The following is a 57,671-nucleotide window of genomic DNA, read 5'->3' as shown; positions in this document are numbered from 1 at the left end:
GAAAAAAGTGTTTCGAGAACTTGATGAGTTGTGTGAGCCAAAAACAATCTTAGCATCGAACACGTCTAGTTTAGGAATAGCCGATATGGCTGCTGTCACAAACCGAAAGGATAGGGTATGCGGCATGCATTTCTTCAACCCTGTGCCACTTATGAAACTAGTAGAAATTACAGCGACCGATGAAACATCGGAAAAAACGATTCAAATAGCGGAAATGCTTGTGAAGCAAATGAACAAAGAAAGCATTCATGTAAAGGACACCCCATTATTTGTGGTCAATCGGCTGCTTGTACCATTTATTTGTGAAGCTATTACATTAGTTGAGGAAGGGACCGCGTCCCCAGCAGATATTGATAAAGCCATGCAACTGGGTGCTAACCATCCAATCGGCCCCCTATGGCTGGCTGATATAATAGGACTTGATACAATGCTCCATATACAGGAAGCTCTTTTTGTAAAGACGAATGATTCCAAATACCGGGTGCCAGAATTATTAAGAGAAATGGTAGCCAGAGGTGAAATAGGAAGAAAAAGTGGAAAAGGGTTTTATCAATACTAAAAAAATTGATAGATTTCAAGTTTAGTACACTTTTGGCATAAAACGAAATAACGAAATAGAAGAAATAAAAGAAAAAACAAGGGGCGATTAGGCTGTTTCATTTAAATATGAAACGGACAAAACGTCCCTTATTTCTGTTGAGAATTCCCAGCTCTACTGCATTTATGTAGTTGATTTAAAATGCTTTATATTTTCGATTACCAAAAGGGTAAATAGCACTTTTTTATGTTTTTTTCTAGTGAGCCTGACGCTTCTCTTTCCACCAGTTAACCAATCCATAAATAATAAGAAACACCAACCCTATCTCAATAGCATGGTCCGCTACGTTTAGAATTCCACCCGAGCGAGGGATGAAATCTGTCACTTGCCCAAACAAAAGTCGATCAATGCCATTTCCAATTGCTCCTCCGACCAGAAATCCGAAACTACTATCGATAAGTACTCCCTTCATTTCTTCGTTTCTACGAATATAGAAAACAACGATCACAAACAGTACAGCTGCAACCCCAAAGAGCCTTGCATAGCCTGGAAAATAACCACCGGCCATCCCGCTATTTTCGATATGAGTGAGTGATATGCCCCACAATGTAAATGTTTCATTTATATCAATATAGATACGAATTAGATATTTAGAAAGCTGGTCCAGCACAAGTACGAGAATAGCAATTAGATAAAATAGCATATATAGACCTTCTTTCCTACTGATTTATTTGCAGCCTAATTATCAGTATAATGGAAAGATTTTTTCTTATCTATTATATAGCTTTTTTGTAAAAAGTAACCTAATCAATGTACATTAGATGGAATCAAAACTTACCATTTAAGAGAACGGATTGTTGAAATCAGCTGGCTACAGTAGAGAGGGCTCACACTATTATAGCCAGCCAAGAAACATTAAAAAACAGCGTTTTGGTTTATCCAATAATTTTTCAATTCGGGTAAAATGAACTTTCCTAAAGATTGGTAACACTTTTTTGTTGTGTATTTAGTAAGGAAGATTCCTCTTCATCGTGCTTTAATAGTTCAATAGAGATAAATAGTTCAAACAAGTACATTATTTTCCCCCTCCTATCCATAGATGGACTAAACTCTCTTGATAACTTAAGATGTACACACTAACATTTATTGTTAATTATTCAAATATATAACATCATGAGATAATGACATTAAATTATTAATACCATCATTTAAAGTACTAAATCGATCTTCTGTAAGATGCCCTTCCATCCATCTGTAATAGATCTGCTGTAAAATAACTGCAATTTTAAAATAGGCGAAAGCTAAGTAAAAAGGAAAATTAGAAAGATCCCTTTTACTTTGCTTAGCATATCGCTCGATAAACTCTTCCCTAGAAATAAATCCGCCTAATGTTGTTACAGAATTTATAGCAGTAAATGGGTCATTTTCATCTTTCCAATAAGCAATTGCAGATGCTAAATCAGTAAGAGGATCCCCAATCGTAGACAATTCCCAGTCAAAGACCCCAACGATTTTTCCAGGATTGGTTGTCGAAAGCATCATATTATTAAGCTTGAAATCATTGTGGACGATGGTTGGGCTTGGTGAATTTGGGATATTTGTCATAATCCACTTTTCGATAGCAGGATAAACTTTAATTTCATCGGTTTTACAATTGTGATATCGTTTTATCCATCCATGTACTTGTCTTTCCAAATAGCCATCTGGTTTCCCCATATCTTGCAATCCAGCTTTTTGATAATCAATTTCGTGAAGCTGAACCAATGTATCAACTGTCGATTCAGAAATGGTTTTTTTAATATTTGGTATCGCACTATATCCAGCAGGGATTGTATCGTCAAGAACTATCCCATTTTTTTTCTCCATTACATAAAAAGGTTTATCCATAATTGCAGGATTGTGCATACAAAAGTATGGTTTTGGAGCAAGCGGGAAAACTGGGTTGATTTTCTCTAGCAATCGATACTCCCTTTCAACATCATGAGCTTTAGGCGGGATTTTACCAAAAGGAGGCCGTCTCATGACCGATTCCCATTTCCCTACTTTAATAAGAAATGTTAAGTTTGAATATCCTTCTGAAAATTGTTTGACTTCCATTGGCGCTACATCAAGCTGGATTTGACTCCTTAGATACGTTTCAAACTCCGTCCAGTTAATTTCACTTTCTGATTGAGCCGAAACATTAATTTTTTGTGTTAACATTGTTTAACCTCCTATAAACCTTCACTTTATATAAATTGATGCAAAAACCATGCCAATCATTAAATCTTGGAATATAAACGTTATCTACGTGATTGATATGGAATTTGGATTGTACATCCTAACCTTCAGTTGATTACTTTTCAGACAAAGTCCTATTTAGTGTGTTGTATTATCGAACAGTTTAGGATGTTGAAGAGTTTTTATCTTGACTATTACCCATTTTCAACAGATACTTTAGGAAAATACATATGGATGAAAAAGGAGATGAATGATTTGGAAAACGTTAGAAACCTTATGACCCCAATACAAGAATATTTACAACCAAATCAAACCCTGCATGACGCCATCTTCCTTATGAATAAATATAGGTTGAATACATTACCGGTAGTTGATGCGTCAGAAAAACTCATTGGCGTTTTTACTCGGAGTGTTTTATATCAACAGCTTTTATTAAATAAAGAAATGGAAACATCCATCGGGAAATTTATTAAAAAAGATATCGGTACTATTTCCGAAGACATTTCTGTGGAAGAATTGGAAAAACAGATTGCAGTAAGTGAAGTGGGTACTGGTTTTGTTGTAGATAAAACTGGAAAGCCAATTGGGGTCATAGATAAAGCAGATGCTGTTAAAAGCTATCTTCAGAAGACACAACTGCTTACAGAGCAATTAAAATGGAAAAGCCTGCTTCAAACAGTGATTGAGAACTCATACGATGGCTTTGTCATGGTAAATGAAAAAGGAAATATCACTTTTGTAAGCCCTTCCTTAATAGAACTTTTTGATCTTAACCGAAAAGAAATCGAAGAAGTTCCCATTGACTCTATTTTTCCGCATTTTGAATTAACAAAAGTATTTAAAACAGGTATTGCGGAAATAAGTGATTTTATGGAAATCAAAGGTATCAACTACATTGTTCATCGAATTCCTGTGTACCAGGAAGATAAAATCATCGGTGCTATCGGAAAAATTGTTTATCGTCAGCTTCAAGAGGTTCGTGAGAGATTTAGAAGTTATGAAAGATTGGAAAAACAAAATGATTTTGCAGCCAAGAATGCGGAAGCATCACGATTTACCTTTGATGAAATTCTTTCCAACAATTCTCAAATGGAAAAATTGTTTCGAAGTGGGATGAAAGCGGCTAAAGGGAAAACAACGATTATGATTCGCGGTGAAAGTGGTACAGGAAAAGAACTATTTGCCCACGCGCTTCACAGTGCCAGCAACCGGAAAAATGGCCCGTTTATTACTGTAAACTGTGCGGCGATACCTGAGCATTTATTAGAGTCAGAATTTTTTGGATATGACGAAGGCGCTTTTACAGGTGCAAAACAAAAAGGGAAAGCCGGAAAATTTGAAATGGCGCATGGGGGAACCCTTTTCTTGGATGAAGTTGGAGATATGTCTCTTCAGCTTCAGGCAAAGTTACTTCGCGTGTTACAAGAAAGAGAGTTTTACCGTGTTGGTGGGACAAATAGAGTATCCGTCGATGTTAGAATTATTACAGCAACCCATCAAAAATTAGAAGAAATGGTTGAAACAGGAACATTCAGAGAAGATTTATTTTATCGGTTAAATGTCATATCGATTGAGATTCCTCCTCTTCGAAAAAGAAAAGAAGATATTTTAATGTTGAGTCATGCATTTATTAGTGAATTAAATAAACAAAATGGCACAAGTATTATTGGTTGGGATCCATTAGTAGAACAAGCTTTAATGGAATATGATTGGCCAGGTAATATTCGTGAACTCCGCAATGTATTTGAACGAGCAATGGTTTTTGCGGAAAATGGAATGATCTCCTTAGAAGATTTACCTGATTATTTACTAAAGAAAATCGGGATGAGTATATTTTTAGAAGAAGAGAATGAAAATTTTGATAAAACATTGCTAGAAAAGGCCGAAGAGATGGCGATAAAAATAGCTTTAAAGAAATCGGATGGAAACAAAAGTCAAGCATGTAAACTATTAGGCATTAGTCGTTCAGTGCTATATGATAAGCTGAAAAAATACGATGATATAAAAATGCCCTAATATTTGTTCCCCATAAATACTCTAAAAAAGCACTTGTGTGTGCTTTTTTTTGTTGGCCACCAATACATACCAATCTAGCACTTGTTTGATTTTCAAACACAAAGATCAATCTTATACTATTTTTCCTACATTTGCTCACCGCTTGTTTCAGAATTTTCCTTTTTCCATTCTCCCTCATTACTAGTCTTGAAAGTGTTATATCAAAGGAAAAGTATTTTTTTTAGAAAAAATGAGATTAAATTAAAAAACTGGCACAGATTTTGCATTATAAGAAGTGACGGCTTAGAAATTTTAATTTTGAAAATAGTAATCTGGTATTTATTTTGTTGAAGGAGGAAAAGTATGCGTGAAGTAGTGATAGTGGAAGCGGTTAGAACCCCTGTTGGAAAAAGAAAAGGTGTGCTGGGGAATATACGTCCTGATGATTTGGCAGCTGAAGTGTTAAGAGAATTGGTGAACCGAGCAGGAGTGTCTCCCGATTTAATAGAGGACGTTATTTTAGGTTGTGTAACCCAAGTGGGAGAGCAGGGAGTAAACATCGCTCGTACAGCTGCACTTACTGCTGGATTCCCAATACATGTACCTGGGACGACCATCGATCGCCAATGTGGGTCTAGTCAACAGGCTGTCCATTTTGCGGCACAGGCGATCTTAAGTGGTGATATGGATATCGTGATTGCGGGTGGGGTTGAAAGCATGACACGAGTTCCGATGATGTCAAATTTTACAGGAACTTCATGGAGTGAAAAGCTTACCTCTCAACACGAAATCATTCATCAAGGATTGTCAGCAGAGCGAATTGCCGAAAAATGGGGAATTACCCGCGGACAGGCAGATGAATTTGCATTAGAAAGCCACAGAAGAGCGATAAAAGCCCAAGAAGAAGGTCGGTTTGATCGAGAAATCATGCCAATTGAAGTGACGTTAGAAGACGGGTCAAAGCAAGTGATTACACATGATGAAGGTCCACGTAAAGACTCGACAATTGAAAAGCTTGGAAATTTAAAACCCGCATTTATTGAAAACGGAGTCATTAGTGCAGGAAATGCCAGTCCAATGAGTGACGGGGCTTCTGCAATACTGCTAATGTCAAGAGAAAAGGCGTTAGAATTGGGTCTTCGCCCCCGGTTTAAAGTTTTAGCCCGCACTGTAGTTGGCTCAGATCCAACTTTAATGCTAACGGGTCCGATAGAAGCAACGAGACAAGTACTTAAGAAGGCAAAATTAGAAGTATCCGATATTGATATTTTTGAAGTAAATGAAGCGTTTGCTCCTGTCCCTATGGCTTGGCTAGAAGAGATTAAAGCGGATCCATCTAAGCTGAATCCAAATGGCGGGGCGATTGCTCTCGGCCATCCATTAGGTGCAAGTGGAACAAGAGTGATGATTACTCTTATCCATGAGATGGAGAGAACAGGCAGTAAGTTTGGTCTTCAAACGATTTGCGAAGGAAACGGAATGGCTAATGCAACCATTCTTGAAAGAATGGAGTAACAGAAAGACCTGATTAATAGAAAGAATAAATTTTTTTGAAGGAGGACTTATTTATGAAAATGAATGAAGTAATTGCAGTGGTAACAGGAGGAAGCTCTGGTTTAGGAGAAGCAACCGTAACCCGAATTGTTGAAAACGGTGGAAAAGCGGTCATTATTGATTTATCAGAGGAAAGAGGAGCCGATATTATTGAAAAATTAGGTTCTGATAATGTCCTATTTACAAAAGCAGATGTTTCAAATGAAGAAGAAGTTTCACAAGCGTTATCACAGGCAGTTGAAAAGTTTGGTCAAATCAATACAGTGGTGAATTGTGCTGGTATCGGACCAGCTAAAAAATTATTGGGTCGTGATGGTGTTCATGATCTTGCTGGTTATAACAAAATTATCCAGGTTAATTTGGTTGGTACGTTCAATGTTACTCGATTAGCAGCTGAGAAAATGGTGAACAATGAACCGAATAGTGAAGGTGAGCGCGGGGTAATTATTAATACGGCTTCTGTTGCTGCTTTTGAAGGACAAATCGGTCAGGTTGCTTATAGTGCTTCAAAAGGTGGAGTCGTAGCTATGACACTGCCAATCGCAAGGGAGTTAGCTCGATATGGAATCAGGGTAATGACGATCGCACCAGGTCTTATCCAAACACCGTTATTTGATACGCTTCCAGAAAAAGCAAGAGATGCACTAGGAGCTATGGTCCCGTTCCCATCCCGTCTTGGATACCCAGCTGAATATGCGCAGCTTGCCCAAAGCATCATCGAAAACCCAATGCTAAATGGAGAGGTAATCCGGTTGGATGGAGCCATTCGGATGCAGCCAAAGTGAGATACTAGTAGAATAATAGATTTGATTAAATGATTAAGAAAAGGGGAATCAGAATGAGTCAACTCGTTCAATTTACAAAACAAGATGGTGTCGCAACGGTAACAATTGATAATCCACCAATGAATGTATTAAGCACTCGTGTAGCTCAAGCGATAAAAGATGTTTTCCTTCAGATAAAAGAGGATCCAGAGGTTATTGCGGTCATTCTAACAGGGAATGGAGATCGGGCATTTATGGCCGGAGCTGATATCAAGGAATTTCCAAGTTGGATTCAATTAGGGAAAGAAGAGGTAAGAAAGATTGCGAAGGCGAATCACGAAGTCCTCAATTTGATTGAAGAGATTCAACAGCCCACCATTGCTATGTTAAACGGCTTTACATTTGGCGGAGGCTGCGAATTAGCATTGGCTTGCGATATTCGGATTGCAGAAGAACATGCAAAGCTTGGTTTACCAGAGGTGAATTTAGGTTTATTCCCTGGAGCCGGAGGTACTCAAAGGCTGCCTAAACTGGTTGGACCGGCAAAAGCAAAGGAAATCATGTTTTTAGGAGAGGCAATCTCAGCAAATGAATCCTTGAGTATTGGACTAGTGAACAAAGTTGTACCTAAGGGAGAAGGCATGACAGCGGCAAAGTCTATGGCCCAAAAAATTGCTGGCCAGTCGTTACAAGCTTTAAGCCGAATCAAGAAGGCAGTGAATGAGGGAGCTGATCAATCTTTAGAATCAGCCCTTGAACTTGAATTAAATCTTTTTGTAGATATATTTAGTACAGACGATGTTCGCGAGGGAGTTCAAGCGTTTATCGAAAAGCGTCCCGCCCAATTTACACATAAATAGAAATGTGATTTTTAGATAAAATCTCTACTATAAAAACAAGGAAAGGTGATATATAATGACTGAAACTATTAATAAAGTAAATATATTTAAGCAAATCATGGGTGAATATCCGACGGGGGTAACGATCGTAACAACGATGGATGCACAAGGAACACCAGCCGGATTAACAGTCAATTCTTTTGCATCTGTCTCGCTTGATCCCCTTATTGTACTATGGAGTATTGATAAAAAAGTTTCCTCTTTAAATGCATTTATAGGGGCAGAGGGGTTCGCAGTACACACATTAGCAACGGATCAAATTGATGCGTGTTGGGCATTTGCCGGAAAAGAAGCGGATCGTTTTTCAAAGGTAAATTGGAAGGTATCTGAGAATGGTCTGCCGGTTATTTCGGATTCATTAGGAACACTAGAGTGTAAAACGATTCAACAAATTGATGCAGGGGACCATATCATCCTGCTTGGTGAAATAATTGAATTAAAGAAAGCAGATAAGAATCCATTACTTTACTACAATAGAAATATAGCTCCGATTCCAGCCAATTGGCCAGAAAAATAGAGATTAGCTTAGTCACCTAAAACATGAATAGGTGCCCAAAATCTCAAACTAGGGGAGTAGTGATGTATGAAAATATTAGGAATTTCTGGAACGATAACCGGATCTAAGACATCAATTGTTATCAAGAAGGTAATAGAAGAAATAAAAAAACTAAATCCTGAAGCAGAAACTGAAATACTAGACCTTAAGCAGTTTAATGTTCAATTTTGTGATGGCCGTCCACCCGTAGAGTATACAGGTGATACGAAGAAAGTGATTGATTTAATATCCTCTGCTGATTCCTATGTGATTGGGACCCCTATTTTCCAAGGGTCCTTCAGCGGGGCATTAAAAAATTTGATTGATTTGGTGCCTCCAGTTGAATTTAAAAATAAGGTCATGGGATTCGTTGCTACAGGAGGGAACCACCAACATTATCTTGTGATTGAAAATCAATTAAAGCCAATCGCAAGCTACCTAAATGCTTATGTGACCCCAAGTTTCGTATTTGCGCATAATGAACATTTTAGTGCTACTAATGAAATCGAAGATGCGGAATTATTGAAAAAGATTGGAGAGCTTTCTCATCAGATTGTCTACATGCAGGATAAATTAGTTTACTCTAAATAAGAAAGTGGATGGTGGAGTATGAATGTGTTGTCGGCGGTTAAACTTCCGGTAAGCCAATTAAAAGATGGCGGATTAATAATCATGTATGATGATATTAAAACACACATGGGGTTCATAGTTGGTTTAGGTGAGTACGTAAATGGGGAAAAAGTTAATTTTATGACAAAAATCGGCAGAGGATTGGTTTATGCTTGTATTACCGAGGAAAGAGCTAAACAACTAGATATTCCAAAAATGGATGATAATATGGATGATACGAAACCGTTCGCTGTTTCAATTGATTTTAAAGACACAACAACTGGAATATCCAGCTTTGAACGATCAGATACAATTAAAGCATTGACTTCTACAGAGGTTCAAGGAAATGATTTCAAAAGACCAGGTCATATTTTTCCCTTAATTAGTAAAGAAAGAGATTTATTGGACCGTGTTGATCTAACGGAAGCGGTTATTCATCTGACAAAGTTGGTATCAGATATTCATATTGGATATATGTCAGAAATTTTAAATCTAAATGGGGATGTAGCAAGTAAGGAAGAGGTTCTTGAGGTTTCAAGGGTATATGATTTACCTATTATACAAATGAGTGAAGTACTTAAAATGACAAAAGACCAAGCAATATGTTCATTTCATGCGATGGTTATAAATGGGAGAAAGCTTGGCAGAAGTATCGGTTTCCCTACTGCAAATCTTAATCCGCAAGAACAAATTGTAGATTTGTTTAAAGGCGTTTATGGAGTGAAGGTTTATATTGACGGACAAGAATTTATTGGCGTTATGAATGTTGGATCAAGACCAACATTTAATGAAAATGGAGAATCCATTCATTATGAGGTCCATATCCTGGATTTCGATCAAGATCTATATTGGAAAAATATTGAGGTCAAGGTATGTTTTTACCTAAGAGATGAAATCTCCTTTCCTAGTATTTCTAACTTGGTCTCTCAAATAAACAAGGATATTAAATCGGTCAAAAACAGATTTAATTTATTTATATAAGAATAATGGACAGTCTTCAATATCAAGGAGATTATCATGCAGCGCCTACAAATTTAGGCGTTTTTTTTTGTTAATCATGATTCGTTCCATTTCTAGCTTCACATACGAAGGGCTAACTGGATACATTAAAAAGGGTATGTATTGAATAAAGAGAGAATGGAAGGTTATCCCTCCGTTCCCCCATAATCTTTATCAATCTTCACTTGAAAAGAATAATCTTTGTCTTTATCTGAGCCGTGATTTAGTGTAAATATATATTTGGTCCTTTCACCAAGCACCACTCTTTTTTCCACTAATACAAGTTTTTTTTCAACAAAGTACAGTCTTTCAACGGATAATGCAGGTTTTCCAGGTGTGGATTTTAGATATTGGGCATGAAAATCATCTAATATGACTGGTTCGATTTCTAATATTGAATGGGTGAAATGGATGTGATGATCATTCTCTAAGTACTCGAAAAATACTGTTTTTTCAAAATTGTTTTTTTCGATATTTGGTGTAAATTTTAAAGGAATGTAACTTGTACCTAAAATGAGTGGGTCATCGTTAGCGCTGGCTACAGCACAAATCTTAAAAAAGCTTTCTGATGAATTAAGGTTAAAAAGATTAAAAATTCGATTAGGTACCTCTTTTTCAATGCCTGCTTCAATGACATTAACACTTGGGTGCAGACCCTGTTCACCAATTTGACGGGCAAAGGCTATTTCTCCGGTTAAATCCTGCAAAACCTTTTTTGCTGTGACAAATGTCCCGATCCCTTGTTTTCTGTCGATAAGACCTTCAATCATTAGGTCATCCAGTGCTTTTCTTGCTGTTGCACGACTAATGCTGTACATTTCCATAAGTTCTCTCTCGGAAGGCACCATTTCACCTTCTTTCCAAGAACCATCTTTTATTTTTTCCTTTAAGATTTCTTTTAACTGATAATAAAGCGGGATTATACTTTTTTCATCTAACATATTATCACTCATCCATCTAAATAGATTATTATTTAAAACTCTTACTATATTATCCAAACCTTTAGTTATATTTTAAATATTATAAATGATTAAAACAATAGAATTTATTTTAATTATATCATCCATTTTGGTTAGGGAAGATACCCCAAAATAGGGAATGTCTTTATTACAAAATTCTCTTTAAAATAAGTAGTCATAAAGGGGGTTCCTTATATGGATTTTATGAGCAGAGTGAGACCTGAATTAAAAGAAATTATTTCGGTTTTTCCACCCATTAAACTTCCCGAAGGTTTGATGGCAGCCAGGCAGGCACAAGCAGCTCCAATCGAAAGGTCAGAACAGGTGAAAATCACAGAAAGGACCGTTCCAGGGGGAGATGCGCAGCCCATGATGGTTCGTATATATGAACCGGTAAAACGAGATCAAACGAGGCTGGGAGCTTTGTTGTTTATCCATGGCGGTGGGTACGTAATCGGCAGCCCGGACAACAATGATACGACATGCCAAACGATTGTAGAGACTGCAAATTGTGTCGTGGTTTCTGTTGATTATCGCTTGGCTCCCGAGCATCCATATCCTGCACCACTGGAAGATTGTTATGCGGCATTAGTATGGATGAAAAACAACGTAGAAGAGTTAAACATCGATGATGAACGGATTGCAGTTGCAGGACAAAGTGCGGGTGGCGGGTTAACAGCTGCTCTGTCTTTGTTGGCTCGTGATCGAGGAGGTCCGGCAATTGCGTTTCAGATGCCGCTTTATCCGATGATTGATGATCGAAATATAACACCATCTAGTTACGAAATTACAGACGAACGGGCTGTATGGAACCGTGGCAATAACTTAGCAGCATGGAGAATGTATCTCGGGGACCATATAAATGAAGAAATTTCTCCGTATGCCGCACCGGCACGAGCAAAAAACCTTTCTGGTCTCCCGCCAACATACACATGTGTGGGCCAATTGGACCCATTCCGCGATGAAACACTCGAATATGTCGCACAATTGGCACGAGCGGGTGTACCAGTTGAATTTAATTTATATCCGGGGGCTTACCATGGGTTTGAAATGTTGAATCCTCAGACAGAAATAGGTCAACAAGCGGTAAACAGATATGTTCAAGCGCTAAACAAGGCTTTAAATTCAGAGCCAATAGAAATCAAAATATAAAAGAATGGCCGGTTCTATTGGAGAACCGGCCTTTTAACCTCTAAAGATAGGTTTCCCATTTTCGAGACGCCAAAGCGTTGGTATATGAGCGTGTGACATGTTCTCAGTATAGCAAAGATTGTTTTAAATTCTCCCTGGACAGCATGAAAATGAAACAGAGGACCATCCCCTGCTTCACATTGTTGTACTAGAAGTCTTTTTCTCATCTTTTATTACTGCTACAGCTGCTGGTTTACTATTTTGAGAACCCAGGAACACCCCAGAACCAATGAAGAGAAAACCAATGATTTGTAACACCAAAATAGGTTCATCTAATATCAATAATGAAGCAATAGCTGTAACTAACGGAATTCCGTTCATAAAAATGGCGGATTGACTGGGACCGAGAACACTAATCCCTCGATTCCACAGCATATTCCCTACTCCTAGAGGAAAAGCACCTAAATAGAGTAACAATAACCAGGGAATTATACTAGTAGGCATCTGACTCCAACCTTCTATTGTTAGCTCCCAGAATGACAAAGGGAAGTAACAGATTGTAGAAATTCCAAAGAGGTAAAAACTAATGATTTCAGGTGAAACGTTTATGTCAATTGCTTTTTTTATAAAAATAAAGCTTATACTAAAAGTTAATAAGGCAATAACAATATAAAAATCACCAATGCTAAAGGATAAATGAATTAAATTTGTGAGTGACCCTTTTAATACAACCAGTGTAACACCAAAAAAACCGAGACTAATACCAAGGATTTGCTTCCAGCTTAAAGGAATACTAAAAACTAAAAACGACATTAGCGCAGTAACCAAAGGGGTTAACCCCATAATAAGTGCGGCATTTGTGGGTAGTGAATATTTTAGTCCAATTAGAAATATGGCGTTATTAATAACAACACCTAAAAGAGAAGCACCTAAAATATACCCCCAAGCCCTCTTATTTCTTGGCAAAATAAAAGGGGACTTTCGAATAAACCAAATCAAAGCAATCGTTGCAAAAAGATTCCGAAAGAATAATAGACTCCAAAAAGGGAATTGCTCAACCAGTATTTTTGTTAGGACGAAATTACTGCCCCACATAATGATTACAATGGATAATATCCATTTTATTTTTGTATGAGTCAAGTTTTCACCTATTTTCAATTATTTTGAAGGAGAGCATGAAATGATCCGGAAGATGGTTACCACATGTTATAATGCCGTATATCCACCATCCACTGCAATACTTGCGCCAGTAACAAAAGAAGCGGCATCGCTTGCTAAAAATTGAATCACATTGGCTACTTCATCCGCCTGACCTAATCGTCCCATTGGGTGCCGATCTTTAAACACCCTCTTGGCTTCTTCAGGGACAAGAGGAGTTTCTATTACCCCAGGGCACACCGCATTTACCCGTATATTTTCTTTCGCATGCGAGGTCCCAGCGGCTCGCGTTAAGTTTACGACTCCACCTTTTGACGCACTATAAGCAACACTACTGGGGGTGGCCACAAGCCCGAACATAGAAGCAAGATTTATTACGGAACCCCCATGACCTTGTTTTTGCATTTGCGTGATGGCGTATTTATTGCATAAAAAAACACCAGTATAATTCACATCATTTACTTTTTTCCATACATCAAGGCTTTGGTCTACGATGTTTCCTGGCCCGCCAATTCCCGCGCTCGCGACCAAGATATCAAGCTTCCCAAACATTTCAACTGTATACAGAACCATCTGCTTCACATCCTGTTCGTTTGTTACATCTGTTTGAACAAAGGGAGCACCAAGAAGTTGGGCTGCTTTGTTGCCCAACTCATAATTGAGATCTGCAATCATCACTTTTGCTCCATTTTTTATAAAACTTTTAGCCGTTGCTAATCCAATCCCGCTAGCTCCGCCGGTTATAAGCGCTGCCTTTCCTTGTAGATTCATCGTTTTTGCCTCCTTTTAAACTATTAGGTTGCATAATAGGATCCCTCTCAACGAATACAAATGGGTCTGTACTCATCTCGAATGACCTTTTTTAAACGCTTCCAATGTATTCATTATTTAACAAAAATGCGTTCGCCTAAAAATCTAGTAATAATATCGTAATCTATTTTGGAAGATTCGAATATTCCCTCTTTTAAGGGGGATAGATACCCCTATAAGTAATGTCTACAGGGAAGAATTACCTTTAAGAAGGATAATAATGTTAACTAAAAGAGGGGGTGACGATAGATATCATTTCGGTTTTAGAAATGAGTGAAAAGAGGATAAATTGGAAAAACCGGGGCAAGGGAATGCCGCGGTTTTTAGTTTAGTATATAAATAAGTTACGAGAGGATGCCTCGACGAAACAATTCCGAAACCGCATGTGTTCGATTCTGAACTCCTAGTTTCCGTAAAGCTGTCTTTACATATTGTTTCACAGTTAATTCACTTATTCCCATATAATCAGCCATATCAGATGTTGTTTCTCCATATGAAATTCTCCTCATAATCTCTAATTCTCGATTGCTTAACTGACCTGGATCATCTTCCTTCATTGAAGAATAAATAACTCTACCAACCAATTTTCCATAATATGTTAACAAAGAAAGCAGTTCTTCATCAAAAACAGGAGACTCTCTGAAATCGGTTGTCCCAATATAACCTAATGCCACTGTGTTAAAGGTGATTGGAACAATGAGACCTGATTCATGGGAATAAATATACCTCGTTCCCATTTGTTTTATGTAATCTAAACCTGTATAGTATTTTGCTCTTCTCTCTTGTAGGGCTGAAAGAATCCCAGGTGCAACCCGAAGGTCGTCTCGCTTCGTGCTAATATTGATAGAATCGATTTCTGTAAGACAAATCAGCCCTTCAGCAATGAAACCTAATGGTGAATAACGATAGAGATGGGCATTTTTGACTGGGAATATCTCGATATATGTTTTTACAATAGATTGCAATTGTTCCTCGTGATTTGAAATTTCTTCTATTTCTCGTACTTTCTTTTCAATTTTAATGAATTTATCCTTCAATTTAGCCTGAATGGGATAGTGAGAGTTCACAAAGAATCATTCCTTTCAAAACTATTATATAGATGAATATTTAAAATAGTCAATAAATTTAGAACTATAAAATAGTTATACTTTAAAGGATAGCAAGGAATTCTTAAAGTTTGAGGAAACCAAAAGGAGGATAGCCTTTAAAGAAGATTACCCTATTAGGGGAGTAATTTCACTCTAAATTCGGTAATTTCCAACTTATAGCAGTCATTATATACTATAACTTATAGAACTGAACAACATAAGAAACATGATAATAGTTTAAATGATTAAAAGTTGAGATGGCAACGCTTTCAGTTGCGGTAATGAAAAATGGCCACGCTTTCTAAGGAAAATCTAGAAATCTATTTTTAAAAAGGAGGAAAAATAATGAATAACAAAAAACAAAGGGATAAAAAAACGGATTTTGATGCAGTGATAATCGGTGCTGGTTTTGCCGGGCTCTATATGCTTCATAGTTTAAGAGAGCAGGGGTTAACCGCCCGAGTATATGATACAGCCGATAATGTTGGCGGTGTATGGTATTGGAACCGTTACCCAGGAGCTCATTGTGACTCAGAGGCTGTATACTACGGGTTTACCTTTTCCGAAGAACTATACAAAGGCTGGACATGGTCGAAACGATATGCTCCTCAGCCGGAAATTTTAGATTACTTGAATTATGTCGCTGACACATTAGACTTACGAAAAGACATTAAATTTAACACTCGTGTTAATACTGCTGAATTTGACGAAGAAAAGAATATTTGGCGAATCGAAACCAGCAATGGCTCGGTTGTAACTGCTAAATACTTTATTTCCGGTGTTGGCTGCCTTTCTTCATCAAATGTTCCTAATATCAAAGGTTTAAATGATTTTAAAGGAGAATGGTACCATACGGGAAGATGGCCGCATACAAAAGTAGATTTCACTGGGAAGCGAGTAGGTGTCATTGGAACGGGGTCTAGTGGAATGCAGTTAATTCCGGAGGTTGCCAAAACTGCAGACCATTTAACGGTCTTTCAGCGGACGCCTCAGTACACAACTCCAGCTGGAAATCGTCCGTTAGATAAAGAATATATCGATGAGTTAAAAGCGAATGTCCAACAATTAAGAAAAGATATGCTAAGCTCGCCAACAGGTCAGCCATTTAAACGCGCTCCGCTTTCGGTTTTGGATGATACACCTGAAGCACAGGATAAGAAATTTGAAGAGGCATGGGAAAAGGGACTGCCATTTTTCCCACTATATAATGACATTTTGACAAATGAAAAATCGAATGAAATTGTGGCTGAGTTTGTCCGAAAAAAAATCGGCGAGGTTGTCAAAGACCAAGAGACAGCGAGAAAATTAATGCCAAATTATTACTTTGGGACAAAACGCCCAGTAAGAGATAGCTATTATTATGAAACGTTCAATCGTGAGAATGTTTCATTAGTAGATGTAAAATATGAAGAGCCAATTCAAGAGATTACCGAAAATGGCGTGCGTACGAAAAAAGGTGAATATGAGCTTGATATGATTATTTTCGCAACTGGCTACGATGCGATGACAGGCTCTTTAATAAAGTTTGATCTCATCGGTAAGGATGGAATCACTCTGAAGGAGAAATGGGAAAATGGGGCAAGCGTTTCTACCTACTTAGGCATTGCACACGCCGGATTCCCGAACTTCTTTACGATTACGGGTCCAGAAAGTCCTTCGGTTATCACGAACGTACCAACAGCAATTGAACAGCATGTGGAATGGATTTCTAATTGTATTCAATACATGGAGGACAACGAGATTGATGCGATTGAAGCCGATTCTGAGGCAGAAAAAGGATGGAGTGCACATTGCCGCGAAATGGCCGAATCTACGCTATATGTGAAAACAGAATCCTGGTATACAGGTGAGAATATTGAAGGAAAACCTAGAGGGTTCTTAATCTATGTTGGCGGTCTTAATAATTATAAAAAGATTTGCGACGAAGTGGCAGAAAACAGTTACAAAGGATTTTCGATCAAAACTTCAACTAAAACAATAGTTTAAGAGTTTCGTAGAACTATAGTAACCCTTTTAAGCCTGTTTTGCTTGAAACAAGCGAAAACAGGACTAATGAACGCTTCATTAAGTGGATTCAGCTGTAAAACCACAAATCACAAGGTGATCAGTTAAAGGAGGATTTATACTATGTCAACCAATACATTAATTCCATTAAATAGAAACGCAGCCGAATTTATTTCAAAACCTAAAAAAATGCTCATAAACGGAAAGTGGGTGGAAGCCCTTTCTGGTGAAACGTCACAAACGTATAATCCGGCTACAGGGGAGGTCATCACATCGGTAGCAAAAGGTGGAAAGGAAGATATTGACCGCGCTGTAAATGCTGCTCGAAAAGCATTTGAAGAGGGACCGTGGCCAAAGCTAAAACCGAACGAAAGAGCGAAACTTCTTTTAAAACTTGCTGACCTCTTGGATGAAAATGCCGAAGAAATCGCTCACCTTGAAACGCTGGAAAATGGTCGATCCGTAAAATTCTCGTCAGCGATGGCACCGAATGCTGCAGGACACTTCCGGTATTATGCAGGCTGGGCAACGAGGTTGACAGGGGAAACCATCCCTACTTCACGTCCAGGAGATGTGTTTAACTATACCAGACGTGAACCGATCGGGGTATGTGGTGCCATTAACCCTTGGAACGGCCCATTCATGGCAGCGGTGATGAAACTAGCAGCACCACTTTCCACAGGAAATACCGTCGTGCTTAAACCAGCTTCAGAAACGCCATTAGGAACGTTACGCTTAGGTGAATTAATTCAAGAAGCTGGTTTTCCTGACGGAGTTGTTAATATCGTAACAGGTCCTGGATCAACTTTAGGAAATGCCTTAACTTTGCATCCAGAGGTAGATAAAATTGCCTTTACTGGTTCAACGGATGTTGGGAAACAGATTATGAAAAACTGTGCGGAAACGATAAAGAAAGTAACATTAGAACTTGGCGGAAAATCGGCACACATTATTTTTGCCGACGCTGATTACGAAGTGGCATTGAAAAATGCAGCCAATGCGATTTTCATGAACTCTGGGCAAGTATGTTTTGCCGGATCAAGGCTTTTCGTAGAAGGAAAAATCTATGATAAATTTGTTGCCGACCTAGCAGATTACGCTAAGACTTACAAGCTCGGCAATGGTTTTGATCCAGAAACAATTTTGGGACCTGTCATCTCTGCAAAACAGAAACAGTCCGTACTTAATTATATTGACATTGGTCAAAGTGAAGGGGCAGAGGTTATCACTGGCGGAGATGCTGCGGAAGACGGTCTTATACAAGGGTATTATGTTAAACCCACCGTGCTCGGCAATGTTCGAAATGATATGAAAATTGCTCAAGATGAGATTTTTGGCCCAGTGGTTGCAGCCATTCCTTTCCATTCGGTTGAGGAGGTAATTGAAATGGCCAATAAATCAATCTATGGACTAGGCGGCGGCATCTGTACAACGGACGTTCGCAAAGCCCATAAAGTGGCGCACGCAATGAGGACCGGGAATGTTTGGGTGAATACCTATAGTCTAGTCGATCCGGCGTCCCCATTTGGAGGCTATAAACAAAGCGGAATCGGCAGGGAAAACGGTTCTGCCGCAATTGATGCCTACACAGAAATTAAGAATGTTTGGATCAATCTAGATTAACATTCACAGTTCATTAATCTTGTCATTAAAGGGGGATTATCCCCTTTTTATGATGAGGGTTTACAGAGTAAGAATCTATGATTGGGAGCTTCCAGTAAAATCATACCTTTTTTTAGAGGGAGAAGAAGCGGTTTTTTTGATTAGAAAAAGAAGCTTAAATCGATCAATTTCGATTTATACTAGGAGGAAACATAATGAAGGCTTTATTAATGGAAGAAGTAGGAAGGCCAATGACTGTGCAGAATGTTGCTGATCCAATGCTCACTCCTGATGGTGTCATCATCAAGGTAGAGGCAAGTGGTGTTTGTAGAAGTGACTGGCACTTTTGGAAAGGGGATATGGAAATGAGAGCTCCCCTGCCACATGTACTAGGTCATGAGTTTACCGGCATCGTGGAGGAAGTTGGCAGTCATGTAACACAGTTTAAGAGAGGCGATCGAGTAGTTGTCCCTCCAATTCAAGCTGATAACACTTGTCCATATTGCTTAAATGGCCATCAAAACTTATGCGATAACAAATATACGTTAGGTGTCCGTCAGTGGGGGGGCTTTGCTGAATATGCTTTAATTCCAAAAGCGGAAGGAAATCTGGTTAAGCTTCCAGAGTCGATTGATTTTGTCTCTGCTGCTTCATTAGGCTGCCGGTTTGTTACGTCCTATTATGGAATGATTGATCAGGTTAAAGTTCAAGCAGGCGAGTGGGTAGTTGTCCATGGTTGTGGCGGAATAGGTCTATCTGCGATTCAAATTGCAAATGCAATCGGAGCAAAGGTCATCGCGGTGGATATTGGTGATGATAAATTAGAGCTGGCAAGAAGTCTTGGAGCGGTGTATACCATTAATGGGATGAAGGAAAATGCCGTTGAGGCGGTAAAAGAAATCACAAAAGGCGGAGCCAATGTTTCGGTTGATGCATTGGGGATCACGGCAACCTGCCAAAATGCCATTTTGAGTTTAGGCAAAAGAGGCCGTCACCTTCAAATCGGGGTTACAACGAAGGAAGAAAAGGGCTTTATTCCTGTTCCAATTGATGAAATTGTAACAAAAGAGCTGCAAATTATCGGTAGTGTTACCATGCCGATTTCAAGGTACACTCCGATGCTTCACCTCATCGATACGTTAAACATCCAACCAAGTAAGCTAGTGACAGAAAGAATTTCACTTGATCAAGCAGGGGATGTTTTTGAAGCAATGAGCAGTTTTTCAAACATAGGGATTTCGGTTGTAGATCGTTTTTAAAAAGAGGAGGGTAATAGGGTGCAACAAAAAACAACAAAAGACTGGCGTGACACCATCAAAGAATTTGATCCTGAGATGGACGAAAAATTATTTAACTACATTGGTCACATTTTGGCTCGGGAATCTGAAATACCAAGGAAATATAAAGAATTAATACTAGTCGCCACCTCTTCGGCCATGAGAAATGTAAATAGTCTGGAGTCACATGCTCAAGGTGCTTTAAATCATGGAGCGACAAAGAAAGAAATTTATGAAGCGATTTCTTTAGCTTCCTTGTCAGCGGGAGTTCCTGCTTTTATAGAGGGGTTAAAGGTGTTAGAAAAGTTATAATGTTTGATATAAATAACTTTATATAATAGAAGGGAACTCTAAGAAGTTCAGTTTCTGTGGAGAACCATAACAAATAGCACATCGGGAATTATGATGTACGAATGTAGAAGTTAGGATGCTCATGTTCCTTAAATTTTGGGAGGAGAATCAAAATGTATAGTGGATTAAAAACATTTGGGAAAATTATTGAACATCGTGCTAAAGAAAAGCCGGATGCCCGGTTTATTCGTTTCGAGGAGGAAGAACTTACATTTGGCCAGTCCAATGAAAATGGCAACAAGATGGCCAATGTGATGACAGGATTAGGGCTAAGCAAGGGAGATACTTGTGCAGTAATGCTGCCTAACAGCCCTGAATTTTTAGCTGCTTGGGTTGGTTTGGCGAAGCTTGGTATTATTGAGGTACCAATCAATACTGCTTACCGCGGAGACCTTTTTTCTTATATCTTGAACAAAGCGGAATGTCAAGCGATTGTCATATCATCTCAGTGGCTAGATCGATTAAGAGAAATTAGCGGGAGTTTAACCCATTTGCGTCATGTTATTGTTGTTGGCCATGGTTATGAACCATTACCTAGCCCGTTAATTACTCACTCCTATGAGTATGTTATGGCGAATGCTTGTGACCAAGAGGTGGATGTGGAGATCAAGACAAGTGATACATCTCTAATTATGTTTACATCTGGGACGACAGGACCGTCCAAAGGGGTCATTCTCACGCATAGTGCCAATTTTAAGCTGGCTGAACATCAAGGTGTTTATAGAAAGATTACACCTAACGATCGAATCTTCACCTTTTTCCCACTATTTCATATCAATGCCCGCTATACACAGATCCTTGCCGCGCTTGTTGCCGGAGCTGACGTCGTGTTACATAACCGCTTTTCGGCATCTAAATTCTGGGACATCTGCAAGAAAGAGAATGTTACTCAATTTGGCTATATGGGGTCGGTATTAACGATTCTCTTAAAACAGCCTCAGCGTCCTGATGATGCGGATAATCCGGTTCAACAAGCATGTGGGGCGCCGGCACCACCGGAAATTTACGAGGAATTCAAAAGACGCTTTGGTGTCAAAATTCATGAAGGCTACGGTGCTACGGAGTTGGGTACCGCAGCGATTAATCACGCAGATTCGTTCCGTCCAGGTTCTTGTGGGAAATCAAACCCACATTATGAAATTAAAATACATGACGACAATGATCATCCTTGTCCACTAGGGGTAGAGGGAGAAATTGTTGTACGACCAAAAGAGCCAGGTGTCATATTTTCAGGATATTATGGAAGCCCCGAAGAAACGGTTAAAGCGTGGAAAAACTTATGGTTCCACACTGGCGACAGAGGATGGATGGACGAAGATGGCTATATTTACTTTGTCGACCGGAAAAAGGATGCCATCCGCAGACGTGGGGAGAATATCTCATCGTTCGAAGTGGAACGCGTCATTAACGATCATCCAAAGGTTCTTGAAGCTGCGGCAATAGGTGTTCCGTCTGAACTCACAGAAGAAGAAGTGATGGTGGTGGTATTACTGAAGGAAGGAGAAGAGTTGAATCCTGAAGAGCTGCTTGACTTCTGCCAGCCCCGAATGGCTCATTTCGCGCTTCCACGCTACATTCGGTTCGTTTCAGAGCTTCCAAGGACTCCGAATGAAAAAGTCGAAAAGTATAAGCTGCGGGTGGAAGGAATTACCACTGACACGTGGGATCGTGAACTAGTTGGATATAAAGTGCTGCGTTAAAACGATATCAATTCTCTAGGGCAACATAAAAGTTAAACCCATGCTTGTTTACAGCGTGGGTTTCTAAATTATTTTTATTACCTCCATAGGTTCTATCATTTAAGGAATGAATTGCGAATCATACAGGGGTACTACTGAACCAGGTTATATATATCGTGAAAATCATATGTTATAAAAATTATTCTGAATATATTGTCAATTATAACCTGCTGTGTTAGTATACAGACATTAGGTGGACCTAATAACCAGATTGTATTTTATGAGCTCATACTAATTATCCTAATTATCTGTATATTGCATTGGTAAAGTCTCTAAAACTAATACTTTTTCAGATGTGGTGAAAGTGTATAGAGGAGGGGTTTCATTGTGAAGGCGGTCGTTTTGAAAGAAGCAGGTGGTCCGGAGAAACTAATATATGAAGAAGTGAATACACCGGCTCCTGAAGCAGGTGAAGTGCTAGTTAAATTAAAATATGCCGCATTAAACAGGAGAGATCTATTTAATACCTATGGTGTACCCGGAGTAAAACTACCTGCAATTCCAGGTTCAGATGGTACTGGAACCATTGTTGAATTAGGAGAAAATGTACAAGACATTGAAGTAGGCAGTAATGTAATCATTAATCCGGGAATGGGGTGGGGAGTAGATGACAAGAAGCCTGATCCTAACTTTTATCTCTTTGGATTACCTAAACAATTTCATAATAAAATAAATAAAAAGATTTATGTTAACGGAACATTCGCTCAATACATGGTTGTCCCTGCGGAAAATATTCACCCAAAGCCTAATTATTTGACTTGGGAGGAGGCTGCTGTACTTTCACTAGCTGGGGTAACAGCATACCGTGCACTGATATCGAAGGGTCAGGTACAAAAAGGGGAGACAGTGCTAATCCCTGGTATTGGAAGTGGGATAGCCCTTTTTCTCCTGCAAATGTGTGTTGCATTAGGGGCAAACGTGTATGTTACATCTGGAAATGAAGAAAAGATCGAACGTGCAAAACAACTTGGAGCTGTTGGTGGAGTGAATTATCGATCGCCGGATTGGTCAAGTGAGCTTCGGGAAATGATGGGTTCTGCGGATCTAATTGTTGATGGTGTAGCTGGGGAGGGTTTCAATATCCTGCTTGATCTTGTTGCAGAAGGTGGTCGCATTGTAACGTTTGGGGAAACGAATGGCTCAGTTTCTCAGTTCATGTTGTCGAAAATTTTCATGAAAAATTTAGATGTCAAAGGAACAAAGATGGGTAGCCCACGGGAATTTGTAAAAATGCTAGAATTTTTTGAGACCCATCACATACGCCCAATCATTGATCGTTGTTATCAACTTGATCAGGCAGCTGAAGCGTTAACCTATATGCAAGAGGGGGGAAACTTTGGGAAAATTGTTCTCAGTATCCCAGGTTAAATAATGACAGATGAATCATATGAGTCACTGAAATGTTAGGTATTGCATGATTTTAGACAATGAATTGACAAAGTAAAGGAAATAAAACAATGTTTGTTCCCTTACTGATAATAAGATTGATAAGTACGCAAACAAACAGTTTGTTCGATATTACATAAAATCATCAATTGCCCGCGAGATAAAAGGTGTTAAAAATAATCAGAATATATTGTCAATTATTCATAGCTGTATTATAATACAAACATAAGGTGGACCTGACAACCTAATTATCTGTCAGGAATCTTTCTTACTTACTATTGCACATTATAGTTTCAGAATAGCTGAGTTTGGACATTGGTTGGATTTATCTTTAATCGCCAGTTCTGTTTACCTTAAAGTTGATTATAAAGGGAGCCTATGTTGGTTTTGGAAGAGTAAGAAACCGTGGGTGTTGTAACTTGCATTTTTTAACAACGCCTAAAGGAAAGCGCTTACGTTGGAGGAGTTTAAAATGTATAACGGATTAAAAACGTTTGGAAAAATAGTTGAACATCGTGCTAATGATAAGCCAAATACACGGTTTATTCGTTTCGAGGAAACTGAAATTACTTATGGAGAATTAAATAGAAGCGGCAACAAGCTTGCAAATGTGATGGCAAAATTGGGACTGATCAAAGGTGATACAGCAGCGGTTATGTTACCTACCTGCCCAGAATTTTTAGCGTCCTGGTTAGGTCTGACAAGACTTGGAGTAGTTGAGGTTCCGATTAATGTGGCATATCGCGGTGACCTCCTTACACACATCCTCAATACAGCAGAGAGCAAGGCTATTATCATTTCATCGGAATGGGTTGATCGCTTAATGGACATCTCAGAAGAATTACTGCATCTTAAGCACGTCATTGTAGTAGGAGAAGACTATGAGCCGACGCCAGGCCGAATCTCTTGGCACTCTTATGCAAGAATTGTGGATGCAGCCAGTGATCAGCCAGTGGAAGTATCTATTCAACCTACGGATCCCTCGCTCATTCTATTTACTTCAGGAACGACGGGGCCGTCTAAGGGTGCTATCATATGTCATCAAGCAAATTTTAGAGCGGCGGAATTACAATGTGATTTTAGAAAATTAGGGCCGAACGATAGGTTATTTACTGTTTTTCCACTTTTCCATGTCAATGCCCGCTATACGACGATTCTTCCCGCTCTCATAGCGGACTGTGACGTTGTAATGCATAACAAGTTTTCGGCTTCGAGATTCTGGGACATATGCAGGAGAGAAGGAATCACCCAATTTTCTTATATGGGCTCAATGCTGACCATTCTCTTGAAACAGCCGCCGCGGCCTGAAGACGCGGACAATCCAGTTCAACAAGTGACCGGTGCCCCATGCCCGCCTGAAATATACGATGAATTCCGAAGACGCTTTGATGTCAAGATTCATGAAGGCTACGGTTCAACGGAGACAGGTTCTGTGGCATATAATCATGCTGATACGTTCAAAAAAGGATCCTGCGGCCGGCCTGTTCCGACATATGAGGTCGAGATCCACAACGACAATGATGAACGTTGTCCGGCTGGTGTAGAGGGTGAAATTGTGGTTAGACCGAAGGAGCCCGGGATTATGTTTTCAGGTTATTATGGTATGCCTGAGGCAACAGTCAAAGCGTGGAAAAACTTGTGGTATCACACTGGCGACCGTGGTCGTATGGATGAAGATGGCTATCTATACTTTCTCGACCGAAAAAAGGACGCCATTCGTCGAAGAGGTGAGAATATATCATCGTTTGAGGTCGAGCGCATAATCAACAAACATCCTAAGGTCTTAGACTCGGCGGCAGTCGGTGTTCCTTCTGATTTAACGGAAGAAGAAGTACTTGCGGTAGTAATCGTGAAGGAAGGAGAAGATTTGAAACCAGAGGAACTGCTTGATTTCTGTCAGTCCCGAATGGCTCATTTCGCAGTACCACGCTATGTCCGATTCGTTTTGGAATTCCCGAGAACGCCGTCCCAAAGGATACAGAAGTATAAGCTTCGTGAGGATGGGGTCACCCCTGAAACGTGGGATCGTGAACTTATAGGGTATAAAGTACTGCATTGAATAAGGTGAAAATACTTTAGTCTCCTTTTTTCCGATAAGTATGTTGCGCTTTTAGAACCATTTATCTTAGGTACTGAAGGTGCTTCAGAGATACAAGAATGACCTAGTAACCAACAATTTGGAGGTGGGAAAGATATGAAGCCATCATTACGTGGTAAAGTGGCAATCGTTGGTGCTGCAGACACTGAGGTAGGAGTTGTCCCTCACATGACCTCGACTCAGATGTGTGCTGATGCGGCTCTTCGTGCAATGGCCGATGCCGGCATTAGTAAAGATCAAATCGATGGATTAATCACATGCAATTCGAGAGCGGAGTCCTATAAGTACCATGCAGAAGCCATGGCCGAATACTTACAAATATTTCCTAGTTATTGCATCAATGTGGCAACGGGGGGTGGAACGACTTTTTCTATTCTTCATCATGCAATAACTGCTATTGCCACAGGGGTTTGCAATACCGTACTAATAACCATGGCAGAAAGTTTAAGAAGCGGCTTATCAAAGGAACAGACCATGTCCGGACAGGCTGCTGTTGGACATTCTCAGTTTGAAGTTCCATATGGTCCAACCGTTCCTTCTTTATATGCCTTAATTGGCCGCGCACATATGGAAAAGTACGGCACAACCCCTGAACAATTTGCAGCAATTGCTGTCGCTTGCCGCAAACATGCAAGTATGAATCCTAACGCCCAGATGAGGGATTTAATAACGGTAGAAGATGTATTAAATTCGCGTATGATTGCTGACCCGTTGCATCTATTAGATTGCTCACTGATATCTGATGGAGGTTCAGCCGTAATTTTAACATCTGCGGAACGAGCTAGAGAGTTTTCAAGTAAACCTGTCTACATATTAGGGTTTGGAGAGGCTCATAGCCACGAACATATTAGCCAGGCACGAAATCTCACTACATCGGCTGCTGTCGAGTCTGGAAAGCGTGCATACGAAATGGCAGGTTTAGGTCCCCGGGAAATGGATTTCGCTCAGCTATACGATTGCTTCACTCCAACAGCTTTGATTGAGCTTGAAGACCTGGGCTTTTGTAAGAAAGGAGAGGGAGGGGCATTCGTCGAGAGCGGGGCCATCGAGCTAGGCGGTTCCTTGCCAATGAACACACACGGTGGATTGCTCTCTCACTGTCATCCAGGTAATCCAGGTTCTATGTTCTTATTGACTGAGGCAGTCTCTCAGCTTCGGCATCAAGCGGGCGAACGTCAGGTGACCGGAGCACAAGCGGGTATAGTGCATGGTCAAGGTGGCATTATGTCCAGCCATACCACACTTATACTAGGGAAAGAAATAAACTAAAGATAGGGTGGAGCATATGATCGATCATTCAGGGAAAAATTTCCCGAATATAAACGTAGAGACCGAGCCCTATTGGGAAGGTTGCCGCAATCATGAACTGCTCATTCAGCAATGCTCAGATTGTGGCAGGCACCAGTTTTATCCTCGAATCATTTGCACAGACTGTTCGAGTAAAAATGTGAAGTGGGTACGGGCTTCTGGTAAGGGAAAGGTACTAAGTTATACCATCGTGCATCGAGCCATATCGAAGGCATATAAGTCGGAAGTACCTTATGTCATCGCATTAATTGATCTTGATGAAGGGCCAACAATGATGAGTAACGTAATTCAATGCAATCCTCAAAATGTAAAAGTGGGAATGGGAGTTGAAGTAGTTTTTGAGGATTGGTCCGAAGAAATTACTATTCCTAAATTTCGTCCCGAGAACTCGAATCAAAACGAGTAACAAAAAAAGCGACAGAATACAAAAGAGGGCGGAAAATGTAAGTATATCTGAATACATGTTTAGAGAAATATCAATTATCGGGCATGGGTGCACTGAATAAAGGTTCAGTGTATCCATGCCCGATACAGGGGAAGGGGAATAATATGTATACTGGATTAAAAACGTTTGGGAAAATAGTTGAACAACGAGTTAAAGAAAAACCAGATGCAAGGTTTATTCGTTTCGAGAATTCCGAACTCACATATGGAGAGTTCGATAAAAGTGGAAACAAGATGGCAAATGTAATGAAGAGGTTGGGGTTATCCAAGGGTGATACGTGCGCAGTGATGTTACCTAACAGCCCGGAGTTCTTAGCCGCCTGGTTAGGTCTGGCAAAACTTGGCGTAATTGAAGTACCTGTAAATGTGTCTTACCGCGGAGATCTCCTGACACACATTCTCAATACAGGTGAGTGCAAAGCTCTCGTGATTTCCTCGGATTGGGTAGGTCGTGTAAAGGAAATCTCAAATGAATTGTTACATCTTCGCCACGTCATTTTGGTGGGAGATGTCAATGAGGCTATGCCAGACCAGATCTCTTGCCATTCTTATACAAAAATTATGGATGAAGCAAGTGATCATTCAGTGGATGTAGACATCCAACCGACTGACCCATCTCTCATTCTCTTTACATCAGGAACCACCGGTCCGTCTAAGGGTGCCGTCATTAGTCATAGTGCAAATTTTAATCTGGCAGAAATCCATTGCAAATTTAGAGAAATAGGTCCAAACGATCGTTTATATACCGTTTTCCCACTTTTTCATTCCAATTCTCGGTATGCGACCGTCCTTCCGGCACTGATTGCAGACGGTGACGTAGTCATGCATAATCGATTTTCAGCTTCGAGATTCTGGGACATATGCAAGGAAGAGCAAATCACCCAATTCATCTTTATGGGATCAATGCTGACAATTCTTTTAAAACAGCCGCCGCGCCATGACGATTCGGACAATCCGGTTCAACAAGCACACGGGGCACCAATACCGCCAGAAATATATGAGGAGTTCCAGAACCGTTTTGGTATCAAGCTTCACGAAGGGTATGGTTCAACGGAAACCGGTTCGATGACCTTTAATCCAGCTGAAACGTTTCGAAAAGGATCCTGCGGCCGGCCTGTTTCGAGCTATGATGTTGAAATTCACGACGACAATGATAACCAATGTCCAAATGGTGTAATAGGTGAGATTGTAGTAAGACCGAAGGAACCTGGTGTATTGTTTTTAGGTTATTATGGGAACCCAGAGGCAACGGTAAAAGCATGGAAAAACTTGTGGTATCATACAGGCGACCGTGGGTACATGGATGAAGAAGGCTATCTCTACTTTGTCGACCGTAAAAAGGATGCCATCCGCAGGCGGGGAGAGAATATATCTTCATTTGAAGTCGAGACTGTTATTAACAAGCATCCTAAGATTATTGACTCGGCAGTAGTCGGTGTTCCTTCTGAACTTACAGAAGAGGAAGTGCTTGCTGTGGTCGTCGTGAAGGCTGGAGAAGATTTGAGGTATGAGGAGCTACTGGATTTCTGTCAGTCCCGATTGGCTCATTTCGCAGTTCCACGATATGTCCGGTTCGTATCAGATCTCCCAAGAAATCCGTCCCAAAAGGTCGAGAAATATAAGCTGCGTGAGGAAGGGATTACCCTAGACACGTGGGATCGTGAACTTACAGGGTATAAAGTGTTGCGTTAAATTAGCTGTAGATTTGAGAAGTTTTAGTTTTTGAGTAAGATTGGAGTGTAAAATGGTTGGTCTTCAGCATATGTAAGACCAACCAATTAAGTTTCGGGAGTAACAACCAGTCTAGTCCTATAAGTACTTGTAATCCTTTTCTGTTATAGATTGTTAGATTTACATAATAGCAGCTTGAATGGATTAGGGTTAAAATAATCAGAAAATAGGTAATAGTATGACAATAGGAAAAGACATTGTTTAGAAATGATTTTAATGGTCCGTACATCATGATGATATGATTGCACAAGTATAGTAAAACAGTGTTAAGGTCTTAAATCTCAAATTTCGATAAAGGATATTTAAATTTTTATAGAAAAGTTTCATAAAACATAGTTTTATGCAGTTTATCTTTTGATCTTAGAAATGGGGCGGTAGATTTGGGCTTTTTTAATTTTACAAATAAAGTTGCTATCATAACAGGAGGTGGTGGAGGAATTGGCCGTGCAGCAAGTCTTAAGTTAGCCAAGGGTGGAGCAAAACTAGTAATAGTTGACCTACATGAAGAGAGAGGAATGAAAGTTGTAAATGACATAAACGAAGATGGTGGAGATGCCATTTTTATAAAAACTGATGTAACGAAAGAGGAAGATGTAAAAAATTATGTACAAACAACGATTGATAGATACAAACAAATAGATATTTTTTTGAACAATGCAGGTTGGCTAGGAGCTGTAGCTCCCTTTGTTGATTATCCAGTAGATGTATTTGATAGAGTGATGGATATAAATGTAAGAGGTGTGTTCTTAGGAATGAAATATGTTCTGCCCCATATGATTGCTCAAAAAAGTGGGGCAATCGTTAATACTGCATCTGCTGCTGGGCTGCTTGGCACTCCCAATTTAGCTGCTTATGGTGCTAGCAAACATGCTGTACTTGGTATGACAAAGTCGGCTGGGGTTGAAGCAGCACCTCATGGGGTTCGCGTCAACGCGATTTGTCCTGGGGGAGTGGATACATCTATGTTAGATTCCGTGGTATTGGGTTATGCAAAAGGGAATTCAGAGGAAGCTGAGTTAAAAAGAACGGCTATAAAAGCAGCTTCTCCAGATGGAAGGTATGCAGATCCAGAAGAAATTGCCAATCTAATGCTTTATCTAGTAAGTGATTTATCCTCTCACATAGTTGGTCAAGAAATTGTAATAGATGGAGGAGCAATATTAACTTAATTAAATTAGATAAAAAACGGAAGGGGAGTATTTGTGAAAAATATTAAAAATTTAATTATTATTGGTCTCTTATTAATGTGTATGATGGTTGTCACCGCATGCGGAGGAAATGCATCTAAAACTGCCAGTGAAGATAAAGTATATACATTAGACCTAAATATACCCTTACCAGATAATTCTGCAAACAGTAAAGTACATTATTATTCCTATAAGTGGTTTACAGAGGAGATAGAAAAGCGAAGTGAAGGCAGAATGAAAATCAACGTATATTTCAATGGACAATTAGCTCAATTGCCGGAATTGCTAGATGCAGTAGCCAGCGGTACAGTCGATATGGGATACGCGACAACTTCGTTTTATGGAGATCTGGTACCAGAGGGGAATATAACGAACTTGCCATTATGGGCTAAAGATGTTGATGAAGCCTATGATTTATGGCATAACAAAGGAATAGGAGAGATCTATAACAATGCCTTTAAAGAATACGGCGTCACACCAATAATGAATAATTTCGTTGGAAACGGCGGCTGGTTATTGAACAAGCCTGTACACTCTGTTGAGGATATGAAAGGACTCATAATCGCAACTTATGGAGGATTATTCAATGCCTGGCTAAAGGAATTGGGAGCAACAGGAGTGGATCTGCCAAATGCAGACTGGTATGATGGTATGTCAAGAGGGGTTGTTGATGGAATCCCTACTGCCTTTAGCACGTTAAAAAATTTAAAATTAAATGAAGTTGTTGATTATGTTGTTGCTCCTCCGTTCAATAACGCCCTGATGGTAACTACGTTTATAAGCAATAAAACATTAGAAGAACTTCCTAAGGACCTGCAGGACATTCTCCTTGAGACAGCAAAGGAAGCAGAAACCCAGGCATTACAAGGCAGTAAAGAGGATAGTGAAAAGGTACTGCAAGAAGTGAAAGATTTCGAAAAAGCAAAAGCATTTGAAGTGATCACTTTGTCAAAAGAAGCAGAAAAGGAATTCTATGATAGTATCCAACCAATGTGGGATGAATTTGCATCATTGAGTGAAGGAAATGCAAAAATCATAGAAATTATCAGAGAAAATAGAAAAGAAAGATAATATAATTCGTTGATTTTCATTGAAAAAAGAGTTGTTATATTGATCTGTTTCACAATGAAGTTTATTTTATAAAAAAAAGGTGGAGTGTCTATGAAAAATTTTAAAAGTGTCATTCATAGAGTGATCTTATTAATGAGTATCCTTGCTTTAACAGCTTGTGGGTCCAATGCTACTTCATCTGAAAAAGGTTCTGAATCTTCTGATAAGGGTAAAGTGTATAACTTAAAATTTAATATTCCTTACCCTGATAACCAAGACCCTAATAACCCACGTTATTATGCTATGCATTGGTTTAAAGAAGAGATTGAAAAAAGAAGTGAAGGAAGAGTAAAAATAGAATTATATTTTAATGGCCAGTTAGCTCAAGTTCCCGAAATGTTAGATGCATTATCCAGCGGTACAATCGATATTGGATATGCGACTGCATCGTATTATGGAGATCTCGTACCAGAAGGGTTTATCACATACTTCCCATATTGGGCTAAAGATGTCCAGGAAGCCTATGATTTATGGAATAACACAGAGATAGGTGAGATTTATAACAAAGCTTTCAAAGAATATGGTGCTACACCGTTATTGAACACTTATGCTGCTCTTGGTGGCTGGTTAGTAAACAAGCCTGTTCACTCTGTTGAGGATATGAATGGACTATTAATGGTAACAATGGGAGGATTATATAATTCCTGGTATGAGGAATTAGGGATAAATGGTGTGGAAATCCCTCATTCAGATTGGTACGATGCACTTTCGAGAGGAATCATAGATGGGATACCTACTGGATTTCAAGCATTGACCATCTTTAAACTAAACGAAGTAGTTAAATATGTCATCGATCCACCGTTTGTTGATGCTCAGATGGGAAATATGTTTATTAGTAATAAAACTTTGGAAAAACTTCCTAAGGATCTGCAGGATATTATTTTCGGGGTCTCAAAGGAAGCTGAACTCAAAGCGTTAGACGCAACTAAAAAGGATAAAGATAAGGTTTTACAGGATTTGAAAAATTATCAAAAGAAAAATGGCATTGAAGTAATTAAGCTGTCAGAGGAAGAACAACAGAAATTTGTTGAAAGTGTTCAGCCTATGTGGGATAAATTTGCTTCTTTAAGCAAGGGTAACTCAAAAATAATTGAAATAATAAGAAATAATATTGAAGAGAAAAAGAAAGAGTAATGGAGGACACTTAGATAATTTCAAAAGTCGGTACCAAAATTCTTTGTAAAAAATATTCAGAATTATCACAATGTTAAAAATGTAAAGAAGAAATCGTTTATCTGTAAATAAAAAGGCCCTTTAAGTAAAAACCGAAATGATAATGATCGGTCTAAACATCATTTCCGTTTTTAAAAAAATACTTTTCTATAAGAATATCGAACGGAGAGGGTGTCCCATGAAAATTGTAAATAAAACGATTCGATTCATTAATTTTATTAATCAGCAAATGTATGTGGTGATCGGAATAATTATCACTTTCCTATCATTTATGATCTTTTACGATGTTATTGCCCGTTATTTTTTTGAAAGACCGACTAGATTTGGGTTTGACACTTCCGTTTGGCTGACAGCGGTTATGGCGTTTATAGGCGGCGGGTATGCCATATTGAAAAACGAACACGTACGAGTGGATATGTATTATGCAAAGTTTTCTGATAAAGGAAAAGCTATAGTGGATCTAATCTCTCACCTGTTTATTTTTTTAACGGTAATAGCACTGGTTTTTTGGGGCGGGCAGCACGTTTTAGATTTGTATAACAAAGGAATAGTTGCGACAACCGGCCTGAATATACCAGTGTGGATTAAATGGAGTATCCTTCCTATTGGTGGAACCCTGCTGGGACTGCAGGCATTGGTGACTTTGTTTAAAGATATTTACTTACTTATAACAGGTAGTAAATATGATGCTGACAATGTTAATACAGATAGAAAGTTTGACCTCGACAATAATAAAGAGATTTACCTGCCTAACACAGATATAAAGTTTGAGGAGGGGAAATAAATGGAACCTTATGTTATCGCTCTTATCATGTTTACGGCTCTAATGACAGGAATTATGCTGGGAATTCCGATTGCTTTTGTAATGTCCGGCATTTCCCTTATCGCTGGCTTTATTATATGGGGCGGAACTGCGAGTGTGAGCGGGTTTATCTTATCCGCATTCAATGATGTCAATCAATTTATTTATACTGCGGTACCCTTATATATTTTCATGGCAGGAATCTTGAGATACAGTGATTTGATAGATGGAATGTATGAAGCATTTTACCGCTGGTTTGGGGGCATGAGGGGCGGACTTGCTGTTGGTACAACGGCCATTGCTACATTATTCTCGGCAATGGTTGGGACAGCCATGGTATCTACAGCAACTCTCGGAGTTACTGCCCGTCCATCGATGCTCAGCCGCGGATACAATGATAGATTAACGCAAGGAATTATCTTGGCAGGCAGCGGATTAGGAATTCTTATTCCTCCTAGTCTTGTAATGATTATCTACGCTGTAATAGCAGAAGTTTCTCCAGGACAGTTGTTTATGGCTGGTATTATTCCCGGCATTATGATGGCCGTGATTATCGCGCTATACGCTTTAATTTTATGCTGGATTAAACCTAACTATGGTCCTGCTCTCCCAAAAGAGGAAAGGTTTACTTGGAAAGAAAAATTTGTAGCTCTAAAAGCTGTTATTTTACCATTAGGTGTTATTACTATGGTACTGGCTAGTATATTTTTGGGAGTTGCCACCCCAACCGAGGCTGCGGCAGTTGGAGTTATCGGGTCACTAATTAGTGCGGGAATCAATCGGAAGCTGACATGGGGAAATATTAAAAACATGTTCAGTATGACGATTGGATTGTGTGCTATGGTGTTTTGGATGGTTATTGGCGCCACTGCCTATGCCAAAATAATCAGTGTTACTAGAGTGGGTGAACAACTGGCAGGGATAATTGAAAGTATGAATTTGTCTCCAACCATGTTCTTGATAGCTGTCCTTATTTTCTTTTTCATCCTTGGTATTCCACTGGACGCTGTACCTATTTTGTTCATGACGGCGCCGATTATCCTGCCAATCTTAAATAGTATGGGAATAGATATGGTATGGTTTGGTGTTATTTTTGTAATCAGTGCGATAACAGCAAATTTATCACCGCCTTTTGGAATGCAGTTATTCGTTTTAAAAGGAGTTGCTCCAGATATTAATTTACGTGATACGTTTGCAGCCTGTTGGCCAATGGTGGGATTATTTACACTAGGTACGGCTATCTTATTTATTTTTCCTGAAATTGTAACATGGCTTCCGGAGCAGATGTTTAATAATCGGTAGGTTTAGAAATCAGCTGTATGCACTTTTTTTGGGAATTGTACTTTCTTTTACAGGAAACAGTTAATGCCAGAAAAACTGCATATGGCTTAATTTGGATTTTAGGTTAAATAAAAAAACAAAGGGGTGGATTTTTTGTGGAAAATGTCAGAAAAATGATTCATAATTTTGTATTAATCATATGCTTCATTACTTTAACAGCTTGTGGTTCAAATGCTTCATCTGGAGACAGTTCAAAAACTTCCGGCGGCAAGGAAGAAAAGTATAATTTAACCTTTAATGTTCCTTTACCGGATACTACAAAAAATAGTAAACCGATGTATTATGCTACTCATTGGATAAAAGAAGAGCTTGAAAAAAGAAGTGAAGGTCGATTAAAAATTGATCTATATTTTAATGGGCAGTTAGCACAACAGCCTGAAATGCTGGATGCTTTAGCCAGCGGCACAATCGATATGGGAAACCTTACTCCTACGTTTTATGGTGATACTGTTCCAGAGGGGTATATATCCTATTTTCCATACTGGAATAAAACTGCACAGGAAGCCTATGATTTAATGTATAAAACAGAGATTGGCGAGATTTTAAATAACGCTATGATGGATAACGGTGTAAAACCATTAATGTACACTTTTTTAACAGATAATGGCTGGTTATTGACAAAACCTGTCCACTCTATGGAGGATATGAAGGGAATGTTAATCGCATCTATGGGAGGTTTGTGGAATACTTGGTATGAGGAATTAGGAGTAGTAGGTGTTAATATCAGTGTTCCTGAATGGTATGACGGGCTGCAAAGAGGAATCATAGATGGGGTGCCTGTAGGATATCAAACGTTAAAAACCTTAAAACTAAATGAAGTGGTAAAATATGCTGTGGATCCCCCTGTTGTGAATGCGAATATGGCAAGTACGGTTATAAGTCAAAAAGCAATGGAAAAACTCCCTAAAGATTTACAGGACCTTATTATAGAGGTCTCAAAGGAAGCTGAACTCAACGCGTTAGAAGCTGGCAAAGAGCATACAGCGATGGTAAAACAAATACTTGAAGAAAATGAAAAGTCAGGTGCTTTTGAGGTCATTCACTTATCAAAGAAAGAGGAACAGAAATTCTATGAAAGCGTACAGCCTATGTGGGATAAATTCGCTTCCCTTAGCGAAGGTAATAAGAGAATGATAGAAATTATCAGGAAACATAGAGAGAAAGAAATGAAAGAATAATAGATAAAGCTTCATTACTAACACGGATGCCTGAGCAGTTGTGTAATAGTAGAATATCTATTATAAATATTAAAATTGAGGAGGAATAGAAATGGTTGAACATTTAACGTTTATTAATTTTGCAAATGAAGAAATAGAGGGAAAAAAAGTTGAATTAATAGAAAAGATAAAAGCATTTAGTAACCATATACCTGGAGTTGTTGATGCTCAGGCAGGGGGGAATTTTAAAGAAGGTTTTGATTTTGGAATTTCAATCCGGTTTAGAGATAGAAAATCATTTGAAGAATACATTCCCCATCCGAAACATCAAGAGGTAGCCTCTTTATTAAGAGAAATGGGAATGAGTGATTTTACAGTAGTAGACTTTGAATTTTAATTTTGATTCTAGTAACCATATAAAAGCTAAACACCCAATTTTGTAAATGGCTTGGGTGTTTAGAGCTGTTGTCAGTCGCTATGATATTGGATCTATTCATTTATTCAATTTCGTTGTTTTGTTCAATAGTCGGAAAATTTGAAAAAATGTTTGACAGGTGTAAATAATGATGATAAATTAAAATCGTAGAGTCAATGGTACTAACAACCATATAATATATTAATGTGTTGTTTGTAAAAGAGGTTTTTTAAACAAATTTGAAAACGGTCTCAAAAGTTTGATTAAAAAAGGAATCTATCTAATGCTGATATTTCCCCAATGTCTAGGATAAGAATTATTTAGTTGTTTTTTGTCCGTTGTTATTTTTGGGTGGTGATTAAACCAAGGGAGAATAACGTAAAAGATTGAAGGATTTAAAAGTAGATCTAAAGAATGTAAGGAGGTTTAAAAAATGAAAAGAAATGTTGTAGGTAAAATTGAAGAGATCCAGCCAGGGGAAAGAAAGGTTGTTCAAGTTGGAAGGGCTTCGGTTCTAGTCATTAGAAACGGGGATAGTTTTTATGCTATACGAAATTATTGCCCTCACCAAGGTGCAGAGTTTGAAACGGGCAGTTTAAGGGGGGTTGCACGTTCATCTAATGTCAAAGAAATTTGTTATGAGGAAAATGGTGGACACATTTATTGTCCATGGCATCATTGGAGTTTTGATGTGAAGACGGGATGTGCAGAGCATGATCCGGATCGGTTCAAAGTAAAAACGTATGATGTAAAAGTAGAAGGAAATGATTTGGTTGTCTATAGCTAATTATGAGAGAAGAGAGGAAAGCGATAAAAAATGACTAATTCCATTGAAAAAAAAGTAGAAAATACTGTGATGCAGAAGAAAAAAATTCCTGTTATCGATTGTGATCTCCATGCTAATCCACGTACGATGAATGATCTATTGCCCTATTTGAGTGATTATTGGGCAGATTTTTTAGTCGATTCTCAGTGGATAGGCGTTTTTGCGGGGGCTCCTGCCATGGTTACTCCCACAAGGTACCGAAAAGATAGTATTAGCACTGAAGGAGAGAGGGCATGTTCTTCATTAAGTTTTTTTAAAGAACAAGTAGCGGATCGATATAACTATGCCTATGCCATTATTTACCCTGATGCCGTCTGGAACCTCTCTGCTTCTTCACAGCATGGAATGGCAACAGCAGTTGCTTCAGCCTACAATGACTGGCAAATTGAGCACTGGTTATCGAAGGATTCTACTATGCTTGGTTCTGTAGTTGTTGCCGCACAGGATCCAGAAGCAGCCGCTCGTGAGATTGATCGAGTTGGCGGTCACCCACAAATCGTTCAAGTAGCGTTACCGAGCTATTGTCCTTATGGGGGATGGGGAAATAAGCGGTATTTTCCTATATGGGAGGCAGCTGTACGAAACGGACTTGTCGTTACGTATCATGTAGCCATTAAAGGTGGATTATACACAGATGGGTTTGAAACAAGCTGTTTTGCAGAGAATCAAACCAATAATGGCTTAGCCTTTCAAGCAGCAATGTCAAGCCTTGTATTTGGCGGTGTATTTGAGACGTTTAAAGAACTGCGTATCCTCTTTAATGAAGGGGGCTTTGGCTGGGTTCCAAATGCCATGTACACAATGGATACCCATTGGCCAATGTCCAGACGCGAAATCCCTTGGATGAAACGCTCACCAAGTCAACAGATTCGAGAACAGATGTGGTTTGGGACACAGCCAATGATTGAACCACACAACTCGGAAAATGCAAAACATGTCATTGAACTGGCTGATATGATCGGACAGGATAAAATTGTATTTACAAGTGACTATCCGCATTTTTCCTTTAATCCACCGGAAATAACATTCAAACATTTTCCAAAGGAGTTTCGAGAAAAGATTTTATATAAGAATGCTGTAAAGCTATTTGGATTACCTGATCCGATGAAGGATAACAGTTAATTTTTTTAATAACTAGCAGATAAAATTTTTGTATGTTTTGTAATCTATTTTAATAAGAAGTGCAATATTAAGATGTAAGATTACTATTTTCCTATCAAGGTAGAAACTGATGGATTCTGTCGATTAGGTTTCTGTTTCGGGTGTTGGATCTCTCTATCAGGAGTGAAAAGTCGGTTGGTCTTACAGTTATAAGTTCAACCGACTTAGAATGTAAACAGTAACCGCTTTCCTTTCGGCTTGAAAAAACATTGGAGGTTAATAATGAAGAATAAAATTCTAAAGACCGTAATTTCAGGTTTTACTATTCTATTACTTGCTGCTTGTGGAAGTGATCAAACATCGTCAACACCATCAAATGAAAAAGTTCAACTTACTATGAATTCACAGTTTGCTACAGTACATCATATTCATAGAAATGTTTATGAACCATTTTTAAAAATAGTAGATGAAAAAACAAATGGACAGGTTTCTGTTGAACTTCATCCTAATTCAGCTTTAGGCGCCCCAGATACTTCTTATGATGATATTAAAAATGGCGTTTATGATGTAGGAATGATTACTGCAACTAACGCACTTAACACCCCGTTTTTTCCATATACAATAGGAACTTTACCTTTTGCATTTCCTGATTTAGAAACAGCTTACAATGTACTAGAGAAATTCGAAGTGAAGCATCCTCCAAAAAAGGCTAATCAAGATCTCTATAATTTAGGACCTGTTGCTCTTACAGAACCCCAAACAATATTTAGTAGAACACCAATTAAAAGTGTTGAGGATTTAAAAGGGATGAAAATAGCTTTTCAGGGTGGAAAGGGAATTGAAAAACTTGTTACCTCCTGGGGAGCAACACCTGTTGTTATTAAAGGTGTTGATGTGTACCAAGCATTAGAACGTGGAGTTGTAGATGCAAGTCTTTATACAGTTCTGGGTGGAATGGGTTCCAAAATTCATGAAGTTGGTCCCTATCTTCTTGACTTAAATATTTTTAACACACCACTTATCACAGTAATGAGTAAGGATGTTTATGAGAGAATGCCAGATAATGTAAAAGAAGCATTTGACAACGAAATATCAGGTCAGGTACCTACTATGTATAAGGGAAGCTATGATTCAGAACTGGCGAAAGCTAAGGAACAATTAACCCAGGAGCTAGAAGGTAAAGGTGGATGGATAAAGCTTTCCCCTGAAGAAGAAGCAAAAATTAAACTGGGAGCAAAGGCTGCCTGGGATGCGTGGATTGAAGAAGCAAATAAAAAAGGATATGACGGAGAACAATTAGTGGCAGACTTTAAAGAAATTCTGAAGGAAGAGGGAGTGGAACTCCCATTCTAAGGTTATCGCACATATAGATTTCGGCCCGTACCTTACTATATTTTTACGAAAATTTTCCCCATTGATTAAGCAGTTTAATGCGCAACGCAAAATATAAAAATCAATGGGGATTAATCATTTAATGAAAAAAATACTCGTTAAGCAATGAAGGGAGAGGAAATATTGAAAGATACTGCTGCAAATACCGTTATGGAAGAGCCTCTAATAAAATTAAAAAGAGGACCGCTGATTACTGTTACAATAACCATTCTATTAACTTATGTATTCGATTTATTTGTTGGGTCGGTTACTGGTGTAGCGACCCCAAGTATTATAGCAGAACTTGGCGGAATGCATTTTTATGCTTTAACCATTACAACATTTATGTTAGGGGGCAGTATCGGTAGAATTGTTTCTGGAAAATTAGGTGATTTATACGGCAGAAAATTAATTTTACAAATTGCCCTGCTTTCATTTGCCATAAGCAGTATACTTTGTGGACTTTCCAATTCTATCATGATGTTAGTCATTTTTAAGGCCCTTCTCGGTACGGCGGGAGGATTTTTATACACGACATGTTATGCTATGATCGCTGACTTTTATGGTCCGACAAAAAGGGTAAAAGTTTTAGGATATTTAGCATCTATGATTGGCATATGTTATATTTTGGGGCCTCTCTTAGGAGGGTATATTGTTGATACGCTCAGCTGGCGCTGGCTATATATCATCCCTGCACCTTTCTTATTGCTTAGTAGTCTATTAATTCATAAAAACATTCCTTCTGTTAAAGAAACAGTTAAAGTAACAATCGATTATACTGGTATTTTGTTACTTTGTACCGCGGTTGTCCCTTTCCTTTTAGTCCTGACTTGGGGTGGAAGCAAATATTCATGGGGATCACCCATTATGATTGTATTTTATTTAATTTCAATCTTTTCATTAATTGCATTTGTTTACGTTGAGCGTAAAGCTGTTGAACCCTTATTACCTCTAAGTTTACTTAAAAATCGTTCCTTTTTGTTACCAACGTTTGGCTATGCTATAGCATGTTATGGAGTTGTTATTTATGTAAGTTACATTCCATTGTATGGGCAGGCGGTTAAAGGAATGTCAGCCTCGGCCTCAGGGTCTCTCATTACACCACTGATGATATTCACCATCATTTCTACACAAGTAACAAGTATGATTATAGCTAAAACAGGCCGGTATAAAACAATACTTTTATTTTTATTTGTATGGACATCCATCATCATGTATCTGATTTCAGGATTTAACGAAAACTCTAGTCTTCCGTATTTGTACAGTGTTTTATGTATGGTTGGTGTGTCTATGGGCGCATTTAATGTAATATTTGTTACTTATCTGCAAAATCATCTGCCGCATAAGCAAGTGGGTGTGGCGACAGGTGCCTTGTATTTTTTTGGAAATATTGCAGGGGTAATCGCATTATCAATCGCGGGACTTATCATGAATACAATGTGGCAAATTGATAAATACATGCCGCAACGACTTAAAGAGGCATTACCTGACTCAGGAATCAATCTGATGTCAAGTACACAGACGCTTACGAACAAGCAGGCTGCTGCAGAACTGAGAAGCCAGCTTCCATCCGAATTGCATGGTGTATTTGACAGTACCATTTTAGAAATGAAAGCGGTTTTGGTTCAAATATTTGATTATGTGTATTTAATAAATGCAGGATTAAGTATTCTCGCCGTTTTCGTCATTGCCATCTTTTTCAAAGAAAAGAAAGTTAGAAAGCAGAAAATAGAAGCGGAAGAAGCCGTTTAAAAAAGAATAGGCATGGGCAAACCGTTTTTAGAAATGGTTCCTGAAGCCTACCATAAAGTAATCGATGTGTACCAGCATGGAGTCTATTACGGAATGTTATAATGCAAAAAAATGGTTGAGTTGGGAATTTAGAACGGTGTAATCGTCAATACGCATCCATTTATGAAACGATAGTCTCTACAGGAAGTTTTAAATACTATACTGCAAATGCAGTAGTAGTCATCATGACCAAAGCTGGTGCACTTGATTATTGGTACGCCCATATTTAAAAACGTTGAACATTTGAAAAACACTTTTGCTAATCAACATACGAGAAAAAAACTTAAAGAATCATGGAACTTTGCCGAGGTTGTTGCATTCTTATTCACGTCTAATTTCGATGTAATAAATGGAAGTTTATTCCTGTTGGCGATAGATTCTTAAGTTTTAAGAATCATATTGTGTAATGTGTTTTTAGAATTATCACGTTTTTTATATTATTTTTATAAAAAATTATCTTAGGAGGATTGGAATGCAGAAGTTTGATTTTACAAATAAGGTTGCCGTCGTAACAGGAGGCGGTGGAGGAATTGGGCGGGCAGTGAGCCTGAAATTAGCTGAAGCGGGTGCAAAGGTAGTCATTGTTGATATTTCTGAAGATGCAGGAATGGTCACTGTCAATCAAATCACAACACAAGGCGGCGAGGCCATATTTATTCAAACTGATGTAACAAAAGAAGAGGATATACAAAATTATGTGCAAACAACGATTGACCGATATGGAAAAATAGACATCTTTTTGAATAATGCCGGTTGGGAAGGAAAAATAAGTTCACTAGTTGATTATCCAACTGAAGAATTTGATAGAGTTATGAGCATAAATGTCAGAGGTGTATTTTTAGGATTAAAATATGTAATGCCATATATGATAGCTCAAAAAAGTGGAGCGATTGTTAACACTGCATCCGCAGCGGGACTTCAAGGAACTCCGAATTTGGCAGCATACGGTGCCAGCAAGCACGCTGTACTCGGCTTAACGAAAACTGCTGGTTTTGAAGGAGCAATCCATGGTATACGTGTAAATGCTGTATGTCCGGGTCCTGTAAACACTGAAATGATGTGTTCCATTGAAAGAGGATTTGGAAAAGGTGATCCGGAAGCAGCATTAATAAGCAGAAAGGCAATGAAAGTTAAAACACCAACTGGCCGTTACGCTGAGCCAGAGGAAATAGCAAACCTTATGATGTACCTTGTATCGGACTTCTCAACTCATATTATTGGCCAACAATTTGTAATTGATGGTGGGTTAATTTTAACATAATAGCCATCAGAGAATGGAACTGGTCCGGTTATCCGTGTATTTTTAATGGTTTCCTAGTATTTCAGGGGTTCACGAATCCATTCATTTTATAGGATATTTCCTTCAATAGGTAGAGAATAATTTTAATCATTATCTGTTAACGATGAAGGGAGAGGAAACAAACCTTTAGGAATCACTTACTTTAATAGCTTTTTATAATTTTGTTAAAAAGACAAAATCCCCAAAATTCGTAATCATTTCCTTTGAATAGTGATAGGAGGGATAGAAGTAAAATGAAGAAAAAATCATTATCCGTTTTTTTATGCCTGACAGTGATTCTTACTATTATTGCTGGGTGTAAGCAGCAGGAACCGGTAAAAAACGAGGTAAATAAAGAGAAAGAACCGAAAGAGGTTGCACTTACGACAGAGGTACTTTTTAAAGAAACCGATGATCTTACTAAAATTGCGACCCAAACCTATATTTGGGGTTATCCGCTGGTAAGTGCTGCAAATATTCGTCAAAATAAAACATTGTCAGACCCTACAGTAGGTCGTAACGGGACACCAATTAACTCATTTGGTCATGCAAAGCAGCTTGCGGATCCTTCTAATCGGTCTGGACCGGGACCAAATAATGATACTATGTATAGTATTGCATGGATAGACCTTGAGGATGGGCCATTTGTCATAGAAACACCGGATTTTGGTTCGAGATACTATACATTTTCTATAAACTACTCAGATTCCAGCGCCGATAAATCTCTTGGACAACGAACTCATGGGGGTCAAATGCCGCCTTTGTTTATTACCGGTCCAAATGATGAAATACCAGTTCCCGATGGTATGGAGGCAGTTGTTAGTCCAACACGTTACTTACTTATAGCAGGACGTATTTTGGTAGATGGTGAAAAAGATCTTCCTAAGGTACATGAATTACAGAAACAAATAAAGCTTCGAACCTTTGAAGACTATACAGCAGGAATAGACCGGCAACCTCTAGTTTCTAATCAACGCCTTCTTAATGAAGGGATTAAAGAAGGTGATGATTTTACTTTCCTTTATCAATTAGGAAATGTACTAAAAGATTGGTGGGTACGTGATGAGGAAAAAGCGCTTTTGGATAGATTTTCAGCTATTGGTCTAACTACGGTAGGATTTGATCCAACTGTTCTTAGTGATAAACAAAAGCAAGAAATCCTTCATGGATTGGAACAAGGTAAAGAATTCGTTAACGAGAGATCCAAAAATTTAGGACGGAATATTAATGGCTGGACAATCAATAACCTTGGACCGCGATTCGGTGATGATTATCTTCTTAGAGCGGCAGTTGCAAAGGATCAAATTTATGTTGCGATACCAGAGGAAGCCGTCTATCCAATCGGCCGTGTTGATGTTAATGGTGACCCACTTACCGGAGAAAAAAGCTACAGGATTGTTCTTGATAAGAATACAACGCCGCCTGTAAAAGCATTTTGGTCTATTACTTTGTATAATGACCAAGGATTTATGGTGGAAAACGAAATTGACCGTTTCTCGATTGGAGACCGTACAGAAGGATTGATCATAAAAGAGGATGGCACTATCGAAATTCGTATCCAAAAGGATAAACCATCAGAAGTGGATGTTAACTGGCTCCCGGCTCCTGAAGGAATTTTTTATTTTATGATGCGTCTGTATATACCGGAACAGCAGGTTATTGAAGGTAAATGGGTTCCAGCTCCAATTGTTCCGATGGAATCTAAATGATGCGAATTTAAGTACAGATAAAAGAAGTTACTGATATTCTGCTCTTGAAGCTAATGTTGCTAAGGTAGAGGGAGTAGAGTTTCCATTCATATTAATAGTAGATATAGGGTTGAATTTTCTAAACTTTATTTCTTCGGTTTCCCTATTGATAAATAACACTAAAGTGCAATCCAATATCAGAGTATATCAATAGGGGATTTATCTATTTTTAATGGAAATTGAATTGAAAGTAGGGGGAGGAGCCATGCATATGAGGAATACATTTAACGTTATTAGATCCTTAACAAAGATTTCTATGTATTTAGGTTTTGCCACATTGGTGTTGATGGTTTTATTACTTACAGCTTCATCTATTTCCAGAAACGTGGGCAGTCCGATTTTGGGGGATGTTGAACTTTCTACTTTGTTAATGGTTGTTTTAATTTTCCTAGCAATACCATACACCCAAAATATGGATGGACATGTGAAAATTGGACTTTTAGTGGACCACTTTCCACAAAGAATTCAAAAATGTTTAGATATCATCTCATCCGTATTAACCTTTTTCTTTGCCATTATGATTTCGGTTGTTTACTATCATACGGCTGTAGAACTTTTCATTGAGAATCCCCAGTTTTCAGATCTTTTAGGGATTCCATTGTACCCATTTAAATTTCTGATTGTATTTTCTACTATATTATGGGCTTTGGAATGTGCCCTGAAAGTTGTTGAAGATGTATTAAGTTTAGTAAAGAACCGGGTCAAATTAGTTGAGAATGTAACAAGTTTGGGAAATAGTCAAGTGGAAAAGGTAGGGGAATAAAATGTCCTTGGAAACTATAGGCTTTTTAGTAATTGGTGCAATGTTTATTTTGATGTTTTTAAGAATTCCAATCGCTATTGCTATGGCAGTTCCGTCTATTATTGCAATCTATTTTTTAAGAGGGGAACGGGCTATATTTGGTGCAATTGAGAGTATTTTATGGACTCATAGCGCTAATTATAATTTAATTACCATTCCAATGTTTATATTAATGGGACAATTAATATTTTATTCTGGAATCGGTGAAGAATTGTTCTCAATGTTTAGAAAACTTTTTGGCAAAATAAGAGGCGGGATGGCGATATCCTCAATTGGTGCCTCAGCCATGTTTGCTGCAACTTCTGGTTCAAGTTTAGCGACTACAGGTACAATGGGTGTTATGGCTACAAAGCAGATGTTGAATGCTGGTTATAGCAGGTCATTAACAGGTGGAGCCATAGCGGCTGGAGGAACACTGGGGATATTAATTCCACCAAGTAATATATTTATCATTTATGGGATGCTTACAGAACAGTCAATTGGTCATCTTCTTATGGCGGGAGTTATCCCAGGGATTATTTTGACTTTATTATTTATGTTAACCATTAAGATTGTAATTGCCTTAAACCCAGGGATGGCTCCTGAGGGAGTATCTTATAGTTTAAAGGAAAAATTATCAAGTCTTCGGCCAACATTGTGGACTATAGCATTATTTGCTCTTGTTATTGGAGGGATGTATTTCGGTCTTTTTACTCCGACTGAGGCTTCTGGTGTTGGTGCTGTTGGTGCATTCCTAATTGCATTAATCAGAAAAAAATTAACATTAGTAAAACTTAAGGATACTCTTGCCGAAACACTTAAAACTACTGGATTTATTTTTACCATTGTGATTGGTGCCTTTTTTCTAAGTTTCGTAGTATCGATAACACGGCTGCCTTTGATTTTAGAAGGATTTTTTGCAGATCTTTCTTTACCGCCTTTTGCAATATTTGCTTGTATTATCCTTATGTATGTTGTATTGGGCATGGTATTGGACACAATGGCAATGATTGTTGTAACCATACCAATTGTATTACCAATCATTCAGATGTTAGGATTTGATCTTATTTGGTTCGGGGTTATTATTGTATTGGTTGTCGAAATGGCAATGATTACACCACCAGTTGGTATGAATTGTTTTGTTCTTAATAGTGTGGTACCAGAATTAAATCTTAAAGAGATTTTCAAAGGCGCTTTACTATTTGTTGTCCCAATATTGGTTTTAATTGTGTTACTTTTCTTTTTCCCTGAGATCGCGTTATTTTTACCTCAAACCATGAAGTAACATTTAGGACATCCTGCTGTTCAATAGACAGAATATTAAATAGACTTTGACACTTATAGAAGTCAATGCTAGAATTAACATATATTTCCAGTGGTCCGTATAACCATATAATATATTAATATGGCATTCGTATAATATTCTAGTTGAAAAAGGGAAGGATGAATCGCCATTATTATCTTCAACAATTAGGGAGCGTAGAAGGTCCAAATTAATATGTTGTGAAAATTATAGTGAGGTGGGACTGAATAATGGAAAAAGGCATTTTAGATTTATTGGAGCAAGTACAGCGCTTACAAAGTATTCAAGATATAAGAAATTTAATTACAACTTATTGTCAAAGTGTTGATTCATGGGATAAAGAGTCTTTTTTAAGTATTTGGGATAAAGAGGCAGTCTACATGGTTCCTAGAGGTGCTTCGAATGGAAAAAAGGAAATTGCAGAAATGTACGATAAGATAACATCAGCTGAACAAAACCATCACCATCATGTAACCAACTCTAAAATAGAAATTAATGGGGATACCGCTACAGGTGTTTCTGATGTTTTATATTATCGTTTGATAAATGGCGAGTCTACCTATTTATCTGGAAGGTATTATGATGAATTTTGTAAAAGCTCAGGAAAATGGCTGATTAAGAGACGAGAATTCAAACCTCAGGCAACGATAAGCCCTCTTTTTAATAGAGTCTGAAAGCCAAGAGCAGGAACGATTACCGAGATTGTAAATTAAGATTATGGTGCACTAGAATTAAGGATTTAAGGATGTGAATTGAAATGAGTAAGCTATTTTCTCCCTATCAAATTAAAGATGTCACATTAAAAAATCGGATTGTCATGTCTCCAATGTGTATGCATTCAGCTAAAGACGAAGATGGGACAGCAACAGAGTGGCATAAGCTCCATTATGGAATTCGAGCGGTAGGCCAGGTAGGGCTCATCATGCTGGAATCTACATCTGTACATCCCCATGGAAGAGTTTCATTTACTGATTTAGGGATCTGGGATGATAAACATATCGAAGGTTTAAGGAGTATTGTAAATACAGTCCATGAAAATGGCTCGAAAATTGCGATACAACTTTGTCATTCTGGCAGAAAGGCAGTAGGTGATAGCGTTATTGGCCCATCACCAATTGCTCATAATAAGGAAAAGAAAACACCGATAGAAATGAGTATCGCAGATATTAAAGCAGTGGTCGAATACTTTAAGAATGCTGCACTCAGGTGTAAAGAAGCTGGTTTTGATTTAATCGAGTTACATGGTGCACATGGATATTTAATTAGCAGTTTTCTATCACCATTGTCAAATAAAAGAACGGATCAATATGGAGGTTCAAGAGAAAATCGCTATCGTTTCTTAAGGGAAGTTATTGAGGCCATTAATACGGTTTGGAGAAATCCTTTGTTTGTCCGTTTATCTGTAAATGAATATCATCCAGCCGGAAATTCAATCGAAGATTTTATTTATTTCTCACAACAGATGAAAAGTCAGGGTGTTGATTTAGTTGATTGCAGTTCCGGCGGGGTTGTCCTCGCTGAAATTGATTCCTATCCAGGTTATCAAGTTCCATTGACAGAGAAAATCAAAAAAGAGGCTGATATTGCTACCGGGGCGGTAGGCTTAATCACACATGCACTCCTGGCAGAAGAAATGCTAAAAAATAACCGTGCTGACTTAATTTTTATTGGAAGAGAGTTGTTGCGGGATCCATTTTGGCCGCTAACCGCTGCTCATCAATTAGGAGAGTTTATTCAACCGCCTTTCCAATATGACCGGGCATGGAAAGAAATGTTAATAAAGGAAAACAGTTCAATCGTTCAAAGATGGGTACCTGGGCATGAAGCATTAGCGCTCAAATTATAAAAGCAAATATAAATAAATCAATATTTTTAGAGTAGAGGAATGAGATGTTAGCTAGAGAGAGGCTCGTGATAAAATGGAACATTTGATGATACAAGAGAGAATACACCAGTTAGAGGCCATTGATGAAATTAGAAAATTAATAGCCAACTATTGTCATGGTGTTGATAAAAGGGACCGGGAAACTTTTTTAAGTATTTGGCATGAAAAAGGGGTTTGGGTGGTTCCAAAGCATCGAACTTGCTCTGGAAAAAAAGAGATTGAAAGTTTGTTTGATTCTATTTTGGCTAGTAGAGAAGAACAACACCATCATACAACGAATTCTTTGATCGAAGTGAATGGAGATTCTGCAACAGCCCTTTCTGATGTTGTCTATACCTATACAGATAGAAAAGGGAAATCAGAATTATTATCTGCATCTTACCGGGATGAATATACAAAGAATACAGGGAACTGGCTTTTAAATAGAAGAGAACTTTTTTACTTTAACATTAAGAGCCCATTATTTTAAAAAAGGCGGGCATGACACTTGGCTAGATTCACATGAAAACAACATCATTAGATTGTATACCATGGCCTCGCTAACTAGAAGATTTCGAATATTCAGTCATACTTGTCCCATGTACTATTTCTAATTTAGCCATCTTTTACAAAAACAAAAATAAGAGATAGCCGTTTGGCGACAATGGACAATAAAACTGATAGGTAAAGGGGGATTCTAATGAAAAAGAAATTGTATGTGTTAGGGCTTTTGGTTTTGATTCTTTTGTTGGCAGCTTGTGGAAGTGAAGAATCTGCTGGTAAGGAAACAAAAAAAGGAAATGATTCTGCAGGAACGAGTGATAAAACGTATGTTCTTAGAGCATCTCATAGTTACTCAGGACAAGAAATAATGGGGAAGCTTGCAAATTCCTTTAAGGAAGAGGTAGAAAAACGGAGTAAAGGCAGACTCAAAATAGAGGTATACCCAAGTGCTCAGCTTCTTCCTTATGATCAGGAAATTCCTGGGTTACTTAATGGTCAAATTGATATGGCTTTTAATGGTTCTTCTGGATTAAGTTCCATAGAATCAGCTTATGACGTGTTAGCATTACCATTTTTATTTGATTATGACCCTGACAATTTTAGTGTAGCAATAAATAGTTTAAGAGACTATATGGAACAAGAAAATGGCGGACAACTTTTATTGAAAAAAACGGAAGAACGCGGAATAAAACCTTTAGGCACCTTTGTTGGAGCAGACCCTGGTCTTATTTGGACAAGAGACAAGGAAGATATAGTTACGGATAAGGAAAGTATGAAAGGGTTAAAGGTAAGGATTTATGGAGGCAAATTGGTTTTAAAAACATTTGAGAGTTTAGGTGCGAGTGGTGTTCCAATTGTATCAACAGAACTTATCCCAGCATTACAACAAGGGATTATTGATGGGACTATTGCCTCTATTGTACAAACTGCTGATCGAGACTTACCAGTAAAGGCAGGTATGTTTTTACCGGTTGTTTATTCTATTAACCCTGTAATTATGTCTAAAGCAAAGTTTGATCAATTGCCAGCTGATCTTCAAGAAATTTTGTTAGAGGCTGGAAAAACTATTCAAGAGCAAAATGATGAAATGCTTACAACACATTATAAAGAAGCTAAGAGCAAACTTGAAGCACAAGGGGTAGAGCTTTACTATCCTACAGATGAAGAGATGTCAGAGTATAAAAAAGCAGCAAGCCCAGTCTATGATATGTTCAAAGAAACTGTAAAAGATGGGCAAAAGTTGATTGAAGCCGCCCAATCTAACTAACTTTATAAATAAACATTTGCTTTTCCCATCTTATAAACTTTAATAATCTAAGAGGCATGCTAATGAAATAATCGAGTTTATACTAACCCGGTATAAACTCGGTTCATTTCAAATCGAATATGATCAAGAGGTGGATAAAAATTGAATTTTATTCCTAGAATTGAAAATTACACTCGCTGGATTGATAAAAGTCTGTCTTTCATAGCGTGTACACTCTTAGTATTTAGTGTATCACTCGTTATGTACAGCGTAATTATGAGATACTTTTTTGATATTTCGTATCCAATGATTGAAGAACTGTCCCGATACTTCATTATTTATTCTGTCTTTGCATATATAGGACCTTTAATTAAAAATGGGGAGCATATAAAAATGGATATGTTACCCAATTATCTGAAAGGTAGAAAGAAGTATGGGTTAGATTTATTCATTAATTGCTTATTATTATTGGCTTTTATATTTCTCTTTTGGAACGGTATCAAATGGGTAGATTCGTTAGTTCAAATGAATATGAGAACGAACTCAGGATTAGTATTAATGGCTTTGCCTGCGATAGCAGTTCCAATTGGTATGTTTTTCTCTTGTGTATATGTTTTCCAGCAAATTATTTTGGATATTTATAAATTTCGTGTAAATTATGAAAGTCATTCTTCAATTGAAGAGAATTCTTCAAAATCCATTAATGAAACGACACAGCAAGAAGAAATTGCAACACCTTAGAAAACGTAATACTTTTTAGATGAACAAAGGAGGAAAGTCATTTTGTTAGCTATAGCGATTATAATTTTTTTAGTCCTACTATTTATTGGGGCTCCAATATGGTTTGTATTGGGGATGAGCGGAGGATTTCTAGCTGTATTTGGAATGAATTTACCAACCGCCAATGTGCCTTCACATTTTTTTATAGCTGCAGATAGCTGGATTCTTTTAGCTATACCATTTTTTCTACTCGCGGGCAATTTAATGACTTTTATGGGTACAGCTCATAGGATGCTGTCGTTTATTGTTCATGTAGTTGGCCATTTTCGCGGGGGCCTCGCAATAGCTGCTGTCATAGCATGCGCCATATTTGGGGCACTTTCAGGTTCTGCAGTTGCCACCGTTGTTGCAGTGGGTACGATGGTTATTCCACATATGTTAGAAGCAGGCTATTCCAAAGAAAATAGTTTAGGTATTGTATCGGCATCAGGTACATTAGGTGCAATGATACCTCCAAGTATTATTATGATTTTGTATGCGTCTATCGTACAGGTAAATGTTTCCGATCTTTTCTTAGCAGGCATCGCTCCAGGTATCATGCTTACCATTCTACTTGTTATCACAGCAATCATCGTTAGTTATCGGGAAAAGGCAGTTGGCAAATCGAAGAGTTCCAGAAAGGAAATAGGTTCATCATTTGTGCAGGCTATTCCAGCCTTGTTAATGCCAGCAGTCGTTTTAGGGGGGATTTATCAAGGAATCTTCACTCCTACCGAAGCGGCAGCCATTGCAGTCTTCTACGTATTATTGATTAGTTTTATCTTTGAACGTAAAAACTTTACGAAAAATAATTTAATAAAAAGTATAAAAGGTGCAGTGGTTACAACCGCCGCAATTTACATCATTCTAGGCGGAGTATCATTATTTTCTCAATCTCTTACTTTTTCTCAAGTACCACAGCAGATTACGGAGTATGTCGCTACAGTTAATGTACCGGCATGGTTAGTGACGTTAGTTATTGTGTTATTTCTATTATTATTAGGAACATTTTTAGAACCGGGTCCGATCCTTTTTATCACCGTTCCTATTTTATTACCAACCATTTTGAATTTAGGAATTGATCCAATCCACTTTGGGATTATAATGGTTATTTGTTTAATGATAGCGCAAATCACACCTCCCGTTGGTATGACGCTATTTGTATTAAGTTCAAATTTCAAAACAAATGTGGGTGTAGTGATACGAGGTTCTCTTCCTTATATGTATGCTCTTATAATCGGTTCAATCATTATACTGTACTTCCCTTGGCTAAGCACATTTTTAGTAGATTAGTCAGTTTATTTTATTGGATTATAAGGTATCTAAATAAGCATTTCTTCATTCTCCGTTTTGTACCAATTCAATTTTAGGGGGTGAGGTTAGCATAATAGTTAATAGATTATTTCTATAATTACTTAGTATGCTAGGAGGGTTAATAGAATGGGAAAGAATATATTATGTAATAAAGAAGACATCAAGCCAGGAGAAAAGAAGGTTTTTCAAGTTGGAAGGGCCTCTGTTCTTGTTGTTAGAAATGGAGATAAGTTTTACGCAATACGAAATGCGTGCCCTCATCAGGGGGCAGAGTTAGATAAAGGCTTTTTAGGGCCAGTTGCTCGTTCTTCCCAAGTAAAAGAATTCTGTCTTGAGGAACATGGCGGACACATTTATTGTCCATGGCACCGATGGAGTTTTGATTTGGAGACAGGATGTTCAGATCATGATCCAGTTAATGAAAAAGTGAAAACGTATGATGTAAAGGTAGAGGGGAACGATTTGGTAGTATATGCCTAGTATGAAAGAAGAGAGGGGATTCATATGACTAACACGGTTGAAGAAAATATCGATAATACTTTGAACCAAAAAACAAAAGTACCTGTCATTGATTGTGACCTTCATGCCAATCCTCATTCGCAAAATGATCTATTGCCATATATGAGTGATTATTGGAAAAATTTTATGATAGATTGTGGATGGAGAGGAGTTTTTCAAGGGGCGCCTGCAATGGCAATTCTCCAACGGAACTGCCTTGACAGTGATACACCTGAGGGCGGCACGGGAGCTTCTTCATTACGTTATTTTAGAGAACAAATAGCCGATAAATATAACTATGCCTATGCAGTTATTAACCCTGATGCTACCTGGTTTATTTCTGCTTCTCCACAACTTGAAATGGCAGCGGCAGTAGCTTCCGCCTATAATGATTGGCAAATTGAGCATTGGTTATCGAAGGATCCGAGTATGCTTGGATCTGTTGTAGTTGCAGCTCAAAATCCTGAAGAAGCAGCTCGTGAGATTGATCGCGTCGGCAGTCATCCTCAAATCGTTCAAGTGGCATTACCGAGCTTTAGTCCTTATGGGGCATGGGGAAATCCGCGGTATTACCCTATATGGGAGGCAGCTATACGAAACGGACTTATCATTACTTATCATGTATCAACCCGTGGGGGATTATATAGAGATGGTTTTGAAGTTAACAATTTTGCGGAGAGTCAAACAGGTAATGGAATACCACTTCAAGTAGCAATGTCGAGCCTGGTATTTAGCGGTGTGCTTGAGAAATATAAAGAGCTGCGTTTCCTCTTTAATGAAGGAGGTTTTGGCTGGGTTCCAAATACTATGTACACAATGGATACTCATTGGCCAATGTTAAGACGAGAGGTTCCTTGGGTAAAACGTCCACCGAGTGAACAGGTTCGAGAGCATTTTTGGTTTGGAACACAACCATTGATTGAACCAAACCGGCCAGAGGATACAAAACATGTTGTTGATTTGGCAGAAATGATTGGCAGGGATAAAATTGTGTATACAAGTGACTATCCGCATTTTACCTACAATCCACCGGAAATTACATTCAAACATTTTCCAAAGGAATTTAGAGAGAATATCCTCTATAAGAATGCAGCTAAGTTATATGGATTACCAGTTTCAATGGAAGTTAACAAATAAATTATTTGTGAGTTTAAATTTACCAGCTCTGTTTCTACTTCATATTTTATCGGGGATTTCCGACTTGTAAATTCTAAATATTCGGTAACCTCTTAAAGTAATTAGAGCAATAGCAAGATGAATCCAAGGAGGATAATAGATGAGTATAATACAAGTATCACTTGAAGAAAAAATTGAGAGATTAGAAGCAATTGAGGAAATTCGAAAATTAATTGCTAATTACTGTCATGGAGTGGACAAAAAAGAATATGACCTGTTTTTAAATATTTGGCATAAAGATGCCGTTTTTGATGTTCCACATATTCGTGTAGGCAGTGGCATAGAAGAAATCACTGACATGTTAGAAACGATTAAATCTAATTCCAAGGAATCCTATCATCATATTTCGAATTCGGTAATCGAAGTCAATGGAAATACAGCTAGTGGGATTCATGATGTGCTTTTTGGCCGTTTACTTGCCAATGACACGTATTCTCTTTTATCGGGTACGTACAGAGATGAATATGTAAAAGAAAATGGCAGATGGTATGTAAAGAAACGCGCATTTACACCACACCCAATTAAAAGCCCAATCTTCGATTAACGATCATCTTTTCCTTGTGGTCTATTAATTTTTGAAGTGGTTTAATGCCGTAAATGAAGTTGTAGAATAACCCCAATGTAACGGTTATATTTCCTAAACAGGAGGCATGTATCCAATGCCTCCCGTTTCTGTTTTGATAGTATGACCTCGTGAAGATTCGAAGTCAAATCGGCCTGTCGAAACAGCTGTACTCGCCAACGTATGGTGAGTAGGATATAAGATTCATCTTTTTCGAAGTTACAAAATAATTAAAAATATTTTAAAAATATTGTCAATTTATCTATGTTCCATTATAATACAAACAAAAGGTGGTCCTGACAACCTTATATTATTTAAGGGGTCTTACTAGCATGTCAATGCCTAGTAAAGGAGACGAAGCTGAGTTTAGTTAATAAATGGGTTTCTTTTAGATTTACTTATGGAACTTATTATGACTGACTAAATTTGTCCATGAGGACCAGTCCATTACAAAGGGAAGGAGATGATATATACATAAAACAGTAGACTGGTTTATATTTGAAACGGTTTAATATAAAGACAATCTAATAATATGAAAACGTTTTAATGATTTGAATTAAAGACCTTCTGCTTATTTAATTTCATTTATAACTTTAACCTTGAGGAGGCAGAAAATTGATAAATACAATACATAGTCTTATAGAGAAATTAAGATTGTATAGAAAAATTTAGACTGAGTAATTTTTACCTTAATAAAGGTGCTAATAAATAATGTATTTTGTAATTTTTTATACTAGATAACCTTAAGGGAGAGAAGGATTTGAAAAACGAGAATGTGAACGTTCCTATTGAAAAATCTATCATTCATTTGGAAAAAAAGCCCTTATTAATTGTTACGATAACCGTCCTCATGACTTTTTACTTTGATATATTTGTGGGATCCATTCACGGAGTCTCAACCCCTAGCATTATCGCTGATCTTGGGGGAATGCAGTTTTATGCCATGACCATTACGACTTACATGCTGGGTGGCTCTATCGGGAGGGTGATTTCAGGTAAACTAGGGGATTTATACGGGAGAAAGCGAATTTATCTAATTTCCCTGGCTGTCTTTGCTTTCGGTCTTATACTTACCGGTTCAGCCCATTCTATTTCGGTATTAATTGCATATAAGTTAGTTCTTGGGATCGCCGGAGGCTTTTTATTTGCAACTGTTTTTGCGGTTATTGCTGATTTATATGTTTCAGTAACAAGGGTAAAAATATTAGGGTATTTATCTGCCATGCTTGGTGTTACATACATTACCGGACCCCTGCTGGGAGGATTTATCGTTGACACTATAGGTTGGCGCTGGTTATATTACTTCCCATTACCCTTCATGCTCATCGTCTTTTTTGTAGTTAACCACTACATGCCCACAGTAAAACGTGAGGTAAAAGTAAGAATTGATTATGCGGGAATTTTCCTTCTTTGCACAGCTGCGATCCCGTTCCTTTTGGCATTTAGTTGGGGAGGATCCAAATTTTCATGGGGCTCAGGTACGATGATAGCGCTTTATTTAATTTCCTTCGTTTCTATTATCCTTTTTATACAGGTTGAGCGCAAGGCGGCGGAACCTATCTTACCATTAAGTCTTTTAAGAAACCGATATTTTCTGATTCCTGTGATCGGACATTCCCTTGGGGCAGTTGTTGTTATTACTTATTTAACCTATGTTCCGCTATTTGGACAAGCAGTCAAGGGCATGTCAGCTGCTGTCTCTGGATCCTTGATAACGGCGTTAATGACCGTGCATATTATCTCTACTCTTATCTTAAGTAAGATTATAAGAAAAACAGGAAAATATAGAATGGTCATCGCATTGATATTTCTTTTTGATGCAGCAATGATGTACTTAGTATCAGGGTTTAATGATAATACAAACATTGTGTATATTTACACAATTATAGGTTTGATGGGCGTGAATTCGGGGGCCATTAATGTCGTATTCGTAGCCTATTTGCAAAATCATTTGCCGCATAATGTGGTAGGAACTGCAACAGGGGCGGAATATTTTTTCACCAATTTAGCGACTGTCGTCAGTTTATCCATTACCGGACTTATTATGAATCTAAATTGGCAAGTGGGTAAGTATTTGCCTGCAGAGCTAAAAGGAGCGTTATCTGAAGCGGAAATAGGTGTTATGTCAAGTACCCAGGCGCTCACAAACAAAACGGCAGCTGCAGAGATAAGAAGCGGACTTTCACCAGAGCTGCAGCAAACCTTTGATAGCGTGATAGTTAATATGAAGGATATAATGGTTCACATTTTTCATACTATGTTCTTGCTGAATGTCGTTGTTTTAATTATTGGCGCAATCTTCCTTGCATTATTTATGAAAAGTAAGAAAGAACAACAGGCAGGAAAAGAAACACAGGAAGTTGTTACTGACGCGGTATAACAGTCCTAATGACTTTAATCTAACGAATAATCTGGACCTAAACAGGAGGCAGGTATAATCCTATCCTCCGTTTAGGTTTTTCTATTTCGAACTTGTTGTTTCCTTTGGATGCTATTACAAACTCGTATAGTAATATTTCTTACTGAAGAGCAACAAGAGCAAGAATTCAGCCTCCTTCATTCCAGTTGGTGCATTCTTTTAAAGAAAAAAGGGAAAGAATTAGATTTTAATAGTCAGAAAATTAAAAAGCATTTGACAAATGGAGTAAAAGGATGCTAAATTTAGAGTATAGGTCAGGTGGTACGAACAACCTTATGACATATTAACGAGAGATGCTTATACACGCTATGTTAGGGATGCAATGAGAGATTGGCTAGTTAATAGTAAAGGGTGATCAAAGGGGGCTTAAAAAGCGATGAGTAATATCAAACGGGAAAGATTAGCTCAAAACAATATCAGCTTACCAGATTGTTTATTTTCAGATTATGTTGAGAAGGAGTACGGGATCAACAGAGGGGTCTATAATACTATTGATCTGTGGTTTTATAAAAATGGTCTAAAGGATTTGTTTAGAAGAAGAAAAGAAATTATTAATTTTCTTCATAATGTCCACGAAACCAGCCATTTAGATAATAAACGATTAAAATTCGGTCATGGTGGACTTTCTAAAAAATTGACTGATTATTGGAAAACCGTTTATAACACGACAGCATAAAAAGTATAATTATTATCTTGTTACTTTCGTTTAAAGGAATGATCATGATGTTGGACGTAAGCAGTATTA

At 38.2% G+C, this 57,671-nt stretch carries 52 protein-coding genes (2 of these 52 running past the window's edge); 46 read left to right on the top strand and 6 right to left on the bottom strand.

The features are described from left to right. A protein-coding gene (locus tag AC2TFD_RS18545; protein WP_335513795.1) for a 3-hydroxyacyl-CoA dehydrogenase family protein crosses the window boundary here: on the top strand, positions 1-559 show its 3' portion. 275 nt of this gene lie to the left of the window's left edge; 559 of the gene's 834 nt are visible here — the last part of the coding sequence; its start codon lies off the left edge, out of view; its stop codon occupies positions 557-559. 235 nt (positions 560-794) lie between these two features. On the opposite strand, the gene lspA is transcribed toward AC2TFD_RS18545, so the two are convergent. After that, a complete protein-coding gene (lspA, locus tag AC2TFD_RS18540) occupies positions 795-1,241 on the bottom strand; it encodes a signal peptidase II (protein WP_335567929.1) in 447 nt (148 codons plus the stop codon). A gap of 446 nt (positions 1,242-1,687) precedes the next feature. Then, the gene (locus AC2TFD_RS18535) at positions 1,688-2,740 is read right to left on the bottom strand and encodes a phosphotransferase family protein (protein WP_335513782.1); all 1,053 of its coding nucleotides are present in this window, start codon (positions 2,738-2,740) and stop codon (positions 1,688-1,690) included. Between the two features lie 273 nt (positions 2,741-3,013). Between AC2TFD_RS18535 and AC2TFD_RS18530 the strand changes: the two genes are divergently transcribed. The 7 genes from AC2TFD_RS18530 (at position 3,014) to AC2TFD_RS18500 (ending at position 10,095) form a co-directional block, all read left to right on the top strand. Continuing rightward, the gene (locus tag AC2TFD_RS18530) at positions 3,014-4,774 is read left to right on the top strand and encodes a sigma 54-interacting transcriptional regulator (RefSeq protein ID WP_335567931.1); all 1,761 of its coding nucleotides are present in this window, start codon (positions 3,014-3,016) and stop codon (positions 4,772-4,774) included. A 342-nt stretch (positions 4,775-5,116) separates the two neighbouring features. Next, a complete protein-coding gene (locus AC2TFD_RS18525) occupies positions 5,117-6,268 on the top strand; it encodes a thiolase family protein (RefSeq protein WP_484673708.1) in 1,152 nt (383 codons plus the stop codon). Positions 6,269-6,321: 53 nt separating this feature from the next. Then, positions 6,322-7,092: a 3-hydroxyacyl-CoA dehydrogenase gene (locus AC2TFD_RS18520; protein ID WP_484673707.1), complete on the top strand. Its 771-nt coding sequence runs from the start codon at positions 6,322-6,324 to the stop codon at positions 7,090-7,092. Between the two features lie 47 nt (positions 7,093-7,139). Further along, on the top strand, positions 7,140-7,931 hold the full coding sequence (locus AC2TFD_RS18515; protein WP_420489057.1) for an enoyl-CoA hydratase/isomerase family protein: 792 nt from the start codon (positions 7,140-7,142) through the stop codon (positions 7,929-7,931). A 55-nt stretch (positions 7,932-7,986) separates the two neighbouring features. After that, the gene (locus tag AC2TFD_RS18510; protein WP_335513123.1) at positions 7,987-8,487 is read left to right on the top strand and encodes a flavin reductase family protein; all 501 of its coding nucleotides are present in this window, start codon (positions 7,987-7,989) and stop codon (positions 8,485-8,487) included. A gap of 66 nt (positions 8,488-8,553) precedes the next feature. Further along, positions 8,554-9,096, top strand: a complete 543-nt coding sequence (locus AC2TFD_RS18505; RefSeq protein ID WP_335513125.1) for an NADPH-dependent FMN reductase — start codon at positions 8,554-8,556, stop codon at positions 9,094-9,096. An 18-nt stretch (positions 9,097-9,114) separates the two neighbouring features. Then, a complete protein-coding gene (locus AC2TFD_RS18500; RefSeq protein ID WP_335513128.1) occupies positions 9,115-10,095 on the top strand; it encodes a 3,4-dihydroxy-2-butanone-4-phosphate synthase in 981 nt (326 codons plus the stop codon). 164 nt (positions 10,096-10,259) lie between these two features. Here AC2TFD_RS18500 and AC2TFD_RS18495 read toward each other — a convergent pair whose 3' ends face one another. Next, a complete protein-coding gene (locus tag AC2TFD_RS18495) occupies positions 10,260-11,054 on the bottom strand; it encodes a GntR family transcriptional regulator (protein WP_335513130.1) in 795 nt (264 codons plus the stop codon). Between the two features lie 213 nt (positions 11,055-11,267). Here AC2TFD_RS18495 and AC2TFD_RS18490 point away from each other — a divergent pair, with 213 nt between their 5' ends. Next, positions 11,268-12,224: an alpha/beta hydrolase gene (locus AC2TFD_RS18490; protein ID WP_335513132.1), complete on the top strand. Its 957-nt coding sequence runs from the start codon at positions 11,268-11,270 to the stop codon at positions 12,222-12,224. A gap of 174 nt (positions 12,225-12,398) precedes the next feature. On the opposite strand, the gene AC2TFD_RS18485 is transcribed toward AC2TFD_RS18490, so the two are convergent. From AC2TFD_RS18485 to AC2TFD_RS18475, 3 genes are all read right to left on the bottom strand, one after another. Further along, positions 12,399-13,343: a DMT family transporter gene (locus AC2TFD_RS18485; protein WP_484673706.1), complete on the bottom strand. Its 945-nt coding sequence runs from the start codon at positions 13,341-13,343 to the stop codon at positions 12,399-12,401. A gap of 66 nt (positions 13,344-13,409) precedes the next feature. Further along, the gene (locus AC2TFD_RS18480; RefSeq protein WP_335513136.1) at positions 13,410-14,132 is read right to left on the bottom strand and encodes an SDR family NAD(P)-dependent oxidoreductase; all 723 of its coding nucleotides are present in this window, start codon (positions 14,130-14,132) and stop codon (positions 13,410-13,412) included. A gap of 383 nt (positions 14,133-14,515) precedes the next feature. Then, complete coding sequence (locus tag AC2TFD_RS18475; RefSeq protein ID WP_484673705.1) at positions 14,516-15,238, bottom strand: response regulator transcription factor; 723 nt, start codon at positions 15,236-15,238, stop codon at positions 14,516-14,518. Between the two features lie 366 nt (positions 15,239-15,604). Here AC2TFD_RS18475 and AC2TFD_RS18470 point away from each other — a divergent pair, with 366 nt between their 5' ends. From AC2TFD_RS18470 to AC2TFD_RS18290, 37 genes are all read left to right on the top strand, one after another. Further along, positions 15,605-17,245 carry a flavin-containing monooxygenase gene (locus AC2TFD_RS18470; protein WP_484673704.1) on the top strand — a complete coding sequence of 547 codons (1,641 nt, stop codon included), beginning with the start codon at positions 15,605-15,607 and terminating at the stop codon, positions 17,243-17,245. Positions 17,246-17,386: 141 nt separating this feature from the next. Continuing rightward, positions 17,387-18,886: an aldehyde dehydrogenase family protein gene (locus tag AC2TFD_RS18465; protein ID WP_335515193.1), complete on the top strand. Its 1,500-nt coding sequence runs from the start codon at positions 17,387-17,389 to the stop codon at positions 18,884-18,886. Positions 18,887-19,080: 194 nt separating this feature from the next. Continuing rightward, the gene (locus tag AC2TFD_RS18460; protein ID WP_335515189.1) at positions 19,081-20,124 is read left to right on the top strand and encodes a zinc-dependent alcohol dehydrogenase family protein; all 1,044 of its coding nucleotides are present in this window, start codon (positions 19,081-19,083) and stop codon (positions 20,122-20,124) included. 18 nt (positions 20,125-20,142) lie between these two features. Further along, complete coding sequence (locus tag AC2TFD_RS18455; protein ID WP_335515186.1) at positions 20,143-20,454, top strand: carboxymuconolactone decarboxylase family protein; 312 nt, start codon at positions 20,143-20,145, stop codon at positions 20,452-20,454. 152 nt (positions 20,455-20,606) lie between these two features. Beyond that, positions 20,607-22,193, top strand: a complete 1,587-nt coding sequence (locus AC2TFD_RS18450) for an AMP-binding protein (protein ID WP_484673703.1) — start codon at positions 20,607-20,609, stop codon at positions 22,191-22,193. Positions 22,194-22,559: 366 nt separating this feature from the next. Next, a complete protein-coding gene (locus AC2TFD_RS18445; RefSeq protein ID WP_484673702.1) occupies positions 22,560-23,600 on the top strand; it encodes a quinone oxidoreductase family protein in 1,041 nt (346 codons plus the stop codon). A 490-nt stretch (positions 23,601-24,090) separates the two neighbouring features. Next, positions 24,091-25,677, top strand: a complete 1,587-nt coding sequence (locus AC2TFD_RS18440; RefSeq protein ID WP_335520145.1) for an AMP-binding protein — start codon at positions 24,091-24,093, stop codon at positions 25,675-25,677. A gap of 135 nt (positions 25,678-25,812) precedes the next feature. Further along, on the top strand, positions 25,813-26,985 hold the full coding sequence (locus AC2TFD_RS18435; protein WP_335520143.1) for a thiolase C-terminal domain-containing protein: 1,173 nt from the start codon (positions 25,813-25,815) through the stop codon (positions 26,983-26,985). Between the two features lie 16 nt (positions 26,986-27,001). Then, positions 27,002-27,430, top strand: a complete 429-nt coding sequence (locus AC2TFD_RS18430) for a Zn-ribbon domain-containing OB-fold protein (RefSeq protein WP_335520140.1) — start codon at positions 27,002-27,004, stop codon at positions 27,428-27,430. 143 nt (positions 27,431-27,573) lie between these two features. Further along, entirely contained in the window at positions 27,574-29,160 is a 1,587-nt protein-coding gene (locus AC2TFD_RS18425) for an AMP-binding protein (protein WP_484673701.1), read from the top strand. 419 nt (positions 29,161-29,579) lie between these two features. Further along, on the top strand, positions 29,580-30,368 hold the full coding sequence (locus AC2TFD_RS18420; protein WP_335516855.1) for an SDR family NAD(P)-dependent oxidoreductase: 789 nt from the start codon (positions 29,580-29,582) through the stop codon (positions 30,366-30,368). A 33-nt stretch (positions 30,369-30,401) separates the two neighbouring features. Continuing rightward, complete coding sequence (locus tag AC2TFD_RS18415; protein WP_335516852.1) at positions 30,402-31,457, top strand: TRAP transporter substrate-binding protein; 1,056 nt, start codon at positions 30,402-30,404, stop codon at positions 31,455-31,457. A gap of 90 nt (positions 31,458-31,547) precedes the next feature. Then, positions 31,548-32,630, top strand: coding sequence for a TRAP transporter substrate-binding protein (locus AC2TFD_RS18410; RefSeq protein ID WP_335516848.1), 1,083 nt, complete (start codon positions 31,548-31,550; stop codon positions 32,628-32,630). Between the two features lie 217 nt (positions 32,631-32,847). After that, complete coding sequence (locus AC2TFD_RS18405) at positions 32,848-33,453, top strand: TRAP transporter small permease subunit (protein WP_335516845.1); 606 nt, start codon at positions 32,848-32,850, stop codon at positions 33,451-33,453. Next, entirely contained in the window at positions 33,454-34,773 is a 1,320-nt protein-coding gene (locus AC2TFD_RS18400; protein ID WP_484673700.1) for a TRAP transporter large permease, read from the top strand. Between the two features lie 134 nt (positions 34,774-34,907). Further along, on the top strand, positions 34,908-35,990 hold the full coding sequence (locus tag AC2TFD_RS18395) for a TRAP transporter substrate-binding protein (protein ID WP_335516838.1): 1,083 nt from the start codon (positions 34,908-34,910) through the stop codon (positions 35,988-35,990). A 91-nt stretch (positions 35,991-36,081) separates the two neighbouring features. After that, positions 36,082-36,366, top strand: a complete 285-nt coding sequence (locus AC2TFD_RS18390) for a Dabb family protein (RefSeq protein ID WP_335516835.1) — start codon at positions 36,082-36,084, stop codon at positions 36,364-36,366. A gap of 451 nt (positions 36,367-36,817) precedes the next feature. Then, positions 36,818-37,171: a Rieske (2Fe-2S) protein gene (locus AC2TFD_RS18385; RefSeq protein WP_335516832.1), complete on the top strand. Its 354-nt coding sequence runs from the start codon at positions 36,818-36,820 to the stop codon at positions 37,169-37,171. Positions 37,172-37,201: 30 nt separating this feature from the next. Further along, entirely contained in the window at positions 37,202-38,332 is a 1,131-nt protein-coding gene (locus AC2TFD_RS18380; protein ID WP_335516828.1) for an amidohydrolase family protein, read from the top strand. 261 nt (positions 38,333-38,593) lie between these two features. Continuing rightward, a complete protein-coding gene (locus tag AC2TFD_RS18375; RefSeq protein ID WP_335516825.1) occupies positions 38,594-39,664 on the top strand; it encodes a TRAP transporter substrate-binding protein in 1,071 nt (356 codons plus the stop codon). A 162-nt stretch (positions 39,665-39,826) separates the two neighbouring features. Further along, complete coding sequence (locus AC2TFD_RS18370; protein ID WP_335516822.1) at positions 39,827-41,434, top strand: MFS transporter; 1,608 nt, start codon at positions 39,827-39,829, stop codon at positions 41,432-41,434. Between the two features lie 511 nt (positions 41,435-41,945). Further along, positions 41,946-42,734, top strand: a complete 789-nt coding sequence (locus AC2TFD_RS18365) for an SDR family NAD(P)-dependent oxidoreductase (RefSeq protein WP_335516819.1) — start codon at positions 41,946-41,948, stop codon at positions 42,732-42,734. A gap of 272 nt (positions 42,735-43,006) precedes the next feature. Further along, positions 43,007-44,461 carry a DUF1254 domain-containing protein gene (locus tag AC2TFD_RS18360; RefSeq protein WP_335516816.1) on the top strand — a complete coding sequence of 485 codons (1,455 nt, stop codon included), beginning with the start codon at positions 43,007-43,009 and terminating at the stop codon, positions 44,459-44,461. A gap of 250 nt (positions 44,462-44,711) precedes the next feature. Continuing rightward, complete coding sequence (locus AC2TFD_RS18355; RefSeq protein WP_335516813.1) at positions 44,712-45,263, top strand: TRAP transporter small permease; 552 nt, start codon at positions 44,712-44,714, stop codon at positions 45,261-45,263. Position 45,264: 1 nt separating this feature from the next. After that, positions 45,265-46,566 (top strand): TRAP transporter large permease, encoded by a 1,302-nt coding sequence (locus AC2TFD_RS18350; protein WP_484673699.1) that lies wholly within the window; start codon positions 45,265-45,267, stop codon positions 46,564-46,566. A 248-nt stretch (positions 46,567-46,814) separates the two neighbouring features. Further along, complete coding sequence (locus AC2TFD_RS18345) at positions 46,815-47,258, top strand: nuclear transport factor 2 family protein (protein WP_484673698.1); 444 nt, start codon at positions 46,815-46,817, stop codon at positions 47,256-47,258. Between the two features lie 83 nt (positions 47,259-47,341). Then, entirely contained in the window at positions 47,342-48,430 is a 1,089-nt protein-coding gene (namA, locus tag AC2TFD_RS18340) for an NADPH dehydrogenase NamA (protein ID WP_484673697.1), read from the top strand. Positions 48,431-48,503: 73 nt separating this feature from the next. After that, positions 48,504-48,938, top strand: coding sequence for a nuclear transport factor 2 family protein (locus tag AC2TFD_RS18335; RefSeq protein ID WP_335511392.1), 435 nt, complete (start codon positions 48,504-48,506; stop codon positions 48,936-48,938). 210 nt (positions 48,939-49,148) lie between these two features. Next, positions 49,149-50,219 carry a TRAP transporter substrate-binding protein gene (locus tag AC2TFD_RS18330; protein ID WP_335511390.1) on the top strand — a complete coding sequence of 357 codons (1,071 nt, stop codon included), beginning with the start codon at positions 49,149-49,151 and terminating at the stop codon, positions 50,217-50,219. A 240-nt stretch (positions 50,220-50,459) separates the two neighbouring features. Beyond that, a complete protein-coding gene (locus AC2TFD_RS18325) occupies positions 50,460-50,939 on the top strand; it encodes a TRAP transporter small permease (RefSeq protein WP_484676338.1) in 480 nt (159 codons plus the stop codon). Between the two features lie 42 nt (positions 50,940-50,981). After that, positions 50,982-52,250, top strand: coding sequence for a TRAP transporter large permease (locus AC2TFD_RS18320; protein ID WP_335511385.1), 1,269 nt, complete (start codon positions 50,982-50,984; stop codon positions 52,248-52,250). 147 nt (positions 52,251-52,397) lie between these two features. Next, positions 52,398-52,751 (top strand): Rieske (2Fe-2S) protein, encoded by a 354-nt coding sequence (locus AC2TFD_RS18315; RefSeq protein WP_335511383.1) that lies wholly within the window; start codon positions 52,398-52,400, stop codon positions 52,749-52,751. Between the two features lie 24 nt (positions 52,752-52,775). Further along, on the top strand, positions 52,776-53,906 hold the full coding sequence (locus AC2TFD_RS18310) for an amidohydrolase family protein (RefSeq protein ID WP_335511381.1): 1,131 nt from the start codon (positions 52,776-52,778) through the stop codon (positions 53,904-53,906). A 139-nt stretch (positions 53,907-54,045) separates the two neighbouring features. Then, positions 54,046-54,489, top strand: coding sequence for a nuclear transport factor 2 family protein (locus tag AC2TFD_RS18305; protein ID WP_335511380.1), 444 nt, complete (start codon positions 54,046-54,048; stop codon positions 54,487-54,489). A gap of 778 nt (positions 54,490-55,267) precedes the next feature. After that, entirely contained in the window at positions 55,268-56,887 is a 1,620-nt protein-coding gene (locus tag AC2TFD_RS18300) for an MFS transporter (RefSeq protein ID WP_484673696.1), read from the top strand. Positions 56,888-57,302: 415 nt separating this feature from the next. After that, complete coding sequence (locus AC2TFD_RS18295; RefSeq protein ID WP_335519686.1) at positions 57,303-57,602, top strand: hypothetical protein; 300 nt, start codon at positions 57,303-57,305, stop codon at positions 57,600-57,602. A 44-nt stretch (positions 57,603-57,646) separates the two neighbouring features. After that, positions 57,647-57,671 carry the start of a GntR family transcriptional regulator gene (locus AC2TFD_RS18290; RefSeq protein ID WP_484673695.1) on the top strand. 767 nt of this gene lie beyond the right edge of the window, so only the first 25 of its 792 coding nucleotides appear in the window; the start codon lies at positions 57,647-57,649; its stop codon lies beyond the right edge, outside the window.

The sequence above is a fragment of the Neobacillus sp. plas4 genome, assembly GCF_057221695.1.
This window is presented reverse-complemented; position numbering and strand designations above follow the sequence as displayed.

Bases quoted from the DNA above. Each gene is read 5' to 3' on its own strand.
- AC2TFD_RS18440 (WP_335520145.1), top strand. From the start codon at position 24,091: ATGTATAACGGATTAAAAACGTTTGGAAAAATAGTTGAACATCGTGCT.
- AC2TFD_RS18315 (WP_335511383.1), top strand. From the start codon at position 52,398: ATGGGAAAGAATATATTATGTAATAAAGAAGACATCAAGCCAGGAGAA.
- AC2TFD_RS18380 (WP_335516828.1), top strand. From the start codon at position 37,202: ATGACTAATTCCATTGAAAAAAAAGTAGAAAATACTGTGATGCAGAAG.
- AC2TFD_RS18410 (WP_335516848.1), top strand. From the start codon at position 31,548: ATGAAAAATTTTAAAAGTGTCATTCATAGAGTGATCTTATTAATGAGT.
- AC2TFD_RS18490 (WP_335513132.1), top strand. From the start codon at position 11,268: ATGGATTTTATGAGCAGAGTGAGACCTGAATTAAAAGAAATTATTTCG.
- AC2TFD_RS18295 (WP_335519686.1), top strand. From the start codon at position 57,303: ATGAGTAATATCAAACGGGAAAGATTAGCTCAAAACAATATCAGCTTA.
- AC2TFD_RS18305 (WP_335511380.1), top strand. From the start codon at position 54,046: ATGAGTATAATACAAGTATCACTTGAAGAAAAAATTGAGAGATTAGAA.
- AC2TFD_RS18480 (WP_335513136.1), bottom strand. From the start codon at position 14,132: ATGAATCTACAAGGAAAGGCAGCGCTTATAACCGGCGGAGCTAGCGGG.
- AC2TFD_RS18505 (WP_335513125.1), top strand. From the start codon at position 8,554: ATGAAAATATTAGGAATTTCTGGAACGATAACCGGATCTAAGACATCA.
- AC2TFD_RS18465 (WP_335515193.1), top strand. From the start codon at position 17,387: ATGTCAACCAATACATTAATTCCATTAAATAGAAACGCAGCCGAATTT.
- AC2TFD_RS18500 (WP_335513128.1), top strand. From the start codon at position 9,115: ATGAATGTGTTGTCGGCGGTTAAACTTCCGGTAAGCCAATTAAAAGAT.
- AC2TFD_RS18375 (WP_335516825.1), top strand. From the start codon at position 38,594: ATGAAGAATAAAATTCTAAAGACCGTAATTTCAGGTTTTACTATTCTA.
- AC2TFD_RS18405 (WP_335516845.1), top strand. From the start codon at position 32,848: ATGAAAATTGTAAATAAAACGATTCGATTCATTAATTTTATTAATCAG.
- AC2TFD_RS18450 (WP_484673703.1), top strand. From the start codon at position 20,607: ATGTATAGTGGATTAAAAACATTTGGGAAAATTATTGAACATCGTGCT.
- AC2TFD_RS18525 (WP_484673708.1), top strand. From the start codon at position 5,117: ATGCGTGAAGTAGTGATAGTGGAAGCGGTTAGAACCCCTGTTGGAAAA.
- AC2TFD_RS18345 (WP_484673698.1), top strand. From the start codon at position 46,815: ATGGAAAAAGGCATTTTAGATTTATTGGAGCAAGTACAGCGCTTACAA.
- lspA (WP_335567929.1), bottom strand. From the start codon at position 1,241: ATGCTATTTTATCTAATTGCTATTCTCGTACTTGTGCTGGACCAGCTT.
- AC2TFD_RS18390 (WP_335516835.1), top strand. From the start codon at position 36,082: ATGGTTGAACATTTAACGTTTATTAATTTTGCAAATGAAGAAATAGAG.
- AC2TFD_RS18470 (WP_484673704.1), top strand. From the start codon at position 15,605: ATGAATAACAAAAAACAAAGGGATAAAAAAACGGATTTTGATGCAGTG.
- AC2TFD_RS18400 (WP_484673700.1), top strand. From the start codon at position 33,454: ATGGAACCTTATGTTATCGCTCTTATCATGTTTACGGCTCTAATGACA.
- AC2TFD_RS18430 (WP_335520140.1), top strand. From the start codon at position 27,002: ATGATCGATCATTCAGGGAAAAATTTCCCGAATATAAACGTAGAGACC.
- AC2TFD_RS18385 (WP_335516832.1), top strand. From the start codon at position 36,818: ATGAAAAGAAATGTTGTAGGTAAAATTGAAGAGATCCAGCCAGGGGAA.
- AC2TFD_RS18510 (WP_335513123.1), top strand. From the start codon at position 7,987: ATGACTGAAACTATTAATAAAGTAAATATATTTAAGCAAATCATGGGT.
- AC2TFD_RS18495 (WP_335513130.1), bottom strand. From the start codon at position 11,054: ATGTTAGATGAAAAAAGTATAATCCCGCTTTATTATCAGTTAAAAGAA.
- AC2TFD_RS18355 (WP_335516813.1), top strand. From the start codon at position 44,712: ATGAGGAATACATTTAACGTTATTAGATCCTTAACAAAGATTTCTATG.
- AC2TFD_RS18360 (WP_335516816.1), top strand. From the start codon at position 43,007: ATGAAGAAAAAATCATTATCCGTTTTTTTATGCCTGACAGTGATTCTT.
- AC2TFD_RS18435 (WP_335520143.1), top strand. From the start codon at position 25,813: ATGAAGCCATCATTACGTGGTAAAGTGGCAATCGTTGGTGCTGCAGAC.
- AC2TFD_RS18520 (WP_484673707.1), top strand. From the start codon at position 6,322: ATGAAAATGAATGAAGTAATTGCAGTGGTAACAGGAGGAAGCTCTGGT.
- AC2TFD_RS18460 (WP_335515189.1), top strand. From the start codon at position 19,081: ATGAAGGCTTTATTAATGGAAGAAGTAGGAAGGCCAATGACTGTGCAG.
- namA (WP_484673697.1), top strand. From the start codon at position 47,342: ATGAGTAAGCTATTTTCTCCCTATCAAATTAAAGATGTCACATTAAAA.
- AC2TFD_RS18325 (WP_484676338.1), top strand. From the start codon at position 50,460: ATGTACAGCGTAATTATGAGATACTTTTTTGATATTTCGTATCCAATG.
- AC2TFD_RS18365 (WP_335516819.1), top strand. From the start codon at position 41,946: ATGCAGAAGTTTGATTTTACAAATAAGGTTGCCGTCGTAACAGGAGGC.
- AC2TFD_RS18335 (WP_335511392.1), top strand. From the start codon at position 48,504: ATGGAACATTTGATGATACAAGAGAGAATACACCAGTTAGAGGCCATT.
- AC2TFD_RS18330 (WP_335511390.1), top strand. From the start codon at position 49,149: ATGAAAAAGAAATTGTATGTGTTAGGGCTTTTGGTTTTGATTCTTTTG.
- AC2TFD_RS18310 (WP_335511381.1), top strand. From the start codon at position 52,776: ATGACTAACACGGTTGAAGAAAATATCGATAATACTTTGAACCAAAAA.
- AC2TFD_RS18350 (WP_484673699.1), top strand. From the start codon at position 45,265: ATGTCCTTGGAAACTATAGGCTTTTTAGTAATTGGTGCAATGTTTATT.
- AC2TFD_RS18535 (WP_335513782.1), bottom strand. From the start codon at position 2,740: ATGTTAACACAAAAAATTAATGTTTCGGCTCAATCAGAAAGTGAAATT.
- AC2TFD_RS18425 (WP_484673701.1), top strand. From the start codon at position 27,574: ATGTATACTGGATTAAAAACGTTTGGGAAAATAGTTGAACAACGAGTT.